The following is a 57,671-nucleotide window of genomic DNA, read 5'->3' on the forward strand; positions in this document are numbered from 1 at the left end:
TGCGATGACCCGCACGTACGGATCTGTGAGAGGCGCATGAGTAATTCATGCGCCTACTCTATTTATATTCATATTTCACTAATGCAACGCTTTTTAGCGCTAAAGAATTATATTAATAAAACAAAATCTCCTATTTTCTTGAAAGGTGTATTTTAGATATTACTTTTGAAAAACTAATAATATCAACAGTTTCACTAAAAAGTAATAAAAATAATAAAAATTATCTTGCAATTTCGACATAGTTTTAATAGAATTTTAAGTAGATTAAGAGAATAATCACTTTTCTGTTATAAATGCATATTAACTTAATTTTAAAAATTGACTTGTATTTGTAATCTTTCTGTAATAAAATTTAGTTGATTCTTTTGTCAGATAATTTCTATATATTTGACACTTCAAAGCTTTAGTGTGGTAAAATAAGAGATTGCTAGAATTTTTTTGGTTGATATTTCACTAAAGATATTATATTTTGAATAATGAGTGAACTTGTTTTTTAGTTCCGGTAAGGAAGGTGAACTGTTTTTATGGCTACATTACTAGAAGTGAAAAATCTAAAAACCTACTTCTACAAAAAGAAAACTGTAATACCTGCCGTAGATGGCGTTGATTTGAAAATAAATAAAGGTGAAACCCTAGCTATTGTAGGTGAATCTGGATCTGGTAAAAGTATTACATCACTTTCAATTATGAAGTTAGTTCCAAGCCCAGCTGGGAAAATTGTCGAAGGTGAAATCATTCTAGATGGTAGGAACCTGGTTGATTTATCTGAAGCTGAAATGTGTAAGGTTCGTGGGAATGATATATCAATGATATTCCAAGAACCAATGACATCTCTTAACCCAGTACTAACAGTTGGTGAACAAATTACAGAAGTACTAATGTATCACCAAAAAATGACGAAAGCTGAAAGTACAAAAAAGGCAATTGAAATGTTGGAATTAGTTGGTTTCTCAAGGGCAGCAGAATTAATAAATGATTACCCACATCGCCTATCAGGTGGTATGCGTCAAAGGGTCATGATAGCGATTGCAATGAGTTGTAATCCGAAGCTTCTAATAGCGGATGAGCCTACAACAGCACTTGACGTGACAATACAAGCCCAAATTCTTGACTTAATGAAGGACTTAAGTCACAAATTTGATACTTCAATTCTACTAATCACTCACGATTTAGGTGTTGTCTCAGAAGTAGCAGATAAGATCGTTGTTATGTATGGGGGCCAAGTTGTTGAACAATCACCAGTAGATGATCTGTTTGATGAACCGCTTCACCCTTATACTGTTGGACTTATGAACTCTATTCCTGCTATCGAAGGGGAGATAGAACGACTTCAATCGATTGAAGGGAACGTACCGTCACCGGAAAATATGCCAAAAGGATGCAGATTTGCTCCACGCTGTTCTAAAGCATTTGACCGCTGCTTTGCTGAAGCGCCTCAGCTTAAACAAATGGGTAAAGAACGAGCAGTTCGCTGTTTCTTATATGACGACGAGGGGGCCAAAGCATGATTTCAACAAACGTAGAAAATAAGGTTGATTCTTCACAAGAAAATAGTGAAATCATCCTTGAACTTCAAGATGTAAAAAAATACTTTCCGATCAAAGCTGGACTATTACAACGAAATGTTGGAAATGTCAAAGCGGTCGATGGAATAAGCTTGCAGATTAAAAAAGGTGAAACAATTGGACTAGTTGGAGAGTCAGGTTGCGGGAAATCGACAACTGGTAGAACAATTATCCGGTTGTATGAACCAACTGATGGGAAGATCATCTTTAAGGGGAAAGACATTACGCATATGTCTGAAAGTGAGTTAAGAAAGTCCGTACGAAGAGATATTCAAATGGTTTTCCAAGATCCGTTTGCTACTCTTAATCCAAGAAAGACTTTACGTTCGATTATCAAAGAACCATTAATCACTCATAATCTATATACCGCAAAAGAGCGGGAAGAAAAAGTAAAAGAATTAATGGAAACTGTTGGATTGAATTCTTCATTCATTAACAGGTATCCGCATGAGTTCTCAGGAGGACAACGCCAAAGAATTGGGATTGCAAGAGCACTCGCTTTGAACCCTGAATTGATAATCGCAGATGAACCTGTATCAGCACTAGACGTGTCAATTCAAGCACAGGTAATAAACTTAATGGAAGACCTTCAAGAAGAATTTGGTCTAACTTATATCTTTATCTCGCATGATTTAAGTGTCGTAAGACATATAAGTGATAGAGTGGGAGTTATGTATCTTGGTAAGATGATGGAATTAGCGAATAAAGAAGATTTATATGCTGAACCGCTTCATCCATATACTCAAGCATTATTATCTGCAGTTCCTGTTCCTAAAAAATCAGGAACAATTAAAAGGGAACGTATTGTGTTAAAAGGGGAACTTCCAAGCCCTTCAAATCCACCAAGTGGTTGTGTATTCCACACAAGGTGTCCAGCAGCAACAGATATTTGTCGCCAGTTGGTGCCAGAATTTAAAGAAGTTAAACAAGGGCATTTTGTTGCATGTCACCTTTACGAGTAAAAGTGACGGCACAGAATATATATAGATTCTTTGAAGGGAGGAGATGCCACCTAAAGGGATCAATTTAAGCAGTAAAAACTAAAAATTCTAACAAAATGATAGGGGGAAACAAACGTGAAGTTAAGAAAAAGCTTATGGCTATTTTTAGTCCTAACACTTGTAATGTCACTTTTCTTGGCAGCTTGTAGCGGTGGCGGCGAAGAAGCTGGCACAGACACGCCAAAAGAAGAAGAACCAGCTAAAGAAGAACCAGCAAAAGAAGAACCAAGCAATGAGCCAGTTGATGGTGGAGATTTAGTTGTTGGATCTGCTGGTAGCCCAACATTATTCAACCCATATTTCTCAACTGATACAGCTTCAAGTGATATTGAAGGATTCATTTACAATGGATTAGTAACAGTTAACTTAGATTTAGAAGTAACAAATGACCTAGCTGAAGAAATCACTCCTTCAGAAGATGGTTTAGAGTACACTGTAAAACTTAAACAAGGTGTTAAATTCCATGATGGAGAAGAAATGACAGCTGATGATGTTGTATTCTCTTACATGTTAATGAAAAACCCAGACGTAGTTTCTGAGCGTAAATCAAACTTTGAAAGCATGGAAAAAGTAGAAAAAATCGACGATTACACTGTTAAATTTACTTTAAACAAAGTAGACGTAACTTTCTACCCAACAACTTTGAGCTATTCTGTACTACCTGAACATATCTTAAAAGATATTCCAGCTGGTGAATTACACGAAGCTGAGTTCAACACTAAAAACCCAATCGGTACTGGTCCATTCAAATTTGTTGAGTGGAAAGATGGAGAGTATGTAAAAGTTGAAGCATTTGATGACTATTTCGATGGTCGTCCACACTTAGATTCAATCACTACACGTTATGTAGCTGATGCAAACGCACTAGTTGCTGCATTACAAGCTGGTGAAATCGACATGTACAACGCAGTTCCTGGAACTGAAGTTGACACAGTTAAAACGATCGAAGGTACTAAAGTTGAAAATGGTTTAGCATTATCTTATACATTCTTAGGTTTTAACCAAAAAGATGAAAGATTCCAAGATAAGAAAGTTCGTCAAGCATTTACACACGCTGTAAATAAAGAAGCAATCGTTGAAAGCATTATGAATGGTGCTGGTCAACCAGCTACTGCTCCTGACAGCCCATTAATGTGGACTTACAATGACGATGTACCACAATTTGAGTATGATTTAGAAAAAGCAAAAGCATTACTTAAAGAAGCTGGATGGGAAGATACGAACGGAAACGGTATCGTAGATAAAGATGGTAAAGAAATGTCATTCTCTATCAAAACGAACCAAGGTAACAAAATCCGTGAAGATATCGCTGTAGTATTACAACAGCAATTTAAAGAAATTGGTGTAGAAGCGAAACCTGAAATCGTTGAATGGTCTGCATTCATCGAGCAAATCTCTGCTCCAAACTGGGAGTACGAAGCTATGATTCTTGGTTGGGCATTATCAACATTCCCTGACCAATATGATATCTTCCACTCTTCACAAGCTGCAGAAGGCTTAAACATGACATGGTATAGTAATCCAGAAGCAGACAAGTTAATGGAAGAAGCAAGACAAACTACTGACATTGAGAAATACAAAGAGATTCACAAAGATCTATACAATATTCTTGTAGAAGATCAAGCTTACACATTCTTGTATTACCCTGAAGAATTCCGTGCTATGCCGGAAGAATTACAAGGTTATGAGTTCCATTCAAGAAACCCATTCTATAATGCTCATAAATGGTGGTTACAAGCTGCAAACTAATATGAGTTAATTAAATTGATAGTTGAAGAGGGAAGGGTAGTTTCCCTTCCTTCTTTCTTTTGAAACCGAAAACTCCTGGATATACGTATCTAGATAAAAACATAGACGAATTTATTAAATTATGAAGGAGAAATAGCTATGGTATCTTATATCATCCGACGAACATTAATGGCTATTCCCCTATTATTAGGAATTACCATCATTTCATTTGCAATTATGCATATGGCACCTGGTGACCCAACTGCACTATTGATGGATCCTAATATTAGTAAAGCAGATAGAGAAATAGTTATGCAGAAATATGGATTTGATCAACCGGTCCATGTACAGTATTTCAAGTGGTTAGGAAATATGCTTCAAGGCGACTTTGGAGATTCTGTTATTAATAAGGGAAGAGACGTTTCCGAATTGATTTGGAATCGATTGCCGAACACCCTGTTGTTGATGGGGGTATCTACGATTTTAGCAATTGTTATTGCAGTCCCATTTGGAGTAATTTCTGCAGTACGTCCATATTCTAAAATCGATTATACGGTTACTGTATCCTCATTTCTAGGACTTGCTGTACCAAATTTCTGGTTCGGATTAATTTTAATTATGATTTTCTCTGTTCATCTTGGCTGGTTCCCTGCTTCTGGTACTCAAACTCTAAATGCTCCGTTTAGCATTTGGGATCGTATTCACCATTTAATTTTACCAGCGTTTGTTTTAGCTACTGCAGATATGGCGAGTTTAACTCGATATACTCGTTCAAGTATGATTGAGGTTGTTAACCAAGACTATATGAGAACTGCAAGAGCAAAAGGCTTTAAAGAAAGAAAAGTTATTGCAAAACATGGATTACGAAATGGTCTAATTCCCGTAATAACGATTTTTGGAATTATGATACCAAGTTTCATCGGTGGTTCCGTTATTGTTGAATCCGTATTTGGTTGGCCAGGTCTTGGTAAATTATTTGTTGATTCAGCTTTCCAACGTGACTATCCAATTGTTATGGCAATAACTGTAATTTCCTCCGTATTAGTAGTAGTAGGAAATCTTATAGCCGATATCTTATACGCTATCTTTGATCCGAGAATTGAATACTAGAAGGGGGGAAGAAGGATGGCACAACCTAATTTAGCATCAGGAAACGAAATAGAACTCCAAGGTTTAAATTCAAAGGCTGACACTTTAACGAAAATAATGATTCGTAAGTTCTTTAAAAATAAACTTGCAGTTATAGGTGCAGTGCTTTTAATTCTTATTATCTTATCAGCAATATTTGCACCTTTATTAACGCCACATGATCCAGACAAACAGGATTTGTTAAAAAGACTAGTAAACCCTAGTAAGGAACATTTACTAGGTACAGATACATTTGGACGAGATCTCTTAACTCGATTATTGTATGGCGGAAGAATCTCATTACTAGTTGGCTTTGCTTCCGTTGCTGGGGCAATTACGATTGGAACAGCACTAGGTGCAATTGCAGGATATTTTGGTGGTATTGTGGATGCTATGATCATGAGATTTGTAGACATCATGCTCTCCATTCCACAAATCTTCTTGCTAATTACACTTGTAACAATTTTCAACCCAGGTGTGGATAAGTTAATACTTATTTTTGCACTTACAGGGTGGACGACCACAGCCAGATTGGTACGAGGTGAGTTTTTATCATTACGAGGTCGTGAATTTGTTTTAGCATCGAAAACAATTGGAACTAGAAGCTTTACGATCATCTTCAGGGAAATTCTACCTAACGCAATGGGTCCAATCATTGTTGCGGCAACATTAAATGTTGGTGGAGTTATTTTAGCTGAGTCTGCTCTTAGTTACCTTGGATTAGGGATTATGCCACCAACACCAAGTTGGGGGAATATGTTACAAGGTGCACAAAGTATTACAATCATGCTTAATCAGTGGTGGGTACCAACTGCTCCAGGCTTAATGATTTTAATTACAGTATTATGTTTTAACTTTGTGGGTGACGGCTTACGTGATGCCCTTGATCCAAAAATTAATGAGTAAAAAAGCCAAGATGCCATCTTGGCTTTTTCTTTTGGAAATAACACTATGTACTCGTGTTATTGTCATGTTTTGAGAGCTTGTACCATAGATTGTATTAAGGATCTCGGGACAAGCAGGTGATTGGTTTGAAAACCCAATATGACCCAATCGAAGTTGTAAGGTATACGGATGGGTAGAGCATTTTTATTTTTAGTTGGATTTGGACTGGCTGTTAGCGGTGGAATTACTACAATTGCATATTTAAATTTAACTACGACAGGATTCACCTTTATTGAATTTCTACTATTTATTAGTAAGAGAATCGAGTGTTATTTAATCGTAGTCGGTTTAGCCATGGTCTGGATAAGTATTTATTTTCCTTTTGTATCCTCAAAAAAGGATTAATTTTGCATGTATTTTCTAACAATACATGAATATTTTGGAATAAAACTTTCTCCTTCTGCCTATACTGTTGACAAACAGCTTTGAAGTGAGGGGTAAAAAATGTTGTTTCTTCATGATATTTGGGTAAATTGGTTTGAAGGTGAAGAAAATGGTTACAACGTTTGTCACTTCCATGAATGGCGCAAGGATGATAGTGTTGAACTGTTAGACCAGGTACCTTTGCTAAAAATTGAGTCTCCTTTGTTTAACTACATTGAGAATGATTTGATGGAACTACCACAACAACTACTTATGGATGTTTACCAAAAAGCGTATGTTCGTAAAAATCATGAACGAATTCAGCAAGATTATTGCTTCGTTGTGACAGATGGTCAAGGGATTATCGCAGTAGACACGATAGGTTATAATATCCCAATTCGAAAAAGTCGATTAATTCCTCGACAGGAACAACTCGTTTATGAGATGGTGAATGGCCATGAAGCAATTCCTTATACCTTTGATAGTAAGGATATCATAAAGGATAAGGAACACCACATTTTATCTCCATCGCCATTTGAAATGGCAGGTCTAACCCGAAAGGAAAGACAGTTAAAGCAGCTATTATTTATGGCGTTAGATCAGTTAGCATCAACGAAAAATGTGGCAGAGATAAGGTATTGGTATACGGAGTGGAATCCTTCGAAATACCACGAAATTCAAGAAATGCAATTTGAAGAAGTTTGGCAAAACCTCTATGAAGAAACGAGAAACGGTTGGACAAGCAAACATGTGCAACTATGTGAAAACTTGATTAAAGGTCAACCATTTTTTGAAAAACTTTGGGAAATTGAACATGAATCAAAAGTGTAAATGAAAAAGGATTTGTTCTTTAACAAATCCTTTTTTCTTTTGTTCAGATATTAAAAATCTGGAAGTTATAGTCGATAACTGTAATTATCGCCGATAAATCAATTTAATGGCCGATAGCTCAAACTTTAAAAATCTTTTTCATTATTTTCTCTTTCTTCCAAGTCCCATTGCATTTTCCATCTTTTTTACGGTTTTACTTGCAACTCTATTGGCTTTGTCAGCACCAGAATCAAGGATTTCGTCCAATTTTGGTGAATTGAAGATTTCATTGTATCGTTCTTGTATTGGGCGAATCTCGCTTAATACGACCTCTGCAAGGTCTGCTTTGAATTCTCCATAACCTTTTCCTTCATATAATGCTTCGATTTCCTCAATGGTTTTATTGCTGAAATTTGAATAAATAGTAAGCAAATTAGAAATACCAGGTTTATTTTCCTTATCAAATTTTACAATACCCTCTGAATCTGTTACAGCACTTTTTATTTTCTTTTCAATTTGTTTTGGGTCATCAAGTAGGGCAATATATGCTTTTGGATTTGGATCAGATTTACTCATTTTCTTAGTTGGATCTTGTAAGGACATAATTCTTGCGCCTTCTTTTGGAATTCTTGCTTCAGGTATTGTAAAGATTTCACGATATTTTTTGTTGAATCTTTCTGCCAGGTCTCGTGTGAGTTCAATATGTTGCTTTTGGTCTTCACCTACTGGAACAAGGTCAGCATTATAAAGAAGAATATCACCAGCCATTAACGGTGGATATGTTAATAAACCAGCCACAACAGCTTCTTTTCCTTGAGACTTATCTTTAAATTGAGTCATTCTTTCGAGTTCACCAATATAAGAAACACATTGTAACATCCAACCTGCTTGAGCATGTGCCGGAACCTCTGACTGAATAAATAATGTTGCTTTTTCCGGATCAAGTCCAATTGCAAGATAAAGTGCTGCTAAGCTCTTAATGTTCTTTCGTAATTCTTGAGCGTCCTGCGGAACAGTAATCGCATGTTGGTCAACAATACAATAGAAGCAATTATATTCATTTTGCAATTCAATAAATTGTTTCATTGCCCCAATGTAGTTACCTAATGTTACTGAACCACTTGGTTGAATACCTGAAAAAATAGTTTGCATGTTATTTCTCTCCTTTAAGTAACCGGTATAAAGTTTGAGTAGTATAAGGCAAAATAAAAAACCATCCATCCCTAACAAATTAATGTTAGGGACGAATGGTTTCCGCGTTGCCACCCTAGTTATTTTACCCATATAGGTAAAATCTCTCGTTTCCTTGTAACGTAAGGAATACGTCTTAGCCTACTTCATTTTTCAGCAAAGATGCTCAAAGTCCATTCCATATGCTCCATTATCTGTTCACACCAACCACAGACTCTCTGAAAGAGGTAATAACCTCTTAATTAATGTCCACATATGTACTACTCTTCTTCATAGCCCGTTATTAATATTATTTTTATTATAATCTTTTCCTCATGAAATGCAAGTATTCTCGCTAAAATCTTAAGGCTCTTATGCGCATAAGATAGTACGTTTTGAAACAACATAAGTAGCGTATATCTTTTGAAACAAAAAAAGGAAATTACATATTGGGAGGTCATCTATTTGAAAAAAATTTCGAGGTTATTAAGCATACTTTTTGCCAGTATTCTTGTTCTGTCAGCCTGTGGAACATTTGATAATGGAAATGAGGAAGGAGGAGGAGCAAAGGGGGAAGGTCCAAAGCAAGAACTAAGAATCAATATAAGTTCTGAACCACCAACTTTACACCCTGGGCTAGCAACTGACTCCACTTCGGGTGTAGTTCTCAACCATGCTTTTGAAGGTTTAACTCGCATTAATAAAAATGGAGATGCTGAAGAGGCTATGGCGGAAAAAATTGATGTTTCAGAGGATGGAAAAACCTATACTTTTACAATCCGTGATGCCAAATGGTCGAATGGTGATCCTGTTACCGCTCACGATTTTGAATATGCTTGGAAGTGGGTATTGGTCCCTGCAAATCAATCAGACTATGCGTCACAAATATACAATTATATTGAAGGCGCAAAGGACGCGTACGATACCCCAGATATCTCGATTGAGAAAATGGAGAATGTGGGCATAAAAGCGATTGATGATAAAACTCTTGAAGTAAAATTAACGAATCCAACAGCTTATTTCTTAGAATTAACAGCTTTTTATACGTATTACCCTATTAATAGTAAAATTGCGAAGGATAATCCCGACTGGGCAAATCGAGTAGATGAATCATATGTCTCAAATGGACCTTTTGTCATTGCGGATAAATCATCGACCATTACTCTTCAAAAAAACAAAGACTATTGGGATGCAGATTCAGTGAAACTCGAAAAAATTACAATGGACATGATTAACGATCCGAATACTGAATACCAAAGCTTCAAAAAGGGTGAACTTGATTGGGCTGGTGCCCCAACGTCATCATTGCCAACAGATGTTATTCCAACTTTAGATAAAGAAGGCACTTTACAAAAGAGCCCGATTGCGGGTACGTATTGGTTTAAATTTAATATTAATAAAGAGCCGTTTCAAAATGAAAATCTTCGAAAAGCTCTAAGTTATTCAATCAATCGTAAAGCGATTGTTGAAAATGTTACCCAGGGTGGACAAATTCCAGCGATGGCCCTCGTTCCGTCTGCAATAATAAAAGAAAATGAGAAAGGCTATTTCAAGGATAATGATGTGGATGCTGCAAAGGAACATTTACAAAAAGCTTTAGATGAACTTGGCTTATCAGACGTTTCTGAACTTCCAGAGATTGCTTTATCCTATAATACCTCAGAAGGCCATCAAAAGGTTGCCCAAGCCATTCAAGATATGTGGAGAAAGGCTTTAGGGATTGAAGTAACTCTTAATAATGCTGAGTGGAATGTGTATCTTGATAATATTGACCAAGGAAATTTCCAAATTGGTCGTGCTGGCTGGTTGGCTGATTTCAACGATCCTGTAAACTTCCTTGAAATCTTTACAGTACCACAAGGAAATAACGATACAGGCTGGACAAATGAAACATTTAATAATCTTTTAGCACAAGCCGCAAAAGAAACTGATAAAGAAAAGCGACTTGGTCTTTTAAAAGATGCCGAACAATTGGTACTCGATGAAATGCCAATTGCACCAATCTATTTTTATACAAACAACTGGGTTCAAAATGACAACCTAAAAGGAGTCGTTATTTCTCCATTAGGTGATGTTCAATACAAGTGGGCTTATTTTGAGTAATCGCAAACTAGGAAATCACCAATAAGAACAAAAAAGTAAGGTATATAGTTGGCCTATATACCTTGCTTTTTGAAAACCATGTGTGATTGCAATGGGAGGTGTACGAAGTGGCAAAATATATAATTAAGAGATTAATCTATATGATCGTTTCGCTTATCTTGATTGTTACCGCCACATTTTTCTTAATGCAAGCAGCTCCGGGAGGTCCCTTTACAAAAGAGAAGGATGTCCCTCCAGAGATTGAAGCAGCTCTAAATGCCCATTACGGCTTAGATCAGCCATTATATAAGCAGTATTTTGATTATTTATATGATGTGGCAAGATGGGATTTTGGCCCATCCTTTAAATATAAAGCAATGACCGTTAATGAAATCATCAATAATGGATTTCCGATTTCTCTCTTTTTAGGGATTGAGGCTATTCTAATTGCGATTGCTTTTGGTGTTGTTTTAGGTGTGATTGCTGCTCTTTATCATAACAAATGGCAAGACTATTCAGCGATGATTATTGCGGTTTTTGGCATATCTGTTCCAAGCTTTATTTTAGCTACGGTTTTACAATATATATTCGCCATTAAGCTTGACCTATTTCCAGTTGCGAGGTGGGAATCATTTATGCATACCATATTACCTGCAATTGCATTATCATCCTCACCAATGGCCTTTATAGCGCGATTAACACGTTCAAGTATGCTTGAGGTACTGAGTAACGATTACATAAAAACTGCTCGAGCAAAAGGATTAACGAAAGGTACAATCACCATGAAGCATACAATACGTAATGCAATGCTGCCTGTTGTATCTTATATGGGGCCATTAACGGCTGGTATCTTAACGGGTAGTTTTGTTATCGAAAAAATCTTTGGAATACCTGGATTAGGGGACGAATTTGTAACGAGTATTACCAATCGCGATTACACCGTGATTATGGGAGTTACTGTCTTTTATAGTATCTTACTCTTAATTTCTGTTCTCCTTGTTGATATTTTGTACGGATTTATTGATCCTCGCATTAAGCTAACTGGTGCGAAGAAAGGAGAGTAACTTATGCAGAATATTCCAAAGGAAATGTTTGCACCAGCAACAATTAACGAGAACGAAGCTGAAAAAATTTCCAAACCTAGTTTATCGTTTTGGAAGGATGTCACCTCTAGATTCAAAAAAAATAAACTGGCTATAGTAGGTATTGTTCTTTTAGTCCTCCTATTAATCATGGCGATTTTTGGGCCAATGATGACGGAATTTGATTATCGGACAACAGACCTTGCCCATGCGAATGAAGCACCATCTAGTGTGCATTGGTTTGGAACTGATGAATTGGGTAGAGATGTTTTCACAAGGACGTGGGAAGGTGCGAGAATCTCTTTATTTATAGGACTAGCAGCTGCAATTATTGACCTTGTGATTGGTGTATTATGGGGTGGCATATCAGGTTATATGGGCGGTAGAGTTGACGAATTCATGATGAGAGTCGCGGACATTTTATATGGCGTCCCATATTTGCTTTTGGTCATTTTACTTATGGTTATTCTGGAACAAGGGTTAGGGACAATGATTCTTGCAATGACGATTACTGGATGGATCAACATGGCAAGAATTGTAAGGGGACAAGTTCTTCAATTAAAATATCAGGAATATGTACTTGCCGCACAAACCCTTGGAGCTGATGTTAAAAGAATTATGTTTAAACATCTAATACCTAATTCAATGGGACCCATTTTGGTAACAATGACGTTAACAATCCCAAATGCAATCTTCACTGAATCTTTTCTAAGTTATCTTGGATTAGGTGTTCAAGTTCCACTTGCCAGCTGGGGAACCATGGCCTCTGAGGGACTACCTGCATTTGAATATTATCCATGGCGCTTGTTTTTCCCTGCTACCTTAATTTGTATCACAATTTTTGCTTTTAACGTAATTGGAGATGGAATGCGTGACGCATTAGACCCAAGGCTGCGCAAGTAAGGGAGTGAGTAAATGGAAAAGTTATTGGAAGTTAAAGACCTTGAAGTCTCTTTTCAAACCTATGCTGGTGAAGTCAAAGCAGTTCGCGGTGTGAATTTTGATTTGTATAAAGGTGAAACACTTGCGATTGTTGGCGAATCAGGGTCAGGGAAAAGTGTAACCTCACAAACAATCATGAAGCTTATTCCAATGCCACCTGGAAAAATTAGCAATGGTCAAATTCTTTTTGATGGTGAAGATCTTGTTCCAAAAACCAATAAGGAAATGGAAAAGATTCGTGGGAAGGATATCGGAATGATCTTTCAGGACCCAATGACCTCCCTTAACCCAACGATGAAGGTTGGTATGCAGATTATGGAGGTTTTAATTAAGCATCAAAATATGTCTAAGGGCAATGCAAAGGACCGTGCAATTGAGCTTCTTCGCCTTGTTGGAATCCCTAGCCCAGAGAAGAGAGTCAATCAATATCCACATGAATTTAGTGGGGGGATGAGACAACGTGCGATGATTGCCATTGCATTAGCCTCTAACCCGAAATTATTGATTGCAGACGAACCTACCACAGCATTGGATGTTACGATACAAGCGCAAATTTTAGAATTAATGAAGGACCTCCAAAAAAAAATGGAAACATCCATTATTTTTATCACTCATGATTTAGGTGTGGTTGCCAATGTGGCAGATCGAGTAGCGGTCATGTATGCTGGGAAAATCGTTGAGACTGGTACAGTCGATGAAATTTTCTATAATCCTAAGCATCCTTATACTTGGGGATTATTATCGTCAATGCCAAGTTTAGATAGTGATGAAAAAACAGAGCTTATGGCAATTCCCGGTTCACCACCCGATCTGACAAATCCTCCAAAAGGGGATGCTTTTGCGCCGAGAAACCGGTATGCAATGAAAATTGACTTTGAAAAAGAACCACCTATGTTTAAAGTTTCTGAGACACATTATGCAGCGACTTGGCTACTTCACCCTGATGCTCCTAAAGTGGAACCACCTGAAGCTGTAAAACGACGTATGAAAAATTTCTCATCCGATAATCTTAGGAAAGGATGATGAATGAAATGGCTGAAAAACAAAAATTAGTAGAAATTAAAAATTTAAAGCAATATTTTAATGTTGGAAAACCAAATATAGTCAAAGCTGTCGATGGAATTACCTTTGATATTTACAAAGGTGAGACACTTGGTCTGGTTGGAGAGTCTGGTTGTGGTAAATCAACCACTGGAAGGACCATTATACGATTATACAATGCCACGGGTGGAGAGGTTCTTTTCAATGGAGAGAATGTTCATGGAAGAAAATCGCGTAAGGAATTGAAAAAGTTTAACCGGAAAATGCAAATGATTTTTCAAGATCCATATGCTTCACTAAACCCAAGAATGACCGTAGCTGATATAATCGCAGAAGGAATCGACATTCATGGGCTCGCAAAAAATAATGCTGAACGTATGGAGCAGGTCTATTCATTACTTGAAACAGTAGGGCTAAACCGTGAGCATGCGAATCGGTATCCACATGAATTCTCTGGAGGACAACGTCAACGGATTGGTATTGCGCGTGCCCTTGCAGTAAAACCAGATTTTATTATTGCTGATGAACCTATTTCTGCATTAGATGTTTCCATTCAAGCTCAAGTTGTAAACTTAATGAAAAAGCTTCAAGAAGATAAAGGCTTGACTTACTTATTTATTGCTCATGATTTGTCGATGGTAAAATATATTAGTGACAGAATTGGTGTAATGTATTTCGGAAAAATTGTTGAACTTGCCGATGCCAGTGATCTATATGCAAACCCAATACATCCCTACACAAAATCTTTGTTATCTGCTATTCCATTGCCAGACCCAAACTATGAACGAAATCGAAAGAGAATCAAATATGACCCGAAAGAACATGGATATTCAGATAACGAAGAAGTCAAACTACGTGAGATTCGACCCGGACATCTCGTCGCTTGCTCGGAAAAAGAATTTCAAGAATATAAATCGCAATATAGTTAAATGGCCTTATTAAGGGCCATTTTTTTGGTGCGCCCGGCATGGGCTATAACTTGGTGGTGAAAGTCCACTACAGGCTTGGCAGTAGGAACTGTTAGCTAATGGCAAGGGTGTCCATCGTGAGGTGGAATCTGAAGGAAGCCGGAGGCAAAATCCCGAACTGACGAACAGAAACTGTATATAAGGCTGAATTGGAATGGATGAGTCTGCCAAACGTGACGAAATCCGATACTGCACGAGTTCCATACAGTAAATACAGCAGTTACATGGGAGGAAGGTTATAGCTCTTACCCGGGGAGGTCTTACAAGGGTTCCCGACAAGAGAGATGGAATATCTCACAGGAACAAGTTTGCCAGTGATGGTAGATTGAATTGTAAGAAGTCAGCAGAGGTCATAGTAGTTCTATAAGAATGAAGGACCGAACAATAATAATCTTGAAAGAATATGGAGGTAAGGACAGTGCATAGACCACAGAAAACATCGAAAGATGGCTCTTCGCAAACGAATAGGTTGGAAACTGAAAAATATGTGAAAGCGTGTAGTCCTGACCTTAACGAAATAGGACGGCAAGATGGTATCGAGTTAATTGACAAAGTGATTGATAGTAATAATCTTTTCAGAGCGTGTGAAAAAGTCAAAGCCAATAAAGGTGCACCGGGAATTGACGGAATGACTGTAGACGAGCTTCACAGTCATGTAAGTAAATTCCTTATCCCTCTTAAAAGGAAACTTAAGGATGGCACATATAAGCCACTCCCAGTTAAAAGGGTTGAAATTCCCAAAGAGGATGGCTCTAAGCGCAAGCTAGGTATTCCGTGTGTCAGGGACCGTATGGTCCAACAGGCTATTTACCAAGTTATTGGTGGAATAATAGACCCACATTTCTCTGAATTAAGTTTTGGTTTCCGTCCTAATAGAAATCAACACCAAGCTATAAGACAATCCATCAAATACTATGAACAGGGATATAGAGTTGTGGTTGACTGTGATTTAAAAAGTTACTTCGACACCATTAATCATCAAAAATTAATGGAATACCTCAAGGTATTCATCCAAGACAAAGTTATATTAAAATTAATTTGGAAATTTCTTAAGAGTGGAATACTTGAAGATGGATTAACTAAGCCAACAGAATTTGGCGCCCCTCAAGGTGGTGTACTCTCACCGATTCTTAGTAATGTTTACTTAAATCAATTAGATAAGGAACTGGGGAAACGGGGACACAAATTCGTTCGCTTTGCGGACGATTTTTGTGTTTACGTTAAAAGCGAACGGGCTGGTTTCAGAGTTCTAGAAAGCATTACAAAATTTCTTGAGAAAGAACTGAAATTGACAGTTAACCGTACCAAAAGTAAAGTAGGGTCTCCCACTAAACTGAAATTCCTGGGTTTCTGTATTCACAGTACATCCAAAGGAGTTGGGTGTAGACCGCACCAATCGGCAAAGAAAAGATTTAAATCCAAACTAAATAATTTAACTAAGCGAAATCGTCCTGGAAAATTCGAGGATATCGCCAAAGAAGTCAATCAGGTAACAGTTGGATGGATAAATTATTATGGAATTGGTTTTATGAAAAGGTTCATACAGGATACGGCAAAATGGTTAAACCATCGTTTGAGACAGGTTATTTGGAAAAGATGGAAGAAAATCAAAACAAAATACTGCCAACTTAGAAGATTAGGTATCAAACACGAGGAAGCCTGGAAAGTAGCAAATTCCCGGAAGGGATATTGGAGGGTTTCCAGAAGTGAAACACTACAAAAAGCAATTAAAATTAAAACGCTCACCAAATGGGGCCTTAAAGATCTCAACCAATTATATGAGCGTCGATACTTAAGTTATTGAACCGCCGTATACGGAACCGTACGTACGGTGGTGTGAGAGGTCGGCTAATCAATTAATGATTAGCCTCCTACTCGATTTTGAGTAGATTTACCACTAATATCGGTAAGGTTTATAAGAACACTAAAATATATAGACAAAACTGCTCATACAATTGAATAAATACCTTATTTATTAAGAATTTTGTCTAAATTTGTATTATTTTCTGGATAATTCATTTAAAATGACTATAGAGATGGAAAGGAAGGAGGACGCTATGAAAAAGCTTTTATCTTTACTTGGGGTAATGATTATAGTTGTATTCGGTACTTTCTTTGTTACTCAAACAAGCTCTGCAGAAAATAAAAATTTTGCTATGGATTCACATCCAACGAGTAAATTGGTTATGCCTAAAAAGGAATTACCTGAGATGGTTTCGCGTTTTGAATTTAATTCTGGCTTTCAATTTGAATATCCTGATGCCATAAGAGGGGTATACGTAACTGCCCATTCAGCAGGTGGTGACCGTTTTTCACAACTTGTCCAATTAATCGATAATACGGACCTTAATGCCATGGTTATTGATGTTAAGGACGACTTTGGATATCTAACCTACGTACCACCACAAGGATCAAACCATCAGAAAATTAGTAAGGATTATATCAAAGACCCAACAGCAATGCTTAAAAAACTTGAAGAAAAGCAGATTTATCCAATCGCCAGGGTTGTTGTATTTAAGGATTCTGTATTAGCGCAGCAACGCCCAGGATTATCGTTTAAAGATGGAGATAAAGTATGGAAGAATGGGCGTGGAGAAGCTTTTGTTAATCCATTTCTAAAAGAAGTTTGGGACCATAATGTAGGAATCGCAATTGAAGCTGCAAAACTTGGATTCCAAGAGATTCAATTTGATTATGTCCGCTTTCCAGAAGGGTTTGAAAGACGAGATAGTTCATTAACCTATAGTATGGGTGAGTATGAAAAAGTGGATCTTGACAACGTCCAAAAGAGGGTCTCAGCTGTGACAGATTTTGTGGCATATGCAAAAGAAAAATTAGAGCCTTATAACGTAAAGGTTTCTGTTGATATTTTCGGATATACTGCAACATTACCTGAAGCACCAGGTATTGGTCAAAATTTTTCGAAAATATCAGAGCATGTGGATGTCATTTCATCTATGATTTATCCGAGTCATTGGACGTCTTATTTTGGAATTCCTCGTCCAGACTTAGAGCCGTATCGATTGGTATCTGAATATGCAAAGGTTGAAAATCATAAGCTAAACCAAATTGAAAATAGACCTGTTTCAAGACCTTGGCTTCAAGACTTCACAGCAAGCTGGCTTGGAAAAGGCAATTATACGGTTTATGGAAAAGATGAAATTGAAGCCCAAATAAAAGGATTGCAAGACCAAGGTATTCATGAATTCCTACTATGGAACGCTGGGAATAGCTACACAAAAGGTGTAGATTATACACCATAAAAAAGCTGGCACAACTCACTGTGCCAGCTTATCGTATTTATTTTTTCCGTCCACCTACGTTTTTCCAACCAGCTTTTACATTTAAATCGCGGGTTACAATATCAGAACCGGATTTACCTCCAAAAACTTTTTCCCCAACGCCATTCGCGATAACACCCATCAAAGCAGTAATACCAATGACTAAAATAGCAATTAGACCTAAATCCATTATGTAACTTGCCATGAATATCCCCCTTAATGAAAACGCTTCTTTACTTCTATTCTATTCCAAGTTTAGTTTTAAAGAAAGAGGGAATATCTAAATTTAGAAACAAAACCAAAACATTGCATACACTAAGGATGTCCTATCAAAGTACAAGGAGCAGATGTATGAACTGGTATGAGAAACTAAATCAGTATTTTCCAATTGAAGAGATGAAATCAAAAGAGCATATGGAAACCCTCTTGAAAGAAAAAGGAGATATTTATTATAAAGACGAAGGACCCTATCATGTCCTTATGTATGTTGAACTTGACCATTTTATTTTTATCGACTATCTCTTCGTTTCAAAAGAATCCCGTGGACAAGGGCTTGGCCACAAACTTCTTGAAAAATTAAAGAAAAAAGGAAAACCGATTATTCTTGAAGTGGAACCCGTCAATTATGAAGATACGGATACCGAAAAAAGGTTAAAGTTCTATAAGAGAGAAGGTTTTGAACACGCAACTTCAATTGGCTATGAACGTAAATCGTTAGCAACAAATGAGCTTAATCAAATGGAAATTCTATATTGGTCTCCAACGAACGAGCCCGAAGAACTGATTTACAAAGCGATGAGAAAAACGTACGATGAGATTCACAAGTACAAAGATAAAGAATTTTATGGGGATTCCTACCAAGATGTTAATGAAGTATTATCATTTAACAGTAAGAATGATAATCGTGATATCCTAAGAGATGTGTAAATTTTAAAGCAATAGCAGCTGTATTTCCTATTGCTTTCTTTTAGAATCGCACGAGAATCAACATGTTAATCAATCTAAAGTTTTCTTTAAAATTGTCTATCTTTCTCAGAAAATTTAAGGTATAATAATTAAAGAAATTACTTAATTAAATTAATTTTAATTTAGCATAAACTTCCATGACCAATCATGCTGATTGTTAAGTAATAATCTACTTTCTAAGGGAGTGATAAGTTAATGGTTACTCTTTATACTTCTCCAAGCTGTACTTCATGCCGTAAAGCGAAGTCATGGTTAGAGGAAAATCAAATTCCATATCAAGAAAGAAACATTATTTCTGATTCTCTTTCAATCGAAGAGATTAAAGAAATTTTACGTATGACGGAAGATGGAACAGACGAGATCATCTCAACTCGTTCTAAAGTATTCCAAAAACTAAATGTGAATCTGGAGACAATGCCTCTTCAAGATTTATACAAATTAATTCAAGAAAACCCTGGTCTTCTTCGCCGACCAATTATCATCGATGAGAAGAGACTTCAGGTTGGATACAATGAGGACGAAATTCGTAGGTTTTTACCAAGAAAAGTTCGTACCTTCCAATTGAAAGAAGCACAACGCTTAGTAAACTAACAACAAGAAACTTCTACTGTTCATCTGTAGAAGTTTTTTTATTTATTAGGACATATTTCTCGTTTTCTTTTGTGTTTCGTATTATAATGGTACGTAAAACAGTAACTTCCCGAAAAAACTTAACCGCATTCATGATAAATTTGAATGAAAACCGGGCAATATCACTGTTTTTTACGAATTGCTCTTTTTTATTTCCATTCTCATATCTTTTAACATAAAATGAAGTACAAGATATAGACTTTTTTCTTTAAGGTAGGTTATTCTACAACCATTATGGGAAAAGTGAATAAAAGTGGTTGTTCAAAAAGTCCGGTGAAAATGACACATCGAATTTCTTCGTTGGCTTGCTTTTCCGTTCCTCACGTATTAGTTGCATACGTTCCGGTACTCAAAGCTGCGCCGCCTCGAACTTCTCGGTCCTTTTCATCCTCCTTTTGAACTCACATTTAAAGAGCATCTGGCTCGGGGGTATAACGTCCCTTCAAAATCTGAGCAAGAAGGGAGAGGTTCTGTAATGGAAATCGAAAGAATCAACGAACATACAGTCAAATTCTATATTTCATATAATGACATAGAGCAACGCGGATTTGAACGTGAAGAAATATGGTATAACCGGGAACGAAGCGAAGAGCTCTTCTGGGAAATGATGGATGAAATTCATCAAGAAGAAGAATTCACGATTGATGGTCCACTATGGATCCAAGTCCAGGCGTTAGAAAAAGGGTTAGAGGTACTTGTAACACGCGCACAGCTATCAAAAGATGGGAATAAATATGAACTTCCTGTTGGTGACGATAAGATTCCAGTAGATGAAAAGATTGAATCTTTACTGGATCAGCAATTTCATTCTAAGTATGAAGAAAATGATTTTGTTGAGGAATTTGAGGAAGAAAACTTCCAATTTCTAATTCGCTTTAATGATTTTGAAGATGTTATTTCTCTTGCACACCGGATTCAACTAGATGGATTGAACAATTCCTTGTACTCGTTTGAAAATAAGTACTACTTATTTATTGAATTTAACGAGGAGCTCTATACTGAGGATGAACTGGAGAATATGCTCAGCATAGTCTTAGAGTATGGGAATGAGTCAGCACTGTCTATTCATAGAATTGAAGAGTATGGTAAAAAGATAATCAATGAGAATGCATTAACTGAGATGGTCAAATACTTCTCACTATAAGAAAAAGTCGATTTCATTTTTTGGAATCGGCTTTTTTTATGTAAAAAAATTCGAAATTTTTTAATTGTACATGCACGGGGTTCTATGCTATTTTTAAGGAGCAGTAAATTAGAAGTAAGGAGATGACATGAGTGTTTGTTGCATTACGTGAAAATGGAGAATATATTTCATTAGTGGAAAATTGGAAGCGCTCTAATTTACTTGAACTTCGTAGCAATGAGAACTTTCTTTGTCCAGCATGTCATAGTAAGGTTCAGTTAAAAGCGGGGATGAAGAAAACACATCATTTCGCACATTTAAAAGGAGCAGAATGCAGTGTTAAAACGGAGCCAGAGTCTGAGTACCATCTAGAAGGCAAACGGCAGCTCTATCGCTGGTTTCAAGCACAAGGCTATAAAGTCCAGCTAGAACCATTTTTACCGGAAATCTCGCAACGCCCTGACCTATTAGTGATCACAGAAGACAAACGGTATGCAATCGAGTACCAATGCTCCCAAATTGATTACCCCTTGTTTAAGAAAAGATCAGACTCTTATAAGAACAAAGGTATCGTACCTATTTGGATTTTAGGTGCAAAATGGTTTAAACGACAGTCCACCTACTCAGTTCGACTTTCACCCTTTCAATGGCTTTTTGCAACCTCTTTTAATCAACCATTCCAGCCTAGCATTCTCTACTACTGCCCAGATACCTCTACATTTATAAAACTATCCAACCTTCAACCTTTTACAACGAGTGAAACCTTTTGTACCATTCAATTCCATAAAGAAAATGTGCATTCCTTTCCAAAGCTACTCGTACCTAACCACCCTACGTTTACCTTACAAAGTTTGTGGGTAAGAAAAAAACATAAATGGAGAGCAAGTTATTCCATATACTCATCCAATCTTATCGCATCGTTTTTATCTACCCTCTATCAAAACCGAATACCTCCAGCTCATTTGCCAGCTGAAGCTGGTTTGCCTGTCCGCTCAGCCTATTGGTTCCATACACCACCGATGATTTGGCAAATGTGGATGGTATTAGATTTATTGCTTCCACTACGAGTAGGGGATACTTTCTTTTTTTCTAAGGTCATGGAGGTGATATCTAAGCGAATTGCTTCAAAGGATATTACAATCAGACATCTGCCGTTGATTTTTCATACCCAATATTCGCTTGCGGTTGAGGAATACCTGCATTTGCTCGTGAAAGTTGGGAAACTAAAAAAACTTACACAGACAAAGTATCAAAAAACAAGGGAATTTCAAATACCGGTTAATTTGGAGGAAGCTCATACCATGGATGAAGCCCTTTCAAAAAGGTTGGAAAGTGTTGGAAAGAATGAAGAAGTTGGAATGGTAAAACCTAATATTGGTGGAGGACTGAATTCAAAAAACTTAAACTTTTTCTTATAAAAAAGGAGATAGTCAATAGGATATCGAATACTTTTTAAAGAATAGGATATAGGAGGTTTATAAAATGGCTGAACAATCAACTGTAAAGAAGCTCCAAAATCGTAATGAGATTGCTGAGCAGGATACTTGGAGACTAGAAGATATTTTTGCATCAGATGTAGAGTGGGAAAAAGAATTTCAAGAAATAAAAGAGATGATCCCTGGAATTGAAGCATTCCAAGGAAAACTCGGCGAATCTGCGGATCAGCTATATGAAGCGTTAACTTATCAAGATGCAATTTCCTTACGAATAGGAAAACTTTATACATATGCACATATGCGTAATGACCAAGATACATCTAATTCGTTTTATCAGGGTTTATATGATCGTGCAACTAATTTGTATACACAGGTTGGAAGTGCGCTCGCTTTTATCGTGCCGGAAATTCTATCAGTCGACGAAGATAAAATTAAATCCTTTTTAGCTGAAAAAGAAGAGTTGAAGGTATACGAGCATGCATTGAACGATATTAATCGTGAACGACCACATGTTTTATCCGCAAAAGAAGAAGCCTTGCTTGCACAAGCTTATGAAGTAATGGACTCTTCAAGCAACACATTTGGAATGCTAAATAATGCTGACCTAACGTTTCCGACTATTAAAGATGAGAACGGTGAAGAGGTAGAAATTACACATGGTCGTTATATCCGATTCCTTGAAAGCTCTGACCCACGTGTAAGAGAAGAAGCTTTTAAAGCGGTTTATGACACGTACGGAAAGTTCAAAAATACCTTTGGTAGCACATTAAGTGGTACTGTAAAGAAAGATAATTTTAATGCTCGTATTCGTAATTATAAATCAGCTCGCGAGGCAGCTCTAAGCAGCAATAATATTCCAGAAACGGTTTATGATAATCTAGTAAATACAATTAATGAAAATCTGCCTCTTTTACATCGTTACGTGGACTTACGTAAAAAAGCGTTAGGTGTAGATGAGTTGCATATGTATGACCTCTACACTCCATTAGTGAAAGACGTGAAAATGGAAGTTTCTTATGCGGAAGCAAAGGATTATATCCTTAAGGGGCTTGCTCCACTTGGTGAGGATTATATTAATGTTCTAAAAGAAGGCTTTGATAATCGATGGGTTGATGTTCAAGAAAACAAAGGAAAGCGAAGCGGAGCGTATTCATCTGGTGCATATGGTACAAATCCATATATCCTGATGAACTGGCAAGACAATGTGAATAATCTGTTTACGCTAGCTCATGAATTTGGTCACTCTGTACACAGTTACTACACAAGAAACAATCAACCATACACATATGGAAATTATTCAATCTTTGTAGCAGAGGTTGCGTCTACTTGTAATGAGGCACTGTTAGGAGATTACTTATTAAAAACGATTGATGATGACCAAAAGAGATTATATCTTTTAAATCATCAGCTTGAAGGCTTTAGAGGGACTGTATTCCGTCAGACGATGTTTGCAGAATTTGAACATATGATTCATATGAAAGCCCAAGAAGGAGTCGCATTAACACCAGATCTGTTCACTGAAATGTACTATGAGTTAAATAAGAAATACTTTGGTACAAATATTGTGGTAGATGAGGAAATCGGCTTAGAGTGGTCTCGAATTCCGCATTTCTACTATAATTATTACGTATACCAGTATGCAACAGGCTATAGTGCTGCAACTGCTTTAAGTAAGCAAATCTTAGAGGAGGGCAACCCTGCAGTTGAACGATATATTAATAATTTCCTTAAAGCGGGAAGCTCCAATTATCCAATTGAGGTACTTAAAAATGCGGGCGTGGACATGAATTCTGCAGAGCCGATTAAAGAAGCATGTAAAGTATTTGAAGCAACACTAACTGAAATGGAAAAATTATTAGAGAAGCAATAAAAGGAGGAGGTCATCCATTTGGATGCCCTCTTATTAGTGAAACCCCCTAAATCGATTTCGGTGATTATAAATAACAAGTGTCACGAGTAATGAAAGAAATAAAAGAGGGGTCGTAATGTAAAGTGGAATTAATTTCATCAATCCTAATATATTTAGTCCAAAGGTGATAATGATCATAACCACCCCGATTATCAGTCCAATTTTCCTCATAATTACGTCCTCCTTACAAGTGAATGTAAGTATCTATTTTAATATCTATGTCCAAGCATGCGTTTTAAGAATAGGAATTTGACAACTTTGTGAAAAAATGTACAAATAGTTGAAAATGGTTATCAATCTTGCTATTATGTATTCAAGAAGTAATCACACAAACAACACCCCTTTGTTTGAAGTGAGATTTCTCCCATCCCCTTTATTGAAATAGAAAAAAGACTTGGACAATTGATCCAAGTCTTTTTTGTTATTCTATATATCTCCAGAAGGTTCCGTATTTAACAGGAACTTGCTCTACTTTTTGCTTTAGTATAAGCTTTTTCATTTCACGTTCAACCTCTGGTATAGGCAAGTCATATAAAACTGAAATTTCTTTTGAAGCAACAAATTTAAAGTATTTTAAGAATTCTTCCAAGGGAGGTGCCGGTGTTGGTTCGATTTTTTCACCAAGCATATCGTAAATGATATGGACGTACATATCATATGGATAACAGCCAGTAATTTTCAAACCTTCTTCCTCAATGTTTTCATTAAAGAAAACGAGAGTAGGGATTTCGTCCACTTCCATTTCAGATGTGATCTTCAAGTCACATTGAAATGCTTTGGCTGCACTTGATGAATGAAGGTCATTCATAAATTCATTTACATCAAGTCCGACTTCAGCTGCACAAGACAGTAATACATCTATATCTGAAATATCACGTTTTTCAAGGAAGAGATTTTCCTGGAGTTTTCGTAAAAAACGGATTCCAGCTCGTTTACCTTGCAGCTCAGCCGCTTTAATCGCAATCGATACAGAATGTGGAGCTGAAATTGGATTTTCAAGCCATAAACTACCATCACAAGACATTCCTGACCTACTAGCAGTGCGCTCCCATACCTGAGCCAGGTCTGTAGGTTTATTTTTCTTTTGTATATTTAAGGAAGCAAGGCGGCCACTTAAAATATGGCGAATTGAAAAATACTTTCCATATTCAATTGTTAGCTTTTTTAAAATGGGCTCTAGTGCCCAACAATCAGGACACAATGGATCAATAAACATATAGATCTCTAATGGACGATTGCTAGATGTATTGAAGCCCATATTTTCAGAATGTTTCAAGACCTTACCCCTTTCTACTCGTAAGGAGTTTCTATCATATGTTGAGTGTACTAACATTTTATCAATGGATGAGATTTAACTCAAATAAAGCGCACTTTTGGTCGAATGAAATTTATGGAATTAGTGTTAAACTGCCTATAAAAGAAAAGTTCTCCTGTTTAGTCCAGGAGAACAATGTTTATCCGATATAGGTTTCTGTTACTTTTCTAACATAGTTTTGTGTTTCTTTAAAAGGTGGAATTCCACCATACTTATCGACGTTGCCTGGTCCTGCATTATAGGCAGCAAGGGCAAGTGAAACATCTCCATTGTAACGGTCTAGCATACTTCGGAGGTATTTTGTACCCCCATCAATATTTTGCGCAGGATCAGTTAGGTTGGTTACCCCTAAACCTCTCGCTGTTGCGGGCATTAATTGCATGAGACCAGTAGCTCCTGCATGGCTTTTCGCAATTGGATTAAAATTAGACTCATGCTTGATTACAGAACTGATTAACCGGGCATCCACATTGTATTTTTGTGCAGCATTCTGAATCATTTCATCAAAAGTGGTCGGAACTGACATAGGCTCAGCGCCCGAAATGGTAAGTGGCAGATAATGATTATTAATATTTAAAGATGAAGGATTAACCTTCGATCGTATAGTTTCAGTTGTTGAACTAGAAGCATTAGACATAAGCTGTAACAGCATGTCCTTAAATAAGGAACCATCATTACTGGTTGTCGATGTATCGGATGTCGAGACGTTACGCAAAGCCTGGAGCTCCATCAATACTTTAAAATCTATTTTCAAGTGAGTTCCTCTCCTAGTAGAATTTGTTTTTTTCGATTATAAAACCTAAGAATTTTATTGTCTGTTTTCCGAATAGGGATCTTGTATTGTTGTAGTAACTCTTTAAATACTTCTTTTCCGCTAACTTCATCCGTTACTTCATATTCTAACTCGAAATCAATTTGGTTTAAATAGTAACTCTTATCCAGCACAAGTAAACCATTTTTATATTCGACTTCTGCTCGTTTTGTTTTTAGAGAGCCAAAAAAACGAATATCCGAGGTTCCGATTGATAATCCTTTTAGAATTGATACAACTTCACCTTCAATGATGTTTCCACCGTTAAGCATTTGCTCGGCTTCTTCCTTACTTAGTACCTGATGCGTCTCAAGTAAACCGCGTTTAACGGGCTGTTTTAATGTAAGTGTATATATTCCATTCTTTTCACGAATACGGAGGGCAGCCCCCACATCCTTTAAAGAAAACTTAGGTGTGTCAAAATAAAAATTTTCTTGGATTACTTTTTTGTCCTCACTAATTGAGAACGCAGACAGCAATTGACGGTATTCATCTTCTTCTAGAATATTTTTAAACTCAATTTCAAGCTCTTGTGACATAATTTCAACCTGTCCTTTGTTTTCGTTTTTTTTATTATATCATTATGTTGTATCTTTTTTAGGATTTGGTTAGCAATTCTTTAAAGAATGGTTGTACATATGATAAAATAAGTGTGGATTTTGAAAAGAGAAAAAGGAGCTTACTGATGCAGAAACGTATTGAAATTAGTGAAATGAACACCTCTAACAACCAATTAGAGCTAATTGCAGAAAAACCAAACTTTGACACAGCCGGTTTGCAGGCTAGTGGACAAATGCTTGTGGATTCTGACTCATTAGCATTTATCTACAAACTGGAAAATGAAAAAGAATTTATATATGTGAGCTTGCCGTCCTCTATCTGGCCATCACTTAAAAATGTTATTTCTGAAAAACAAAAAGTTATTTTACACCTTGAAGAGAACGAATTCGAACTTATCGACATCATCCCTGAATTGGAATACCTGTTACAAAACATTGAAGGTAACACCAACTATGGAAATGAAATGGTCGAGCTTGTTGAAAAAACATTTTGATTGTTTTAGCTTAGAAAAACAGGGGGGGCTATTATGAGTAAAGACTGGGATCTTTTTTTGGCTCCATATAAGCAAGCTGTTGATGAGCTAAAGGTTAAGCTAAAAGGAATGAGAACTCAATTCGAAATGCAAGGTACCCATTCCCCAATAGAGTTTGTAACTGGAAGAGTAAAGCCAATCCCTAGTATTTTAGATAAAGCTGCTAAGAAAAATATATCACTTGATCATATCGAAGAAGAGATGCAAGACATTGCAGGCTTAAGAATGATGTGCCAATTTGTAGACGATATTAAAAGGGTCGTTGAAATATTAAAGATGCGGAATGATTTCGAAATCATTGAAGAGCGAGACTATATCTCTAAAAAGAAAGATAGTGGTTATCGATCCTATCATCTTGTGATTAAATATCCCGTACAAACGATTAATGGAGAAAAGAAGATCCTTGTAGAAATACAAGTACGCACACTTGCTATGAACTTTTGGGCAACTATCGAACACTCCTTAAATTACAAATATAAGGGCAGATTCCCGCAAGAAATTGAGAATCGTCTACAGCGTGCTGCCGAGGCTGCTTTTCAGCTTGATGAGGAAATGTCTAAGATTCGTGGCGAAATTCAAGAAGCTCAAGTTATTTTTTCAAGAAAAGCTGAAGGCAATGACTCTGATAAAGTGAAACTTCAATCAGAGGGGGATACTTCCACCCCCTCTGATTGTTAGTTGAGGCCCACATGATGTGGGTCACGAAGACGTTGCCACAGGACGTGGCGTTCTTAGTCTTCGTTCACTTTAATCGGGCATTTACGGGCAGTGATTACATGCCTACTAAAGTTGTTTTAAACAAAATTTTACTGCCCGTTAATGCGGGAAAAATCATAAGGATAGGGTGTAAAATATGAAATTTGCTGTAACTTCGAGAGGTGACTCGAACTCGAATACATTAATGCACAAAATTAAAACGTATTTAATGGACTTCGGGCTCACTTACGATGAGGACCAACCAGATATTGTTGTTACTGTCGGAGGAGATGGAACACTATTATATGCCTTTCACCGTTACCGTAGTCGTTTAGATAAAACAGCATTTGTAGGTATACACACTGGACATCTTGGATTCTATGCCGACTGGGTTCCGGAAGAGATTGAAAAACTCGTGATTGCTATTGCAAAAACCCCTTATCAAGTGGTTGAATATCCATTACTTGAAGTATATATCCGTTATATTAATGGGGGAAGAGAGTCAAGATATCTCGCATTGAATGAGTGTACGGTGAAAAGTGTGGAAGGCTCACTCGTAATGGACTTGGAAATCAAGGGTCAGCTTTTTGAAACATTCCGTGGGGATGGGTTGTGTATTTCCACACCTTCTGGAAGCACTGCGTATAATAAAGCGCTCGGTGGTGCTATATTACATCCAGCTATCGAGGCAATTCAGGTAGCAGAAATGGCTTCGATTAATAATCGAGTGTTCCGAACAGTGGGTTCGCCATTGATTTTACCAAATCACCATACGATTGTGATGAAACCTGTGAATGACGTGGATTTTCACATCACGATTGACCATTTAACCCTTTTACACAAGGATGTTAAATCCATTCAATGCCGTGTAGCTCCGGAAAAAGTACGTTTCGCACGCTTCCGACCTTTCCCATTCTGGAAAAGAGTACGTGATTCGTTTATTTCGGATTGACAGAAATGCTGAGGCGAGCGTATAGCGATGTACGGACTGAGGCCTACAGGAAGTAGGTCACACAGACGTTGCCATAGGATGTGGCGTAATTAGTCTGTGTTCCTTAAGGAGATAAAGGAAATACGGTGAGCGTAGTGAACCGATGTTGAGCTTATCGTACGAAGGGTGAGGGAAGTCGCGATAGTCGCTGCGAGTCGAGGCTGGACAAATTGGAAAGGAAAAAAAGGATTGTGGCGCAATTTACATTAGAATGGAAAATCTCATCAAGGGATACGGGAAAATTAATTAGAGAGTTTTTAAAAGAGCAGCAGATTTCAAAAACAGCACTTACAGATATTAAGTTTGCTGGCGGCGGTATCTTTATTAATGATGCTTCTGTTACAGTTCGCCATCTTTTAATGGAGGGTGAGGTCTTGAAGGTCGTATTCCCGCCTGAGGAGCCGAGCATGGAATTACTTCCTAAAAATCTACCATTACAGATTGTGTATGAGGACCCTTATGTAATGGTGGTGAACAAACCCCCCCATCAGCAATCAATCCCTTCACGGGAAAGCCGGGCAGACAGTTTAGCCAATGCATTATTGTTCTATTATCATTCTACAGGTCTTAATGCGACCGTTCATTTGGTTAATCGCCTTGATCGAGATACGTCAGGTTTATTATTAGTTGCTAAACACCGCCATATTCATCATCTATTATCTGAGCAACAGAAAGCTGGAAGATTGAAAAGGGCATATGAAGCGATTGTACATGGTAAATTCGACGTGGATTCTGGAACGATTGATGCCCCAATCGGCAGGAAGGACGATAGTATTATTGAGCGCCAAGTGCGGCAGGATGGACAAAGGGCGGTTACTCATTTTCGAGTTATTCAAGAGCTCGGTGAGTGGACGCATGTGAGGTTGCAGCTAGAGACGGGACGTACCCATCAGATCCGCGTCCATCTATCTCATATTGGTCAACCGATTGTAGGAGATGATCTGTATGGGGGGGAGAAAGTGGATATAAGCAGGCAAGCACTCCATTGCAGAGAACTTTCATTTTGGCATCCAATGGATAAAACAGAGTTAGTATTTCGAGCAGAACTACCCGAAGATATGAAAAAATTATTGGAAAAAGCGACCTTGTGAAAGGTCGCTTTTTATGTGGGGAGGATGCTATCTAATTTCCCGAAACTTCTCCTCAAAAAGAGGCATTGTAGAAGGCACAGATACAGTCTCCATTTCAGGATACCTTAATGCAGTTAAACTACCGCCAAACACACAACCGGTATCGATGTTTAATGTATGGTTTACCCTTCTCGGTTCTCTCACTGGTGTATGACCATAGACTATCCACGATGACCCATTATAATGCTTAGCCCAATCGCGTCTTTCTGGGGTTCCGTCAGGGTTGTTCTTTCCCGTAATATCGCCATATAACACAAAGGTTTTTACTTTCTTATCATTGCGTCCGATGTAATCCTCACGAATTCCAGCGTGAGCTATCACTAGTTTTCCTCCATCTAAATTTTCGTACAAGGGGGCGGCATCGTACAATTCAATAAACTGATTACGGATTGAATCTTGTTCCTTTTTGGACAATGCCTCGAATTCTGCAACCGTTGTTTCCAAGCCATGTGTGGTTTGAACTTTATTCCCAATAAAAAAGCGATACAGTTTATTGCAGTGGTTGCCTGGCACGTAGAATGCCTTCTTCGCTTGGACGACAAGCTGATACACTGTACTAATCACCTTTAATGACTTAGGTCCGCGATCTGTTAGGTCACCGACAAAAGCTAATTTACGGTCATTATGTAGTGGAATCCCGCTTTCCCACGAATAACCTAGCTTTGTTGTTAATTCTTCAAACTCCTGAAAGCATCCGTGTATGTCACCAATAACATCAATTTTCATTTTAAAGCACCTTCCTAAATGCGTCTCAGCACTTTTGTGCCGAAAAAATTAGATTCACAAGTTATGAAAATAAAAAAATCACGCCACTTTCACTATTATAAGAAAAATGGCGTGATTTTATTTCATTATGTTAAAGTTAATCAAACATGAATTTCTTTGTCCTAGAACGAACATTTAGTACGATCCCGATTGCAATCATATACGTTGCAAGGGAACTACCCCCGTAACTAATGAATGGCAATGGAAGTCCTGTGATTGGTAGAATACCAACTGTCATTCCAATGTTTTGGAATACTTGGAAGGTGATCATTCCGATTACACCTGCACATAGATAACTTCCGAATGGGTCGTGGCTTTCTAATGCTATATGAATCATTCGATAGACTAATAAGAAGAATAAAGAAATAATGATACTTGTTCCAACAAATCCGAATTGCTCTGCCACTACAGCGAAAATAAAATCGGTGTGACCTTCTGGAATCGTTACCTCAGATTCCTGGAATCCTTTGCCGTGCAATTGGCCAGAACCGATTGCAAGTAAGGAACGAACTAATTGGTGCCCCTCATTACCAGCAGTTTCAAAAGGAGCAAGCCAACCATAAAATCGATTCATCTGATAGTCTTGTATAATATATTTAAAGAAAAAGTCAGGAAAGTTGAAGTATAGAAAAACGCCTACAGAAACTGTAAAAACAGCTGTAAATACGGCAGCGAAAATAATTCTCCATTTAATACCGGCGACAAGGATCATCGTTGCAATGATTGACATAAAGACCATGGTCATTCCCATATCCGGCTGCTTGACTAAGAAAGCGATAGGTGGTGCAGCTGCTAAAAAAATCTTTCCGATAAGAAGTAAATCATCTCTAACTGTATTTATCGGGTAGTTTTCCCTGTGGTCAACAATGATTTTACTTAAGACTATAATTAAGATGATCTTCATTAATTCTGAAGGCTGGAAATTTCCTAATCCAGGAAAGGAATACCAACTTGTTGCCCCTTTGATTGTAGTAGCAAAAGGGACACTAATATATTTTTCTAAAAATAGACCTAATAATAAAAACATCCCGAATCCATATAAATACCAGGAAATCATTTTAAATCGATCAAAATCAATCACCATTGTTCCAATAATCGCGACAATTCCTATTACATACCATTGAAGTTGTTGTGCAGCGAAATTGATATTTTTAAGTTTTTCCGGTAAAAAGGGCTGTGCACTTTGGATTGCAATGGCACTAACGATAGCCATTAGAAATAAAATAAACAACAATGTATAATCAATTTTTTGTGGAGTATTTTCTTTATTCATGGATAAAAAAATCCTTTCTAATCTGGCGCGAGTTTTATATTATAGAAAACAGGGTATAATTCAATATCCACTTTATCATAAATAGCCAATTTTATCTTAGCTTATTTTTGATTGAATGCAAATCTTTACATAGCACATCACTAATTAAAAAATGATATACATATAGCCACAAAAAGTAAATGGTCGTATGTTACATTTCTGAAAATGTATGTAAATTTTTTGTTTTTCCAGTTGTAAGGGGGGAAGCTACATGTTACAACAAGAGGTAAATGAAAAGGAGCAGCAGCAACTAGAAAATGAACAATTGCTTACAGCTCTTGAAAATGAGAATATTGACCAGTTCCGGACCGTATTTTTAGATATACACCCATATGAAAGAGCAAAATTCTACGCGAAATTACCAAAAGATGCTAGAATGCACGTATATCTTTTTTTGTCTCCAACAGAAATGGCGGAGGTTTTTGAGAACCTTGAAATAGATGAGAATGAGTATGAAGAGCTTCTATCAGAGATGGATCCAACCTTTGTTGCAGATATGCTTTCTCAAATGTATGCGGACGATGCTGTTGATGTATTAAATGAACTAGATAAAGAGCAGGTCGCAAGCTACTTAACAATTATGGATGTTGAAGCTGCAGGGGAAATTAAACAACTCCTTCATTATGAGGAATACACTGCCGGTAGTATCATGACTACCGAATTTATCGCGATACATGCTAATCAAACCGTTAAATCAGCGATGTATATATTGAAAAAGGAAGCTCCTCGTGCTGAAACGATTTATTATATTTATGTGATAGATGAGGAAAAACACCTTGTAGGAGTTATTTCTATTCGGGATCTACTTGTAACTGATGATGACACAATGATTAGTGAAATTATGAATGACCGAGTTGTCTCCGTGTCTGTTAGTGAAGATCAGGAAGAAGTTGCACGGAGGATGAAAGACTATAATTTCTTAGCTGTTCCGGTAATTGACTTTCAAAACCATTTATTGGGGATAATTACAGTAGATGATATTATCGATGTTATGGATGAAGAAGCATCTGATGATTACTCAAAACTTGCGGGGATATCAGATGTTGATTCAGCAGATAAAAACATTTTCACATCAGCTAAAAAGAGATTGCCATGGCTGATTATCTTATCTTTTCTTGGAATGCTAACAGCAAGCCTAATTGGGCGATTTGAAGCAACACTTGATCAGGTTGCTATATTAGCTGTCTTCATTCCGTTAATTGCCGGAATGGCGGGTAATACCGGAACACAAGCCTTGGCTGTTGCTGTCCGGAGAATCGCGATTGGTGAAGATGAGGAAGAAAATAAATGGCTATTGATCATGAGAGAAGCCGGTACAGGAGTAATAACGGGTGCTGTTTGTGGAACGGTAATAATGTTTGTTGTTTATTTTTGGAAAGGTGATTTCTTTCTTGGACTATTAGTTGGATTTTCGATTTTAATTACATTGATAGTCGCGACTCTTGCAGGTGCACTTGTACCATTACTTATGCATCGGTTGAAGGTTGACCCGGCGGTTGCGTCAGGGCCTTTTATCACCACAATCAATGATATTATAAGTATTTTAATTTATTTTGGGTTAGCAACATTCTTTATGGGTTATTTAGTTTAATAATAAAATCAACTTATTTATAAGGGGGTAAAATATGGAACATGGTGCTTCATTAACATCGTTAGTTATCGTGATGGTGGTGGCCTTTTTGACACCACTGTTATTACATAGGTTTAAGCTGCGGGCAATTCCTGTCGTTGTAGCTGAAATTATCATGGGGATTATCATTGGTAAAAGTGGTTTCGATGTGGTCGAACCTGATATGTGGCTTGAAACATTATCTACACTAGGATTTATCTTTTTAATGTTTTTAAGTGGAGTTGAAATAGACTTTACTGCTTTTGCAGGAGGGAAGAAGCGACAAAAGCTTCCTAATGGCAAAAAGGCTCCACATACTTTCTTTGTTTCCGTAATTGTTTTTGTTGGAATTTTTATTCTATCACTACTATTATCATATATATTTGTGTGGACTGGGTTTACGGATAATGCATTTTTAATGACATTAATCATTTCCACTATCTCTTTAGGTGTTGTTGTACCAACTCTGAAGGATGCCCAAATCATGAAAACGAATATCGGTCAGATTATTTTATTAGTCGCAGTTGTGGCTGACCTCGTGACAATGATATTACTTGCAGTTTTTGCTTCGATTTATGGTGGCGGAGAAAGCAATATGTGGCTACTGTTAATCTTGTTCGGGGCAGGTGTACTTCTCTACTTTGTTGGGAAAAGATTCCAAAATCGTTCCTTCCTAGAAACGATGTCAAAGGGAACAATCCAAATTGGAACAAGGGCCATTTTTGCATTAATTATGATTTTAGTTGCCCTATCTGAGACAATTGGTGCAGAAAATATTTTGGGAGCATTTTTAGCGGGTGTATTAGTATCATTGTTATCTCCTAACCATGAAATGGTCCAAAAGCTTGATTCATTTGGTTATGGATTTTTAATTCCAATCTTTTTCGTAATGATTGGGGTAGAGCTTGATTTATGGGCACTCTTCCAAGATCCAAAGATTCTATTGCTCATTCCCTTGTTATTCATAGCATTAGTCATTTCAAAAATGCTTCCGATTCTTTATATTAAGCGATGGTATGATTGGAGAACGACGATAGGAGCAGGTGCGTTATTAACATCAACTTTATCCTTGGTTATTGCTGCTGCAACTGTTGGGGAGAAGATGGGAATCATTGATGACAGAATGTCAGGTGCTTTAATTTTGGTTGCGGTAATTGCAAGTATTGTTTCACCTATTGGGTTTAAAAAGCTTTTTCCAAAGCAAGTGGTCGAAGAACCAGTTATCCGTGTTGCATTTATTGGTGCAAACCAAATGACTCTACCAGTAACGCGGGAATTGAATTCGAAACTATATGATACGACTCTTTATCATACTGTGCAGGATAAAATAGATAAAAGACATTCTGATTCAGTGTTTGATATCGTTGAACTCTCAGATTATTCGATAGATACACTCAAAGATTCCGATGTATTTGATGTGGATATTTTAGTGATAACGTCGGGATCTGATGCAATGAATGCCGAAATTGCAAAATTCGCGAAGGAAAATGGTGTAGACCGTGTAATTGCAAGAATTGAATCAGGCGAGCTTGGTGATGAGCTAAAAGACCTTAATATCGATGTCTTCTCATTACTAATGTCTACCAATACATTACTTCGTGCGTTAATTGAGGCGCCTAGTATCATGACAATCTTGACTAATCAAGAGCAGTCCTTGTATCAGATTGAGATGAACAACAGTCTTTATGATGGCACAATGCTAAGGAATTTCCCGTTTACTGGGGATGTAATCTTTGTTCGAATTTTTAGAGGCAAAGACTCAATCGTTCCACATGGTGACACTGAACTTCAGCTTGGGGATCGTTTAATTGTAACAGGCTCGAGGGAGTATGTTGATGAGTTAAGAGTGGATTTAGAATTCTAAAGGAACGAGGGCGAACCAAAATTTTGGTTCGCCCTCGTTTTAATTAACCTACAATATTATATCCTGAATCTACATAAATGACTTCGCCAGTTACTCCACGTGAAAGGTTACTTAGCATAGCGATGGACATGTTTCCAACATCCTCTTTTGTAACGTTTCTCTTTAGTGGAGCTTTTTCTTCAATCATTTTCATAATATCATTGAAGCCCGGTACTCCTTTGGCAGCTAATGTTCTAATTGGACCAGCTGAAATTGCGTTGACTCTGATCCCATCTTTTCCAAGGTCAAATGTAAGGTATCTTACACACGCTTCAAGTGCAGCTTTTGCAACACCCATTACATTATATCCTGGCAAAGCACGTACAGCACCTAAGTAGGACATCGTTATGATTGAAGCATCCTCTGCTAAATATGGTCGTGCTGCTTTTGCTGCCGCTACTAAGGAATATGCACTTGTATCTTGTGCAAATGCATATCCATCACGGGATGTCTCGATAAAATCACCTTTTAAGTCATCTGCGTTTGCAAACGCAACAGAGTGAACTAATCCGTGAATGGTTCCTACTTTTTCACCAATTTCATTAAACGCTTGCGTGATGCTTTCGTCACTGTTCACATCGCATCTAACAATCATTTCTGCGGGATAATTGTATTTCTCTAATAATTTTTCAAGTTTTTCACGAGACCGATCTAGACGGTATGTATAAATGACTTTTGCTCCAGCTTTATATAGGGATTCTGCAACGCCCCAAGCAATGCTTCTTTCATTGGCTACACCCATAACAACAATATTTTTACCTTCTAATTGAATTAAATCTTCCATAGTTACCTCCATAACAGCATCAAGAATGTGATTTCTTTATTTATTATACCTAGTTTTAGTATCTGATACTAATCATATCATTTTTTAGTAATTAACCCAAGAGTAGTGTTAATGTAAATTTTAAAATTGGTCATAAATAAATTATAGGGTGATGGATAAGCTAACTATGTGCTTAACAAAGGAGTGCACATTACATGGATAAAATCTCAACTATTTTAAGGAGGGCAACAATGGGAATCTTAAGTGGAAATCCAAAAGAAGAGCCTTTACATTACGGCGAGGTTTTTGATCTTTGGTCTTCAGTACTAGCTGGGAATGCGATGATTGCAGGTTATCAAACCTTGATTAACCATGCTGGGGATGATGATCTGAAAAAATTATTAGCTGAAGCCATCAATCTTGGCAAGCAGGAAACGAAACAGGTGGAGGAATTATTGAAAGAAAATGGGATTGGATTACCACCAGCCTCACCAGAACCACCTGAAGCTTGTTTAGAAGACATTCCAGTAGGTGCAAGAGTGCCGGATCCAGCAATTGCTGCTACACTTTCAGCGGATATTGCAGCAAGTTTAGTACTATGTAGTCAGGTAATTGGTAAATCAATCAGAGAAGATGTTGCGATGATGTTTGGCCAATTCCATAATCAGAAAGCTGTACTAGGTGCGAAAGTACTTCGCTTAAATAAAGAAAAAGGCTGGCTAATTCCGCCACCGTTACATCTCCATAAACAAGGGGATTGTTAATTTTTCTTATGTTAAAGAATAAAAATGACGAGCAGAGTGATTCTTATGAATAGCTCTGCTTATTTATATTCAACATGGATACCTCTTTGTTATAGGTCTATTTATATAAATTTTTGGACATGTATTCCTACTGCTTGTCATAAAATTTACAAGTTGACCTAAAGCGTATAGAGGTGATGTATTTGAGTTTTGGTATTTTAGTAAGTTACATAATTTTAGGTTTTACATTGGCAGCTCCAATTGGGCCTGTAAATTCTGCACGTTTAGATAAAGGAATCAAAAATGGGTTCTGGCATGCATGGATTGTGGGTGTAGGTTCGATGATGGCAGATGGAGTTTTTATGTTAATGGTTTATTTGGGAATGGTTCAATTTTTAGATATTCCGATTGTACAAATTTTCCTTTGGTTATTTGGAGGATTTATTCTTATTTATTCAGGATTTGAGAGCATTAAAAATGCAAATACGATTTCCTTAACATACCAACGAACAAAGGATTCATTATTTAAATGTTTTCTGACCGGTTTTATCTTATCGATTTCGAGCCCGCTCTCCATTCTGTTTTGGTTGGGGATTTATGGGTCTGTGTTGGCGAAAACGGCTCAAACAAACGGAACTGAGTTACTGTTGATATATAGCAGTATGATCTTCCTTGGGCTTACTTTTTGGGACATCCTTGTTGCGGCCCTTACGACTGGTTTTAGAAAGTTGTTAAATGTAAAAACCCTAATTGCAATCTCCGTTATTTCAGGAGCATCCTTGATTCTATTTGGCGTTTATTTTAGTTATCAAGGAATTAAAGCACTAATTTAATGGAAATTTATATTTGGTAACCAACTGCGATAGGACAAGACCTAATATGAAATCTATTATAAACCCACTTGTTAGTGGGTTTTTTTAACCTAGCGTTCAATTAGCCACTATGCATAGTAAGAGGTGTTTAAGGATAGGTTAATCTTAATATAAATATTAGAATTCCGAAGGAGATAGGAGAATGCAAAAAACGGAGAAATGGGGAGTGCTCTCACTAGCATCCATCCCATTAGTCATGACCTTAGGTAATTCTATGCTTATTCCCATTTTACCGATTATGGAAAAAGAAATTGGTATTACATCCTTTCAATCCAGTTTAATTATAACGATTTATTCAATAGTAGCCATCATCTTAATCCCAATCGCTGGTTTTCTCTCTGATCGAATCGGAAGGAAAAAGGTCATTATCCCAAGTTTGATAATTGCAGGGATAGGGGGATTAATTTCTGGACTAGCTTCGTGGTTATTTGAAAGTCCATATTTGATCATTTTAATCGGAAGGTTTTTACAAGGAGTTGGAGCTGCTGGTGCTTCCCCCATAGTTTTACCACTAGTAGGTGATATGTGCAAAAGTGAGAAAGATGTAAATACAGGACTAGGATTGATTGAAACATCAAACACGTTTGGAAAGGTACTAAGTCCAATTTTAGGTGCAATACTTGCAGCTTTTATTTGGTATATGCCTTTTTTTGCTTTTCCCATTTTTTGCTTAATTTCCATTCTTTTGATTCAATTTCTTGTACAAACTCCAAAGAATAATGAAGTGGATACCTCAAGCTTCTCTTTTTTTCTGAAGAAAATTAAACGTACTCTTAAGGAAGAAGGACGATGGCTGATTTCCATTTTTATCGTGGGCGCCATATGTTTTTATATTCTTTTTGGGATGCTCTTCTTCTTGTCGTCGATTTTGGAGGACAAGTACGGAATTGATGGAATTATAAAAGGTCTCATCCTTGCAATACCACTCGGTGCACTATGCCTATCTTCATTTATCACTGGAAAGAAGCTTGGTGATGATAAAAATGCAATCAAATGGATTATTTTTTCGGGAATTTTTGCAGCTACTGTAGCTGTTTTTGGAATATGTTACACGGAAAATCTGTACATTTTTATAGCTGCCCTTGTCATTTGCGGGATAGGTATCGGAGTCGCTCTTCCAAGCTTGGATGCACTCATTACGAATGGTACTGAGAAAGATGAAAGAGGTACCATTACCTCTATTTACAGTAGTGCTCGATTTATTGGGGTAGCGATTGGTCCACCTGTTTTTGCCATTCTAATGAACCTTTCACATGATATCTTGTTTTTCTCGGTAGCTGGTATTTCGGCTGTGGCAACCGTTCTTGTTTTATTTTTTATAAAACCGCCCAAGCGGGTTCGAACAGATTCTTTATTCCAAAAGGTAAAGAGGTAGAGGGGATATGGCCCAAGGAAAAAGTGAGAAAAAAATAAAATGGTGGCAGCTTTCCCTTTTTGGAGTTGGCTGTACAATAGGCACAGGTTTTTTTCTAGGGTCCAGCATTGCGATTCGAACAGCTGGCCCCTCTGTGTTGATCCTATTTATTATTGCTGCAATTGGAACTTATTTTGTCTATGATGGATTAGCTAAACTTACTGCAAAAAAGGCTGAAAAAGGGGCGTTTCGTACTTACGCAAAACAAGCATTCGGAAGATGGGCTGGCTTTAGTATAGGTTGGATTTACTGGAGTGCCGAAATGCTTATCATGGGAAGTCAGCTTACTGCATTGTCTATTTTTACTAAGTTTTGGTTCCCTGGTACCCCTTTATGGGTCTTTGCTGCAATTTATGGTGTATTAGGTTTAGCTGTATTGTTGATTGGTACAAGTGGAATTAACAAATTAGAGAATGTCTTTGCTCTCATCAAAATCTCGGCAATCCTTATGTTCATCGTAATTGCGGTATTAGCAGTAACAGGTGCTATCGATGGAACAAGGGATCCTCAACTGCCTCCTGAATATTTCCCGAAAGGAATAATGGGGCTCTGGTCCGCCTTGATTTTTGCGTTCTATGCCTTCGGTGGGATTGAAGTAATGGGATTAATGGCAACCCAGCTAAAGGACAAGAGTGAAGCACCAAAGGCTGGAAAGATGATGCTTCTTCTTCTAACCATCATTTATTTGGCTTCCGTTGGACTTGCTGTGATGCTCGTGTCGTGGAAAGTCTTCACAGGTGAAGAAAGTACATTTGTAGTTGCATTAGATAATTACAATATCCCATTAATTGCTGATATTTTTAATGGGGCCTTGATTATTGGAGGATTCTCCACAATGGTTGCTGCTCTATATGGGGTAACAAGTATTTTAGTGAACTTGTCAGAAGACGGAGATGCCCCAAAGATCTTTTCAAAAAAAGGGAAATTAAAGGTGCCATTACCAGCCTTTATTTTAACAGCATCCGGCCTACTTACTTCAATTATCTTTTCGCTTTTAATGCCAGATAGTATTTACGAATATGTAACGACTGGAGCAGGGCTCATGCTCTTATACAATTGGTTATTTATCCTCTTGTCTGCAAATCGACTCTTAAAGCCTGGATTTGTTGGGAAAATGAAATATTATCTTGGCGTGCTATTTATTTTACTTGCGGTTAGTGGAACATTGTTTAGTAAAGAAATTCGTCCAGGCTTTTTTATTAGTCTCGGGTTTATCGTGATTATCTTTATAGTTGCTTTTATTAAAAACAAAGGTAGTAAAAAGAAAGAGTCCAAGGGCATGGACACTTTATTTGAAAAACTTCAAAAAACTTAGTGACTTAGTAAAAGTTTTATACCTTGAAAACCAAAATAGATCCCAAAGCCCACGAGAGATAGCCCGGATACAATGGAAATCAGTGCTAATAGACGTGAGGTTAAGATCCTTCGAAAACTACTCGATACTGTTGCCATTGTTATATCCCATAGCAGTAGTCCACAAAAAATGGCTGCACTATAGAGGATTAGTTCGCTACTGGTTGAAGTTGAAGCTGTTTTGGCCAATACAGAGCCATAAATCCCTAACCAGAATAAAATAGTGAGCGGGTTTGTAATCGACATGATAAACCCAGAGAAAAAGGCTTTAAAAGCAGGTTCCTGGTTTCTGGAATTCTCCATCTTTATTTGTCCGGCACTTATCATGCTTTCAATACCTGTATAAAGCAATACAAAACAACCAAAAAGCCATAGAAACGTTTGGATAAATGGGGTATTGATGAAGGATACAAGACCTAAGTAAACAATTAGCATATATACTCCATCAGCGAGTACTGCACCAACACCAACGAGCCAGGCATGGAGGAAGCCGTATTTTATACCTCTATCTAATTGTGCAGCATTAACGGGACCAATGGGTGCTGCAAGGCTGAGACCTAATAGAACATAACTGAAAAGAACGCCCATTTTATTTACACCTCTTAAAAGACTTGTCTTAGGAATTGTATTCAAGAGGGAGAGCTTGTATCACTTTTTTTAAAGGAGATGACGAAATTGGATAATCTATTGAATCAACTTGTACAGTCCGTTGATGAAGCCGAGCATGCCGTAATTGAGTCACAAGGAAATGGTGACAGGGAGCGATTCCAGCATGCTCAAAACTTGGTAATGCAAGCGAAGGAACAATTGCGAGAAGTAGAAAATTCAGGCGTAACGGATGACCTGGCATATATACGCGCAAAAGCGCTGCTTCGTAGGTTAGAAGAAACACAGCGTGCAATCGAAGCAACGACAAAGTAGGTTGAGGCATAAAATCCTCTTCATAAAAAGACCGTCTCCCAAAGGAGGCGGTCCGCATACTATATCTAACTATTTCCACCTATAATACTCCTTAAACCATTTTACAAACTCTGTGAGTCCCTCATCGATTGAGGTTTTTGGCTGAAACCCGATGGCTTCATATAGATCAGTGATGTCGGCGTAGGTTTCTTTTACATCACCAAGTTGCATGGGATAGAGCTGAAGAATGGCTTGTTTTCCAATTGTTTCTTCTAATGTTCGGATGAAGTTAATTAAGGTGACAGGGCTGTTGTTGCCGATATTGTAGATTTTGTATGGAGCATTGCTCGAACTTGGATCAGGGCTCAAGGGATCCCATTTTGTATTATTAACGGGTGGATGATCAAGCAAACCAATAATCCCTTCCACGATATCATCAATATACGTAAAATCTCTACGCATATCCCCATTATTAAATACCTTAATCGGTTTGCCTTCCAAAATACTTCTTGTAAATGAATAGTAAGCCATATCAGGTCGGCCCCATGGACCATACACGGTAAAGAAACGAAGTCCAGTGGTTGGAATTTGAAACAAGTGACTGTACGTATGGGCCATTAGTTCATTGGATTTTTTCGTTGCGGCATATAAGCTTACAGGATGGTCGACATTATCCTTTGTTGAAAAGGGAATGTTCGAATTTGCACCATATACAGAGCTTGATGAGGCAAATAACAAATGATCCACCGGATAATGGCGACAAGCCTCTAAGATATTTAAGAAACCGACCAGGTTTGAATGGATATAGGAATAGGGATTGTATAAGCTATAGCGAACTCCTGCTTGAGCAGCAAGATTAATGACGATATTGATTTTTTCTTTATTAAATACATCATGCAACTTTTCTGAGTCAGCTAAATCGATTTGATAAAATGTGAAATTATTATTTTCTTTCAATAAAGATAATCTGTCTCTTTTTAGACGGACATCATAATACTTATTGAGATTATCTATCCCTATTACATGATAACCTTTAGATAGTAGGCGTTTTGAAACATGGAAACCAATGAAGCCTGCTGCACCAGTTACTAGAATACTCATGCTATGTTCAACCTTCCTCGGTTAACGGAATAGGTGTTTTGGTCCATTCATCATACGTTTTGGGATCAAAACTTTTTACCTGATTTAAAAATGATTCAAAAAATCCTCTTTCACGTAAGTCTTTAAATAATTCGAGTGGTCTACTTTGTTCACGAGTGAACGAATACACATGGTCCACCATTTTGAATCCATCTTTCGTGATAATGACATGGCGCAATGGAGTATCGATTTGTTTAAATCCTTCTTTCTTCATCGTTTTTAGGATATCAAGAAGTTGCCTTGTGACCTCTTCTGGAAGTTTAGATTGTTTCTTCAGATAGGTGTTTAAATCAGGGCCAGATAAATATTCCATCACGACGTAATTTTTCTTTGCCTCATGTACTTTTGGGATAAAGGATAGATGCTGACAGGATAATAAAACCTCTTGTTCTTGTTTAGCATGTGGAAGTTTCCCATATACCTTGACACAACTGTCCTCCGATAACCGATACACTGCACCTTGGTGTCCTTTCCCAATGAGTAATTGCGAGAGGGAGCTGTCGACCTTTACACTGCTACCTTTGTCTGGCATAACGAGCATTTTCTTAATGCTTATTTTTTTATTGAAAAATCGGTCCCATTCCTCGTAGGTATCTGGTTCCAGCTTTTGGACCTGCATGAGAAAGGAATCTTTTAAGAGTAGAAGTTTTAAATCGCGTATTAGTTTGATGGGAACGGGGTGGATTCGTTTAAAAGCATTAACATGGTCTACTACCTTCAATTCATTGTTTACAATGAAAATATGTCGAAGTGGTGCATCTACCATCGTAAACTTTGCCTTTTTAAATTCTTTCAACAAGTGTAGTAGTTTTCGAGTGATGTCTTCTGGCATGTACATACTTCCAAGTAGGTACTCTTTTAAAGTTGGGCCATTTAAATATTCCATGACAATATAATTTTTTCCAGTATCATATACATTTGGCATGAAGGGATTTTTTTTTGAAGCCTTGAGAGCTTCTTGCTCCATTTTCGCCTGAAGTGGATCCGCATAAATTTTCACACATTTGTCATCGGAAAGTTTAAATACGGCACCTTGTGATCCTTTTCCAATAAGGGGATAGGCAGTCGGATTATTAATTTCTAGTAATTTTTCACCCTTCGTTACGGTAATTGAAGTGAAGTCTTTCATTTCTTCCCTCCTAACAGTTCATCATAAAATTGAGCCTGCTGCTTTAATTGAGCAGATAACTCGAAGTTTTGTTCTACCTTTTGTCTTGCTGCGGTAGCGAATGGAAGCCATAATGACTGGTTCATTAGCATGTGTTCAAGTGCAAGAGCAAGTTCATCAATATTGTTCTCAGCCACTAAAAAGCCTTCTTCATTATGAGTAACTAGTTCTGGGATCCCTGCATGAGTTGTTGAGATGACAGGTAAACCAGTTGCCATTGCTTCTTTTACGGTATTTGGAATTCCTTCAACATCTCCATTGGATGCTGTGAGACTTGCTGCACAGAAGAGGTCAGCCTGTTTCATATGTTCAAATACTTGAGATTTAGGTAAATGTTGAAGCAATCGAAATGAATCTCCCAGATTCAGTTGGGTTGCTAAATTTTTGAGAGAATCCTCCATCGGGCCTCGACCGATAAGTGTCAATGTTGCATGCGGAAATTTTTCACGGATTCTTGCAAAAGCTTGAATTAAAACGTGATGCCCCTTTTTTTCTACTAATCTTCCGATGGAAAGTATATTTTGAGTTTCTCTAATCTCAGGTGGCCTATATTGAAATTGATTTAGGTCTACGCCTCCATACAATACTCGGACTTTTTCCGGAGGGCATCCCCAATCTTTAATTTGTTGAGCTAGATAGTTGCATACAGGGAAAAAAAGCTCCGTTTGTTCAAACAACATTTTCATATGATCTAAATAGGTGAAATGTTGATCTGCTAAGGTACCATCTCGCCCTCTTATACTCGTGACCATAGGGAGGCCGGTTTGTTCTTTAAAGGGAAGTAATAAAATTCCCAATTGTCCATGATGGGCATGAATTAGCGATGCTTTTTGTTTCTTTACAAATTTATTAGGTGAGTTTATTTCATTTAAATAGTGGACCTTATCATTTAGTAGGGACATATCTACCATATACTTAGGTTGACGTACTAGATGAATATAATCATATCCAGGAATATTTCGTATTTGTGGAATGTATTGGGTAGGGTCTACACGTAAGTTTAAATGGATTGCAGTAGGCAAATCTATCGACTCCTTCCTTTGTAGTAGTCTTTTCAATTACTCTATGCATGAAATTCAATAGTAGATTGGACAAAACTCCTATAAATAGATTTTTTTATATAGATATAGTTAGCCAGTGAAAGAAGAATTTAAAGAACAAATTAGATTTTTGAATGAAGAAACGAAAAAAGACGACCAAGTTCGGACTATATGCTTTTTTCTCATTTACTCGCCCTTTCTAATGTGGACAACTTCCTCTAAGACAGCGCGTGAATAAATTGAATAATAAGAGAAGGGGGGAGGCAACTAAATGATTAAAAAGGCTATTATTCCTGCAGCAGGGTTTGGTACACGAGGATTACCAATGACGAAGGTACTACCTAAAGAAATGCTCCCTATCGGAGGGCGCCCGGCAATTGATTACATTGTCGAGGAAGCTGTAAAAGCAGGTATTGAGCAAATCCTCATGATTGTCTCACGTACAAAAAATTTAATTGTGGATTATTATGATCGATCCCTAGAACTTGAAGCATTTTTAGAACAACAAAATAAAAAACATCTCCTCAATACTTTGCAACTCCCGAAAGTGAAAATTTATTATACGAGACAGTTCTACCCAAAAGGGTTAGGTCATGCCGTTTCATTAGCAAAGGATTTTATTGGTAATGAGCCATTTGCCATTTTGCTCCCTGATGAAATCTACCTTTCTAATAATCAAAACCCATTAGAGGAGTTAATAGACTCCTATAATGAATACGGGAAAAATGTGATCGCCTTACAACAGGTTGATGAAGCGCATTTGAAAAGCTATGGAGTTATTCAGGTGGAGAAAAAGGAAAAAGACCGACTCTATAAAATTTCTGATATTGTTGAAAAACCGAAAAGCAATCCACCCTCGAACCTTGCTGTTACAGGAAGATATATTTTGAAGCCAGACATCTTTTCTTGTTTAGAACAAACACAGCCTGGTGTCGGCTCAGAAGTTCAGTTAACAGATGCAATTAAGCTCATGCTTCAATCAGAACCAGCCTATGGAATTGAGGTTGCCAGTGAGCGATTTGATATTGCAAAGGAAGCTGAATATATAAGGCTTGTTCAAAAAATATTTACATTACAACAAGGAATAGAGGAGGAGTAAAGTGAATGTTTTAGTCATTGGAACAGGATATGTAGGAACTACCACAGGCCTTGTATTATGTGAAAAAGGACACAAGGTAATCGGCCTAGATATTGATGAAAAAAAGGTAAAGGCATTATCTAATGGTAGGCTTCATTTTTATGAGCAAGGCTTACCGGAATTATTAACGAAACATCTTACACAAAAGAATCTTTCATTTACAACGGACGCAAAAACAGCAATCCAAGAAAATGATTTTATTTTTATTTGTGTTGGTACACCAAAAAACGAAGATGGTAGTGCAAATCTTAGTGCAGTCTATTCTGTAGCTAAGATGATTGGAACCCATATGAACAAGTACAAAGTAGTGATTAATAAAAGTACAGTTCCAGTAGGAACAAATAGGAAGGTTGCAGCTGTGATTGAAGCAGAAAACAGGGAAATTCCTTTTGATGTAGTATCGAATCCAGAATTTTTAAGAGAAGGTTCTGCACTTTATGATGCCCTTCATCCCGATCGAGTGGTAATTGGCAGTTCTAGTCAAAAGGCGTTTGAGATGATGAACAAATTGTATGCAGGTGAAAAAGCCCCCATTATCGAAACAACTCCAAATGCTGCAGAACTTATTAAATATGCTTCGAATTCCTTTCTGGCTTTAAAAATTTCCTTTATTAATCAGCTTGCAAGACTATGTGACATCATAGGAGTGGATATTGATGAAATATCAAAAGGAATAGGTCTCGACCATAGGATAGGATCCCATTTCCTGAAAGCTGGAATTGGATATGGGGGTTCATGCTTTCCTAAAGATGTAAGCGCATTGATCACCATTGCTAAAGAACAAGGAATGAATTTATCGATCTTGGAAGAGGTAGAGTCTATAAACAAAACACAGCCATTTTATTTTTTGAAGAAAGTTGATGAGAAAATAGGTGGATTGAAGAATAAAAGCATTGCTGTACTAGGCATAGCCTTTAAGCCAGGAACAGATGATACAAGGGAATCACCTAGTTTAGTCTTACTTGATGAGCTTGTAAGTAAAGGCTGTGTTGTAAAAGTACATGATCCAATTGTGACACTCCGAAACCCTGGTGTGGAGCAATGTAAGGATGTATTTGAGACAGTAGACGGAGTGGATGCCGTATTATTGATTACAGATTGGGAGGAGTATACGCAGTTAGATTGGGGGAAGGTGAAAAAAGCTGTAAAGCAGCCATTCGTCTTCGATGGAAGAAATGTTCTAAATAAACAAGAACTTGAAAACCTTGGATTCCATTATGAAGGAATCGGAAAATCATAGTCCTTCATACAAAATTGGTCATCATGTAAAACCCGTGATGACCATATTTTATTTATAGGGGTCCGACGAGTGCTAATTACCTTTTAACCCCCTAGGAAATTAACGGTTTTACCAAAGGTGTTTTTGTAAAAAGGAGGAGTTAGTTTGTCTGTTTTTGAATTCATTTTACTAGGCTTAGCCAGTTTTCGCCTTACAAGGTTATTGGTGTTTGATAAAATTACAGAATTTATTCGTAGTCCTTTTCATGAGGTAATTGAAGAGGAACTACCTGACGGGACAATAGAAGAATATATAAAGCTTAAAGGGACTGGAGTAAGAAGATGGATTGGTGAACTATTAAGCTGCTATTGGTGTACAGGAATTTGGTCAACAGCATTCCTCTATCTTCTATATGAATTTTATTTACCCCTTTCTGAACCGCTTATTTTTATTTTCGCAATCGCAGGCCTTGCATCCATCATTGAAACCTGTGTTACGAGACTATTAAATTAGGGTTTTCGTTTACTAGGTAAAATACACAATTTCCCATAAATAAACTCATGTCCATACAATTTATAGACTTATTCCATATAGTAGGAATTAGGAACAGTAAAGAGGTGAGAATATGGGGAAAAATGGTTCATTTAAAAACAATGACAATCAGAGCCAGGTGGAACGCTCAAACCAAGACGGTTTAAACCAAGAACCGTCAAACAGAGAAAATATATTTAGCGTGAATGCACCAGGTGGTGTATCCATTCAAGTTTTGGGTATGGATATAAAGATGAGTGATTTGGACATTACAATTGGACCTGATGCAAACATTAGCGATATTCAAAGTATCTTCGATCAACTTAGTAGAAGAGGATAATTCGAACGAATGTCCTCAGCTTTATTAACGAATGTATCAAAAATGATACATTCGTTTTTTTTGACTAGGAACGTAAAGGCACAATTTCATTTGCCCTTTTTCAACAATGAATGGACAAACACACTGCCAACTTTATTAAAAATGTATAACTTAAAGTATTGAGTTGGGAGGTGAAATATATGGGGAAGAAGGAAAAAGATAAGTCAAAAAAATACGATGAAATCCGGGCAATTGTAAGAGAAGAATTGGAAACTGTACTACAAAATCTCTCTGGCAATATTCAATTTAGTTTTAATCCACCAGTAGAAGAAGAACAAACTGAAACAGCAGACACAACAGAAGGGACCGAAGACCAAAATCCCACAGAAGAACAAGTTGATGCAAAATCTGACTCCACTAACCTGGAAAAGTCATAAGTTAGGAATGAAAGGGCTGCTTGCGAATTAAAGCAAGACAGTCTTTTCATAAATAAGTTAAACAAAAATTGGTATTTCTAATTAATCTGTCCTACACAAGTAGAAATCCCAAGAATACTATACATTGATAGACTTTTACAAACAAAAATTTGTAAGGCTTTTTATAAAAAATGGAACGAAATAAGTTGTGAGGTGAAATTGAATTGAATAAACAAGTGAATGTAGACTGTAAGGAAATAGAGACCTATGTAAAAAACATTACTGTTCAAGCACACGAGGACGCTGAAGTGACAGTCCTAAATAATAATACATCACTTAAAATGATTGGAAAAGGCGTACATGGGGCCGTATTCCAAGCAAATGAAGATGTCTGTATTAAAGTATATGGGGAAGAAGATGTTTGTGCCAGAGAGCTTTATGCGTTAAGTCTTGGTCAACATACCACTCTTTTTCCAAAAGTATTCTGTAGTGGTCCTAAATATATTGCCATGGAAATGGTATATGGAATCGACTTGCGTGAATATTTACAATCCCAACCATTAACCAAAAACCTATCTGTTAAACTAATAGATCTTTTAACCACATATAAACAAATTGGTCTTGAAAGAATTGACCATCATAAGCGCCATATTTTTGTGCAGGAAGATGGAAATTTAAAGGTTCTTGACGTAGGTACAACAGTATGGAGAAATCGCGTCTATCCATACCCTCGAAAACTCTTAAATAGCCTAGGAGATCAATATCGAGAGATGTTTTTAGAACATGTAAAAGAAATGGCTCCCGCACTCCATGAAGAATGGCAGAAGTATATCGAAATGGAAAAATATGCAACAGCATTACATGAAAAATTCTTTGCTCAAGAGGATGTATCGCTTAAGAAGCTTAAAAAAGAAGAAAAGATTCTACGAACAGGCGACAATGAATGGGATTCAAAAATCGAAGATCTCGTGAGAAAAGTTCATAAAGAACAATGGATTAAAGCCCTTACTGCACAAGGAGTAGACATCGAATATGTAAAGGCAAATGCGAAAGAGCTTGAACGAGAATATATTTATGGCGATAAAAAGAAAAAGAAGGACAAAAAAGGAAGTTCTTTGTCAGATATGGGTGGTAAGAAGAAAGCAAGAGTTTTCACTTCTTCTAAAAAGAAACGCAAAAAGAAATAGTATATGAATTGTAAGAATCTAAAGAAAGGAGGCTAATTTTGAAAGTACTAGTGATTTGGCGCTTATTGACCGTTGGTGGAGTGAATGCAGGCTGGCGCAATCGCGCCGTTTATTTTAAAAAATATGGCATTGAAACTGATTTTATGTATGTAAAAGACCTTGGTGGCATGCATATCATGGAGGATGTAGCAACTGTTTATTTAACCGATGATAAAGAGGAAATTGTAAATATTATTGAAAAGAACAAGTATGATGTAATCATTATTTGTGATACAAAAAAGGGCTTTAAATGGATTCGTAAGGCGAATTACAAAGGGCCGTTATTACTTGAGGCGCGTACTCCAGAAATAATCAAACTAGATCGCCATCTTCCAGATTTTGATTCCGTTCAACCGGACCGTATTATTGTCCCCTCCCATCACCAAAAGCGCCTCGCATCGATATTAATCGATTCAAATGCACCCTATGAGGTAATCTACAACGGGATTAATACCGAATTCTTTAAACCACTAAATCCAGAGGATATCCACTTAAATAAGGAACCTATCATTCCAAAGGGAAGAAAGGTAGTTGCCTATATCGGGAGACTCGATGGCCGAAAAAACTGGAAACTATTAATGGAAATAGCTCATCTTATTAATAGTGAGCGGGAAGACATTGAAATTTGGATCATCGGTGGGGACAAAAGTGTTCAAAAGGATGAATTTGTGGCCTATTGGAAGAATCATGGATTAACAGATATCGTTAAATGGTATCCGGTTGTCCCATATCAGGAAATGCCACATATGTACTCTAAAGTTAGACAATCCGGTGGGTGTACGATTGCAACGACTAAGGGAGAGTCGTTTGGGAATACGTTTATCGAATCCATGGCTTGTGGGGTACCGGTCGTTGCGCCAGGGATCTCATCCATTCCTGAAATAGTTGAGGACGGTAAGACTGGCTTATTATATATCGAGGAAAATGCGCGTGATGCTGCAAAAAAAATCTATCAAATTGTGGATGCACCTGAATATTATCAAACATTATCTGCTAATGCTCGGAAACGGGTTGAGGATAATTTTTCAATCGAAACATGCGCTGAAAGCTATATTAAATTACTTCGAGAATTGACTGGAGGTGACGGACATCCAACCAACTAAATACCATCAATTATATGAAGGGAAATCCAATAACGCACATCTTATTTCTTTTGATAATGGAAAACAGTATATAGTGAAATTTTTTAAGGAAGGCCAAGATAAGGTATTGTTTAACGAATGGGTTGGGTATTCAATTGCACGCTATTTACAGCTTCCAGTCCCTCCAAGCCGCTTTGTACAAATTCCTGAATCATTCTATAGTGAATTAACCGGTGGCGAGCTTGTAAAGGTTACGAATACACAGTTTGCCATTGAATATATTCCAAACTGTCAAAACGCGCATGAATTGACATCCCCAAATGTCATTAATCGCAGCCAGCTTGCCGGAATTATCATTATGGATTACTGGCTCTATAATCTGGATCGGACTAGGAAAAATGTGCTTTTTAAAGAAACACCTGAAGGAAATCACATGCTGTATATTATTGATCATGCAGACCTTTTTGGTTCATATGCTTGGGATAGTTCAAATCTCTCCACATACTGTAGGAAGCTAATGAAAAGTGCGACACATGAATTAATCGCTAGTTTCATTCCAGATGAGAAAGATTTTTATGACCAATTGTCCATCATACAATCAATCCCAATCCATTTATTAAATGAAATTGTCGCTTTCACACCAGAAGACTGGGGCGTTACCGAGGATGATAAAAAACGAGTTGTCGATTATTTAGTGTGCCGTCGAGATATGGTTTTATCTAAATTGATAAGGGACTTTATCAAATCACGATATCGACCGCTTCATTCTAAATCTTAAAAGGACAGCTTGCGATGCTGTCCTTTTTTAATACCAATTTTTAGGGGGAATTGTAATTGCTCTCGTATACAAAGGTGAAAATTGGTGATTCGAATCATTGTATATACGTCAATGAACAAACAAATAAGGGGAGGCAGTTGGTAGCTAGTAATGGGATGTTACATCCAAAGGTTACAGAAATATGGAGAACAACGGCAACCAAATTCTTTCCTGATCTGGTTCTTGATATAGGGGCCGGATATGGTGATGTTTTGTTTTCAACAGAGTACAATAAGGATGCCAAAATTGTAGGAATTGAAGCAAATAAAGATTACGAACCTGGGTTTATACAGTCTCAAAATGAACACCTTAACAGAAAGCAAATCGAGCTTAAATACTCCTTAGGCCAACTTGAATCAAATGAGATTAAGTGCAGGAAGTTGCTTTTTATAATGAATCTGCATGGAAATGAGAGAGAAGGTCTTAAAACACTTGAAAAGCTTACAAAAGGCTGTGAATCTGTTGTAGGAATACTCGATTTCAACAGTATCTATCTAGAAGAAAATGGTACAAGAATCGATGAACTTCTTTCGTATGTAAAAACTCATTATGAGGTATTTGTACTAAAATCCACTAACAAATTAATCAAATTGCAGCCTCTAACATATCCCATTCTAAAAAGAACCCTCAAAAAACCATATATTATTACCGATTTATTGCTAGTTTCAGATGCAAATCTAGTAAGTCTATTAGGCTATAAAAGATCAATCAATTATTTAGATAGAGGACAATACTACCTAAAGGAATGAAATGTCCTTCATAACCGTGATGAAGGACATGAACATTTTAGTAGTTTACAATAATCTTATTAAGCGAAAAGGACCCCTTTGGCAGTTCCTTGCTATAGACAAATCCGTCTACAACAACAGATTGGCTTTCCTCATTTTTCATTAGGGTAATATCAAATTGGGGGAAAATAATGGTTTCGTTAGGTTCTAGGGGGTCTAAATCTGCATATTTTATCCAATATTCTCCGTTCTCCTTGATTTTTTCTTTCCAGTTTTCATGCAAAAAGACCCAGTCAATTTCGGTATAAACAAAGTTATGAGATTTCTTTGTGCCAATTTTTCCGCTAAGGGTACCGGCATCGATAGGTGTCAGTTTGACGCAAACAATTATGTCATGTAAGGGAGCGGTGCCTGTGTTTTTAATAATAAAATCACCGATAATGGTAATATCATCTTCCTCCGTATTTGGTAAGAGAGTCGAATAGGCAAAATGAGCCTGAATACGGGGAAAGGTTTCAAGCGTATTTTGTCTTGGCTCCTCAACCAGAGGTTTAGAAGATACAACTTTTTGTTGGAGCTGGGAAGAACGTTGTTTTTCCTCCTCAAGTTCTACTTCAAGCTGCATGATTTTTTCCTTTAACTTATAAATTTCCTTTTGGTACGTCTCTATTTGTTGATCCTCAATTGTATATAATTTTTCTTGTAAATACTGATTTCGGACCTTTTCTTTTTCTATACTAGCCTGTAGGGATTTCAGTTTGTGCTCGTAGGATACAATTTCGGACTGGTAATGAATAATACGTTGTTTTAGTTGGATACTGTCTTCTGGCCGTCCCTGGTGCTGTCTGTGTTTCACATGTATCCCTCCTCTCCCTTACAAGTTATGTAAGAATCGCAGAATTTGTGTTTTTGGATCATAAAAATATCGTACAAATAATAAAACAGAAAAAATAAACTAGACTGTTGAAATTTCAACAGTCTAGTTTAACCAGGTTCACTTAGTGTGCAGGAAAAACTTCTGGACATTGTGGAGGGAATTTTTCTGTCGGACATAATACAATTTCTTCTAGAATTTCTTCACGTGGTTGGCAGTGTCTAGCTTCGATTTCTAGCTTTACATCAGCCTCAGTTTGAACTTCTAGGCAAAGTGTTAGATTGATGTCAAGTTGTTGGATGTCTTCTTCACAAATTAACGTTGCATCACATTCAGCCAATGATACATGTACATTTAGGTCTGTACCTTCAGGAGCACATAATAAGAATGTTTGCGTTGTTACGAATGGAATTGGAGTTTTTGTCATACATACAACATTATCCATATCATCTAGAATTTCGACTCCGATAAAGCCTCTGATTAGAGTTTTCACTCTTTGTAGTGTCACTTGATCACCATTCGGTAATGTTACAGTAACAGGTTGGCGTTGACCAATTTCTTGAACCATAACTTGATTATCCTCTTGGAAACCAGTGTCAATCGGATTCCCCATTGAATCACTTAAGAAGCAATTTACTGATACTGTGTCAAATTGCTCTAGAAAAGTACAAAGTTCTTCTAGTGTGCGTTCTGATTGACCATTGCATTTGAATTTTACAGGAAGGTTGTTAGTGAATGAAAGATTTACGTCAATCTGGCGAGTAATCCAGTCATATATTTTTCTTGTCAGTATACAAACTCGTTCTGTGTCTCTGTCTCTATCTTTATGCTTATAACCCACTTGTGTGTTCCTCCTTTTTGTTGTAATAACCCTTTGGGTATTGGGGCTACTGTATAGTATGTAAAAGCTAGTCATGTGTGCTGTGACATTAGCGGAATTTTGCTCATATGATATGAAGAAACAATCACAAGAGGAGGGGCAAAAAATGAACCGAATTTCTAGTAATCCTGTGATCCTACAGCAAAAAATTATTCATTTACAGGCGGAGCTATCCAAATATAAATCCACCCAAAAGGACAAATTACTTTTCGAAAATCAAAAATTGAGGGAACAAATTAATCAATTACGATCTGAAAATGAGCTACTTAAAAAACAGTTTGTATCATCTAATATCCGCGAATCAACACAAAAGCGACCAGCTGAACCGAACAATAAAATCCAGAAACGTCCGGTGAATCCAGAAACAGAGAGTGTTGAAAATGGGTGGTTTTTTAGTAATCTCATCCATGAAAGCAATAAAAAATAAGCAGAACGTGGAAAACATTATGGTCTGACGGGACATATACTAACACTATACCAATCTATGGAGGAATTAACATGGACAATTATAAAAAGAACCAACCTTCAGACACTGTAAAAGTATTTTCTTCCTCTAATAAAAGTAAACCTGCTAAGAAGAAGTCTGGTGGCTGTGGGTGTAAGAAAGTACGTAAATAAAATGGGAAACCTCTCATCAGAATTATAATATGATGAGAGGTTTATCTTGTTATAAGGTGAGCTGAAACAATGTATTCATAACAAAAAAAGGAGTTTCGAAACTCCTTTTTTAAGTAGGAACTAATGGACAATCTCCTGGTATCTCAGGAGGTGGACAAATAGTTGTATCCTTTATTTCTTCTCTAGGATTACATAAAGCTGCAAATACTTCCACCTTTACTTCTCCAATTACTTGAATACTTTGGCAAATTTGGATAAAGATTTGGATTTTGACACAATTAGAATGCTTGTTGAATTGTGGAAGTATCTTTACCTTACATTCAAAGTCAGTTATTTTACATTTAAGAGTTGTTCCTTCTGGTGCACAGAGATGAAATGTTTCATATTCTAGAAAAGGAAAGGTACATACCATGCAAACTTTATTTTTCGAATTTAAGAATTTTACTGTTATAAAACCTGATTTCAAAACGGTGACTTTTTGCAAGGTAACCTTTTTACCGTTTTGAAGTGTCACTTTGACGTTTTCCCTAGGGTATTCCTCGGTTTGTTCTTCACAATTAATGGAATTGGGATCATACGGGTCCAGTGGATTTCCATTTTTATCAGATAGGAAGCATATTGCATCTTTTATTTCCACGTTACATGGTTCTTCTTCAAAAGAGTAGTGGATATTCAATTCAAATTCTCCACAGCAACAACTTCCGGAGTGCTTTCCATTACATTGAATCTCGATGTGCTTAACCTGCCCAATTGTTCCACAAAAGGATTGGCCTTCACAAATGGAATTAATTTTTTCTCCGTTAACAAAAATGTCTAATTTACACCCACAAGAGGAGGTCAACTTTATCTTAACTGTTGCTGTAACATGATCAATCCCGTACCCTTTCCAAAGAAGTGTTCTGGAGTTTGAATTACATTTAATTTTAAAATCACAGCAGATACAATCTTTGAATTTATCCTTTTTTGAAGGGAATGAGATAACCTCTTTTTCCTTTATATGAACAATTCGATTCACCCAGTCAAATATTTTTTTTGTTCGGATACAGTGCTTATGTTCACTTGTTAGTTCTGTGAGCTGCAAGTATTGCTACCTCCTTTCGTACAGAATGGTCTTTTTAGTATATGGTCAATGATTATTATTTGTACTAGGCAAAAGATTCAACTGTATTTATATTAACAAGTATTTTAATATATCAGTCATTTGATAAAATTAATCTTTTATTAGCAAATATAGTAAATAAGCCGTTTCAAAACATGCAAAGTAGAAATACAAATATATGGATTAAATTATGCAGGAGGTGCAAACAGTGAAAAGATGTCATGATTTTTGTGATTGCAATGATTGCTGTGGAAAACATAAGGATTTCAAAAAGGAATCCTGCGATTTTGTCAAAGACAAAATTTGCTGTGAATGGTGTGTTCCACCAGGTCAAACGCGAGATGTCTATGTTGCAGCAGGTGTGCATGTATTTGCTTCAGGATTTATTTCAGTAAATTGTGATGGGGAGAGCAGTGTACAAGTAAGGTTTCTCAAAGACAGTGCTCCAGTTGCAGGGCCATTTACGGTTTCTGGAGGAGGCTGTATGACGTTCACAGCAGCAAACTTTAATAGAATCCAAGTTACTTGTCCAAGTGTAGCAGGCTCTGTTCCTAATGGTGATGACGATTTCTGCTCAGGAAAGATCTGTATTACTCCACGCTATCAGGTAAAATGTGATTCTCATGAACACGAGGATTGCGGCTGTCACTAATTTTAATTATACGGGTATTGGTTTGTATAAATCATACCCGTCTATTTTTTATGATAACAGATTAAAAGACTATTTATGTTAGGAGGTATAATTTTTGATCACGATTAGTTTATGTATGATTGTGAAAAATGAAGAGGCAACCTTATGGAATTGTCTTAATTCTGTTAAAGATATTGCCGATGAAATCATAATTGTGGATACTGGTTCAACAGATCGTTCGAAGGAGATCGCTCAGGAATTTACGGATAAAATTTATGACTTTGAATGGATAGGCGATTTTGCTCCAGCACGTAACTATTCTTTTAGCCACGCGAAAAAGGACTATATATTATGGTTAGATGCTGATGATGTTTTATTTGAGGAAGATCAGAAAAAATTATTAGAACTAAAGAAAAATTTAGATCCATCTGTTGATTCTGTTTCAATGATTTATAATTATGGGTTCGATAAGTACGGAAACGTAACTTTGAGTTTTCGAAGAAACCGGCTGGTAAAAAGAAGTAGAAACTTTCAATGGTATGGGGATTGTCACGTGTATTTACAAGTAGATGGGAAAATTCTTGATACTGATATTTGTGTTTCCCACAAAAGAGTTCATCATTCTACAGGAAGAAATTTAGCGATATATGAAAATAGAATTAACCGTGGGGATACATTTAGTCCACGCGATTATTATTACTATGCAAATGAGCTTGATGAAAATGGACTTACAGAAAAAGCGATTGAAAACTATTTAATCTTTCTAAATATGAATGCAGGTTGGGTAGAGGATAAAATCGCGGCATGTGGAAGATTAGCGGATTGTTATGGGAAATTAGGTAATACGGTAAAACAAAAAGAAGCTCTTTATAAATCATTTGAATATGATGTGCCACGTCCGGAGA

The 57,671-nt window shown here is 37.1% G+C and carries 58 protein-coding genes and 1 other annotated feature (1 of these 59 running past the window's edge); of the genes, 42 read left to right on the plus strand and 16 right to left on the minus strand.

The window, feature by feature from the left end:
* Positions 1 to 524: 524 nt before the first annotated feature.
* The 7 genes from ACFSFW_RS05900 to ACFSFW_RS05930 all read left to right on the plus strand — a co-directional run bounded on the left by ACFSFW_RS05900 (position 525) and on the right by ACFSFW_RS05930 (position 7,561).
* Positions 525 to 1,508, plus strand: a complete 984-nt coding sequence (locus tag ACFSFW_RS05900) for an ABC transporter ATP-binding protein (protein ID WP_099362307.1) — start codon at positions 525 to 527, stop codon at positions 1,506 to 1,508.
* A complete protein-coding gene (locus ACFSFW_RS05905; RefSeq protein ID WP_099362306.1) occupies positions 1,505 to 2,527 on the plus strand; it encodes an ABC transporter ATP-binding protein in 1,023 nt (340 codons plus the stop codon). The genes ACFSFW_RS05900 and ACFSFW_RS05905 overlap by 4 nt, the downstream gene beginning before the upstream one ends.
* Positions 2,528 to 2,641: 114 nt before the next feature.
* Entirely contained in the window at positions 2,642 to 4,315 is a 1,674-nt protein-coding gene (locus ACFSFW_RS05910) for a peptide-binding protein (protein WP_388036054.1), read from the plus strand.
* A 138-nt stretch (positions 4,316 to 4,453) separates the two neighbouring features.
* Positions 4,454 to 5,404: an ABC transporter permease gene (locus ACFSFW_RS05915; RefSeq protein WP_304213097.1), complete on the plus strand. Its 951-nt coding sequence runs from the start codon at positions 4,454 to 4,456 to the stop codon at positions 5,402 to 5,404.
* A gap of 15 nt (positions 5,405 to 5,419) precedes the next feature.
* Positions 5,420 to 6,328, plus strand: a complete 909-nt coding sequence (gene opp4C / locus ACFSFW_RS05920) for an oligopeptide ABC transporter permease (protein WP_099362303.1) — start codon at positions 5,420 to 5,422, stop codon at positions 6,326 to 6,328.
* Positions 6,329 to 6,496: 168 nt separating this feature from the next.
* The gene (locus ACFSFW_RS05925; RefSeq protein ID WP_099362302.1) at positions 6,497 to 6,712 is read left to right on the plus strand and encodes a YuzI family membrane protein; all 216 of its coding nucleotides are present in this window, start codon (positions 6,497 to 6,499) and stop codon (positions 6,710 to 6,712) included.
* 99 nt (positions 6,713 to 6,811) lie between these two features.
* Complete coding sequence (locus tag ACFSFW_RS05930) at positions 6,812 to 7,561, plus strand: YjbA family protein (protein ID WP_388036059.1); 750 nt, start codon at positions 6,812 to 6,814, stop codon at positions 7,559 to 7,561.
* Between the two features lie 141 nt (positions 7,562 to 7,702).
* Here ACFSFW_RS05930 and trpS read toward each other — a convergent pair whose 3' ends face one another.
* Entirely contained in the window at positions 7,703 to 8,692 is a 990-nt protein-coding gene (trpS, locus tag ACFSFW_RS05935) for a tryptophan--tRNA ligase (RefSeq protein ID WP_388036062.1), read from the minus strand.
* A gap of 84 nt (positions 8,693 to 8,776) precedes the next feature.
* Positions 8,777 to 9,014, minus strand: a binding site (T-box leader).
* Between the two features lie 161 nt (positions 9,015 to 9,175).
* Here trpS and ACFSFW_RS05940 point away from each other — a divergent pair.
* The 7 genes from ACFSFW_RS05940 (at position 9,176) to ACFSFW_RS05970 (ending at position 18,088) form a co-directional block, all read left to right on the plus strand.
* Positions 9,176 to 10,813: a peptide ABC transporter substrate-binding protein gene (locus ACFSFW_RS05940; RefSeq protein ID WP_388036065.1), complete on the plus strand. Its 1,638-nt coding sequence runs from the start codon at positions 9,176 to 9,178 to the stop codon at positions 10,811 to 10,813.
* 107 nt (positions 10,814 to 10,920) lie between these two features.
* Complete coding sequence (locus ACFSFW_RS05945) at positions 10,921 to 11,856, plus strand: ABC transporter permease (RefSeq protein WP_099362299.1); 936 nt, start codon at positions 10,921 to 10,923, stop codon at positions 11,854 to 11,856.
* Between the two features lie 3 nt (positions 11,857 to 11,859).
* Positions 11,860 to 12,777, plus strand: a complete 918-nt coding sequence (locus ACFSFW_RS05950; RefSeq protein ID WP_388036069.1) for an ABC transporter permease — start codon at positions 11,860 to 11,862, stop codon at positions 12,775 to 12,777.
* A gap of 12 nt (positions 12,778 to 12,789) precedes the next feature.
* Positions 12,790 to 13,839, plus strand: a complete 1,050-nt coding sequence (locus tag ACFSFW_RS05955; protein ID WP_304213076.1) for an ABC transporter ATP-binding protein — start codon at positions 12,790 to 12,792, stop codon at positions 13,837 to 13,839.
* An 8-nt stretch (positions 13,840 to 13,847) separates the two neighbouring features.
* A complete protein-coding gene (locus ACFSFW_RS05960) occupies positions 13,848 to 14,786 on the plus strand; it encodes an ABC transporter ATP-binding protein (protein WP_388036072.1) in 939 nt (312 codons plus the stop codon).
* 457 nt (positions 14,787 to 15,243) lie between these two features.
* Positions 15,244 to 16,629 (plus strand): group II intron reverse transcriptase/maturase, encoded by a 1,386-nt coding sequence (gene ltrA / locus ACFSFW_RS05965; RefSeq protein WP_388036075.1) that lies wholly within the window; start codon positions 15,244 to 15,246, stop codon positions 16,627 to 16,629.
* A 253-nt stretch (positions 16,630 to 16,882) separates the two neighbouring features.
* Positions 16,883 to 18,088, plus strand: coding sequence for a putative glycoside hydrolase (locus tag ACFSFW_RS05970; RefSeq protein ID WP_388036078.1), 1,206 nt, complete (start codon positions 16,883 to 16,885; stop codon positions 18,086 to 18,088).
* Between the two features lie 37 nt (positions 18,089 to 18,125).
* Here the strand turns inward: ACFSFW_RS05970 and ACFSFW_RS05975 are convergent, their stop codons facing one another.
* Positions 18,126 to 18,311, minus strand: coding sequence for a hypothetical protein (locus tag ACFSFW_RS05975; RefSeq protein ID WP_099362296.1), 186 nt, complete (start codon positions 18,309 to 18,311; stop codon positions 18,126 to 18,128).
* 146 nt (positions 18,312 to 18,457) lie between these two features.
* On the opposite strand from ACFSFW_RS05975, the gene ACFSFW_RS05980 reads away from it, so the two are divergent.
* The 5 genes from ACFSFW_RS05980 (at position 18,458) to pepF (ending at position 24,131) form a co-directional block, all read left to right on the plus strand.
* Entirely contained in the window at positions 18,458 to 19,033 is a 576-nt protein-coding gene (locus ACFSFW_RS05980) for a GNAT family N-acetyltransferase (RefSeq protein ID WP_388036081.1), read from the plus strand.
* Between the two features lie 234 nt (positions 19,034 to 19,267).
* Positions 19,268 to 19,663 (plus strand): transcriptional regulator SpxA, encoded by a 396-nt coding sequence (gene spxA, locus ACFSFW_RS05985; protein ID WP_099354197.1) that lies wholly within the window; start codon positions 19,268 to 19,270, stop codon positions 19,661 to 19,663.
* Positions 19,664 to 20,177: 514 nt separating this feature from the next.
* On the plus strand, positions 20,178 to 20,846 hold the full coding sequence (gene mecA, locus ACFSFW_RS05990; RefSeq protein ID WP_099362293.1) for an adaptor protein MecA: 669 nt from the start codon (positions 20,178 to 20,180) through the stop codon (positions 20,844 to 20,846).
* 131 nt (positions 20,847 to 20,977) lie between these two features.
* Complete coding sequence (locus tag ACFSFW_RS05995) at positions 20,978 to 22,243, plus strand: competence protein CoiA (RefSeq protein WP_388036085.1); 1,266 nt, start codon at positions 20,978 to 20,980, stop codon at positions 22,241 to 22,243.
* 64 nt (positions 22,244 to 22,307) lie between these two features.
* Positions 22,308 to 24,131: an oligoendopeptidase F gene (pepF, locus tag ACFSFW_RS06000; protein WP_388036088.1), complete on the plus strand. Its 1,824-nt coding sequence runs from the start codon at positions 22,308 to 22,310 to the stop codon at positions 24,129 to 24,131.
* A gap of 33 nt (positions 24,132 to 24,164) precedes the next feature.
* Here pepF and ACFSFW_RS06005 read toward each other — a convergent pair whose 3' ends face one another.
* From ACFSFW_RS06005 to ACFSFW_RS06020, 4 genes are all read right to left on the minus strand, one after another.
* Complete coding sequence (locus ACFSFW_RS06005; RefSeq protein ID WP_304213051.1) at positions 24,165 to 24,341, minus strand: hypothetical protein; 177 nt, start codon at positions 24,339 to 24,341, stop codon at positions 24,165 to 24,167.
* 250 nt (positions 24,342 to 24,591) lie between these two features.
* Positions 24,592 to 25,428 (minus strand): ClpXP adapter SpxH family protein, encoded by an 837-nt coding sequence (locus ACFSFW_RS06010; RefSeq protein WP_304213321.1) that lies wholly within the window; start codon positions 25,426 to 25,428, stop codon positions 24,592 to 24,594.
* Between the two features lie 196 nt (positions 25,429 to 25,624).
* On the minus strand, positions 25,625 to 26,239 hold the full coding sequence (locus ACFSFW_RS06015; protein ID WP_388036091.1) for a lytic transglycosylase domain-containing protein: 615 nt from the start codon (positions 26,237 to 26,239) through the stop codon (positions 25,625 to 25,627).
* Positions 26,236 to 26,835: a CYTH domain-containing protein gene (locus tag ACFSFW_RS06020; RefSeq protein ID WP_388036094.1), complete on the minus strand. Its 600-nt coding sequence runs from the start codon at positions 26,833 to 26,835 to the stop codon at positions 26,236 to 26,238. Before ACFSFW_RS06020 ends, ACFSFW_RS06015 begins: the two co-directional genes overlap by 4 nt.
* Positions 26,836 to 26,981: 146 nt before the next feature.
* Here ACFSFW_RS06020 and ACFSFW_RS06025 point away from each other — a divergent pair, with 146 nt between their 5' ends.
* From ACFSFW_RS06025 to ACFSFW_RS06040, 4 genes are all read left to right on the plus strand, one after another.
* Positions 26,982 to 27,350: a UPF0738 family protein gene (locus ACFSFW_RS06025; protein ID WP_304213043.1), complete on the plus strand. Its 369-nt coding sequence runs from the start codon at positions 26,982 to 26,984 to the stop codon at positions 27,348 to 27,350.
* Positions 27,351 to 27,383: 33 nt separating this feature from the next.
* Entirely contained in the window at positions 27,384 to 28,067 is a 684-nt protein-coding gene (gene yjbM, locus ACFSFW_RS06030) for a GTP diphosphokinase (protein ID WP_388036097.1), read from the plus strand.
* A 175-nt stretch (positions 28,068 to 28,242) separates the two neighbouring features.
* A complete protein-coding gene (locus ACFSFW_RS06035; RefSeq protein WP_099354188.1) occupies positions 28,243 to 29,037 on the plus strand; it encodes an NAD kinase in 795 nt (264 codons plus the stop codon).
* Positions 29,038 to 29,267: 230 nt separating this feature from the next.
* Positions 29,268 to 30,167, plus strand: coding sequence for an RluA family pseudouridine synthase (locus ACFSFW_RS06040; RefSeq protein ID WP_388036100.1), 900 nt, complete (start codon positions 29,268 to 29,270; stop codon positions 30,165 to 30,167).
* Between the two features lie 27 nt (positions 30,168 to 30,194).
* Here ACFSFW_RS06040 and prpE read toward each other — a convergent pair whose 3' ends face one another.
* On the minus strand, positions 30,195 to 30,932 hold the full coding sequence (gene prpE, locus ACFSFW_RS06045; RefSeq protein WP_388036103.1) for a bis(5'-nucleosyl)-tetraphosphatase PrpE: 738 nt from the start codon (positions 30,930 to 30,932) through the stop codon (positions 30,195 to 30,197).
* Between the two features lie 136 nt (positions 30,933 to 31,068).
* Entirely contained in the window at positions 31,069 to 32,244 is a 1,176-nt protein-coding gene (locus ACFSFW_RS06050) for an FtsW/RodA/SpoVE family cell cycle protein (RefSeq protein ID WP_388036105.1), read from the minus strand.
* A gap of 250 nt (positions 32,245 to 32,494) precedes the next feature.
* Here ACFSFW_RS06050 and mgtE point away from each other — a divergent pair, with 250 nt between their 5' ends.
* On the plus strand, positions 32,495 to 33,874 hold the full coding sequence (gene mgtE, locus ACFSFW_RS06055; RefSeq protein WP_388036108.1) for a magnesium transporter: 1,380 nt from the start codon (positions 32,495 to 32,497) through the stop codon (positions 33,872 to 33,874).
* Between the two features lie 34 nt (positions 33,875 to 33,908).
* Positions 33,909 to 35,756, plus strand: coding sequence for a monovalent cation:proton antiporter family protein (locus ACFSFW_RS06060; RefSeq protein ID WP_388036111.1), 1,848 nt, complete (start codon positions 33,909 to 33,911; stop codon positions 35,754 to 35,756).
* Positions 35,757 to 35,799: 43 nt separating this feature from the next.
* On the opposite strand, the gene fabI is transcribed toward ACFSFW_RS06060, so the two are convergent.
* A complete protein-coding gene (gene fabI / locus ACFSFW_RS06065) occupies positions 35,800 to 36,579 on the minus strand; it encodes an enoyl-ACP reductase FabI (protein WP_099364320.1) in 780 nt (259 codons plus the stop codon).
* A 230-nt stretch (positions 36,580 to 36,809) separates the two neighbouring features.
* On the opposite strand from fabI, the gene ACFSFW_RS06070 reads away from it, so the two are divergent.
* The 4 genes from ACFSFW_RS06070 to ACFSFW_RS06085 all read left to right on the plus strand — a co-directional run bounded on the left by ACFSFW_RS06070 (position 36,810) and on the right by ACFSFW_RS06085 (position 40,902).
* Positions 36,810 to 37,322, plus strand: coding sequence for a DUF3231 family protein (locus tag ACFSFW_RS06070; protein WP_388036113.1), 513 nt, complete (start codon positions 36,810 to 36,812; stop codon positions 37,320 to 37,322).
* A 182-nt stretch (positions 37,323 to 37,504) separates the two neighbouring features.
* Positions 37,505 to 38,134, plus strand: coding sequence for a LysE family transporter (locus ACFSFW_RS06075; protein WP_388036115.1), 630 nt, complete (start codon positions 37,505 to 37,507; stop codon positions 38,132 to 38,134).
* A gap of 181 nt (positions 38,135 to 38,315) precedes the next feature.
* Complete coding sequence (gene bcbE / locus ACFSFW_RS06080) at positions 38,316 to 39,548, plus strand: bacillibactin exporter BcbE (RefSeq protein ID WP_388036118.1); 1,233 nt, start codon at positions 38,316 to 38,318, stop codon at positions 39,546 to 39,548.
* Positions 39,549 to 39,555: 7 nt separating this feature from the next.
* A complete protein-coding gene (locus tag ACFSFW_RS06085) occupies positions 39,556 to 40,902 on the plus strand; it encodes an amino acid permease (protein WP_388036121.1) in 1,347 nt (448 codons plus the stop codon).
* On the opposite strand, the gene ACFSFW_RS06090 is transcribed toward ACFSFW_RS06085, so the two are convergent.
* Entirely contained in the window at positions 40,899 to 41,528 is a 630-nt protein-coding gene (locus ACFSFW_RS06090; protein ID WP_388036124.1) for a LysE family translocator, read from the minus strand. The two genes, ACFSFW_RS06085 and ACFSFW_RS06090, sit on opposite strands and share 4 nt — an antisense overlap.
* Before the next feature lie 87 nt (positions 41,529 to 41,615).
* Between ACFSFW_RS06090 and ACFSFW_RS06095 the strand changes: the two genes are divergently transcribed.
* Positions 41,616 to 41,861: a hypothetical protein gene (locus ACFSFW_RS06095; protein WP_388036127.1), complete on the plus strand. Its 246-nt coding sequence runs from the start codon at positions 41,616 to 41,618 to the stop codon at positions 41,859 to 41,861.
* A 69-nt stretch (positions 41,862 to 41,930) separates the two neighbouring features.
* Here ACFSFW_RS06095 and ACFSFW_RS06100 read toward each other — a convergent pair whose 3' ends face one another.
* Genes ACFSFW_RS06100 through ACFSFW_RS06110 form a run of 3 tightly spaced genes read right to left on the minus strand, consistent with a single transcriptional unit; the run spans position 41,931 to position 45,170 of the window.
* On the minus strand, positions 41,931 to 42,941 hold the full coding sequence (locus ACFSFW_RS06100) for an NAD-dependent epimerase (protein WP_388036130.1): 1,011 nt from the start codon (positions 42,939 to 42,941) through the stop codon (positions 41,931 to 41,933).
* A 7-nt stretch (positions 42,942 to 42,948) separates the two neighbouring features.
* Complete coding sequence (locus ACFSFW_RS06105; RefSeq protein ID WP_388036133.1) at positions 42,949 to 44,109, minus strand: hypothetical protein; 1,161 nt, start codon at positions 44,107 to 44,109, stop codon at positions 42,949 to 42,951.
* Entirely contained in the window at positions 44,106 to 45,170 is a 1,065-nt protein-coding gene (locus ACFSFW_RS06110; RefSeq protein ID WP_388036136.1) for a glycosyltransferase, read from the minus strand. The genes ACFSFW_RS06105 and ACFSFW_RS06110 overlap by 4 nt, the downstream gene beginning before the upstream one ends.
* A 289-nt stretch (positions 45,171 to 45,459) precedes the next feature.
* Here ACFSFW_RS06110 and ACFSFW_RS06115 point away from each other — a divergent pair, with 289 nt between their 5' ends.
* The 9 genes from ACFSFW_RS06115 to ACFSFW_RS06155 all read left to right on the plus strand — a co-directional run bounded on the left by ACFSFW_RS06115 (position 45,460) and on the right by ACFSFW_RS06155 (position 52,685).
* Entirely contained in the window at positions 45,460 to 46,287 is an 828-nt protein-coding gene (locus ACFSFW_RS06115) for a UTP--glucose-1-phosphate uridylyltransferase (RefSeq protein ID WP_388036139.1), read from the plus strand.
* A 1-nt stretch (position 46,288) separates the two neighbouring features.
* Positions 46,289 to 47,566: a UDP-glucose dehydrogenase family protein gene (locus ACFSFW_RS06120; protein WP_388036142.1), complete on the plus strand. Its 1,278-nt coding sequence runs from the start codon at positions 46,289 to 46,291 to the stop codon at positions 47,564 to 47,566.
* Positions 47,567 to 47,710: 144 nt separating this feature from the next.
* A complete protein-coding gene (locus ACFSFW_RS06125) occupies positions 47,711 to 48,058 on the plus strand; it encodes a DUF1360 domain-containing protein (RefSeq protein ID WP_388036145.1) in 348 nt (115 codons plus the stop codon).
* A gap of 112 nt (positions 48,059 to 48,170) precedes the next feature.
* Complete coding sequence (locus ACFSFW_RS06130) at positions 48,171 to 48,416, plus strand: hypothetical protein (protein ID WP_099364307.1); 246 nt, start codon at positions 48,171 to 48,173, stop codon at positions 48,414 to 48,416.
* Positions 48,417 to 48,595: 179 nt separating this feature from the next.
* Positions 48,596 to 48,832, plus strand: a complete 237-nt coding sequence (locus tag ACFSFW_RS06135) for a hypothetical protein (RefSeq protein WP_388036148.1) — start codon at positions 48,596 to 48,598, stop codon at positions 48,830 to 48,832.
* Between the two features lie 203 nt (positions 48,833 to 49,035).
* Complete coding sequence (locus ACFSFW_RS06140; protein WP_388036151.1) at positions 49,036 to 49,998, plus strand: protein kinase family protein; 963 nt, start codon at positions 49,036 to 49,038, stop codon at positions 49,996 to 49,998.
* 38 nt (positions 49,999 to 50,036) lie between these two features.
* Positions 50,037 to 51,140 carry a glycosyltransferase family 4 protein gene (locus tag ACFSFW_RS06145; RefSeq protein ID WP_304212980.1) on the plus strand — a complete coding sequence of 368 codons (1,104 nt, stop codon included), beginning with the start codon at positions 50,037 to 50,039 and terminating at the stop codon, positions 51,138 to 51,140.
* Complete coding sequence (locus tag ACFSFW_RS06150; protein WP_369695621.1) at positions 51,118 to 51,897, plus strand: HipA family kinase; 780 nt, start codon at positions 51,118 to 51,120, stop codon at positions 51,895 to 51,897. Before ACFSFW_RS06145 ends, ACFSFW_RS06150 begins: the two co-directional genes overlap by 23 nt.
* Before the next feature lie 56 nt (positions 51,898 to 51,953).
* Positions 51,954 to 52,685, plus strand: a complete 732-nt coding sequence (locus ACFSFW_RS06155) for a hypothetical protein (protein WP_388036155.1) — start codon at positions 51,954 to 51,956, stop codon at positions 52,683 to 52,685.
* Positions 52,686 to 52,722: 37 nt separating this feature from the next.
* On the opposite strand, the gene ACFSFW_RS06160 is transcribed toward ACFSFW_RS06155, so the two are convergent.
* Both ACFSFW_RS06160 and ACFSFW_RS06165 read right to left on the minus strand, forming a co-directional pair.
* Positions 52,723 to 53,520, minus strand: a complete 798-nt coding sequence (locus tag ACFSFW_RS06160) for a hypothetical protein (protein ID WP_388036158.1) — start codon at positions 53,518 to 53,520, stop codon at positions 52,723 to 52,725.
* Between the two features lie 142 nt (positions 53,521 to 53,662).
* A complete protein-coding gene (locus ACFSFW_RS06165; RefSeq protein ID WP_388036161.1) occupies positions 53,663 to 54,379 on the minus strand; it encodes a BMQ_0737 family morphogenetic spore coat protein in 717 nt (238 codons plus the stop codon).
* 145 nt (positions 54,380 to 54,524) lie between these two features.
* Between ACFSFW_RS06165 and ACFSFW_RS06170 the strand changes: the two genes are divergently transcribed.
* A complete protein-coding gene (locus ACFSFW_RS06170) occupies positions 54,525 to 54,845 on the plus strand; it encodes a hypothetical protein (RefSeq protein ID WP_388036164.1) in 321 nt (106 codons plus the stop codon).
* A gap of 300 nt (positions 54,846 to 55,145) precedes the next feature.
* On the opposite strand, the gene ACFSFW_RS06175 is transcribed toward ACFSFW_RS06170, so the two are convergent.
* A complete protein-coding gene (locus ACFSFW_RS06175; RefSeq protein ID WP_388036167.1) occupies positions 55,146 to 56,117 on the minus strand; it encodes a BMQ_0737 family morphogenetic spore coat protein in 972 nt (323 codons plus the stop codon).
* Positions 56,118 to 56,343: 226 nt separating this feature from the next.
* Between ACFSFW_RS06175 and ACFSFW_RS06180 the strand changes: the two genes are divergently transcribed.
* Positions 56,344 to 56,787 carry an S-Ena type endospore appendage gene (locus ACFSFW_RS06180; protein WP_304212954.1) on the plus strand — a complete coding sequence of 148 codons (444 nt, stop codon included), beginning with the start codon at positions 56,344 to 56,346 and terminating at the stop codon, positions 56,785 to 56,787.
* Between the two features lie 94 nt (positions 56,788 to 56,881).
* Positions 56,882 to 57,671, plus strand: partial view of a glycosyltransferase gene (locus ACFSFW_RS06185; RefSeq protein ID WP_304212951.1) — the 5' portion only. The gene runs 311 nt beyond the window's last position; the window shows 790 of its 1,101 coding nt (coding positions 1–790); it begins with the start codon at positions 56,882 to 56,884; its stop codon lies beyond the right edge, outside the window.

Origin of the sequence: Ferdinandcohnia salidurans (genome assembly GCF_042680725.1) — a bacterium.
Taxonomy (GTDB): Bacteria; Bacillota; Bacilli; order Bacillales; family Bacillaceae_L; genus Ferdinandcohnia; species Ferdinandcohnia salidurans.

Excerpts from the sequence above, each read along its gene's own strand:
- ACFSFW_RS05900 (WP_099362307.1), top strand. The coding sequence starts at position 525 with ATGGCTACATTACTAGAAGTGAAAAATCTAAAAACCTACTTCTACAAA.
- ACFSFW_RS05905 (WP_099362306.1), top strand. The coding sequence starts at position 1,505 with ATGATTTCAACAAACGTAGAAAATAAGGTTGATTCTTCACAAGAAAAT.
- ACFSFW_RS05915 (WP_304213097.1), top strand. The coding sequence starts at position 4,454 with ATGGTATCTTATATCATCCGACGAACATTAATGGCTATTCCCCTATTA.
- opp4C (WP_099362303.1), top strand. The coding sequence starts at position 5,420 with ATGGCACAACCTAATTTAGCATCAGGAAACGAAATAGAACTCCAAGGT.
- ACFSFW_RS05925 (WP_099362302.1), top strand. The coding sequence starts at position 6,497 with ATGGGTAGAGCATTTTTATTTTTAGTTGGATTTGGACTGGCTGTTAGC.
- ACFSFW_RS05930 (WP_388036059.1), top strand. The coding sequence starts at position 6,812 with ATGTTGTTTCTTCATGATATTTGGGTAAATTGGTTTGAAGGTGAAGAA.
- trpS (WP_388036062.1), bottom strand. The coding sequence starts at position 8,692 with ATGCAAACTATTTTTTCAGGTATTCAACCAAGTGGTTCAGTAACATTA.
- ACFSFW_RS05950 (WP_388036069.1), top strand. The coding sequence starts at position 11,860 with ATGCAGAATATTCCAAAGGAAATGTTTGCACCAGCAACAATTAACGAG.
- ACFSFW_RS05955 (WP_304213076.1), top strand. The coding sequence starts at position 12,790 with ATGGAAAAGTTATTGGAAGTTAAAGACCTTGAAGTCTCTTTTCAAACC.
- ACFSFW_RS05960 (WP_388036072.1), top strand. The coding sequence starts at position 13,848 with ATGGCTGAAAAACAAAAATTAGTAGAAATTAAAAATTTAAAGCAATAT.
- ACFSFW_RS05970 (WP_388036078.1), top strand. The coding sequence starts at position 16,883 with ATGAAAAAGCTTTTATCTTTACTTGGGGTAATGATTATAGTTGTATTC.
- ACFSFW_RS05975 (WP_099362296.1), bottom strand. The coding sequence starts at position 18,311 with ATGGCAAGTTACATAATGGATTTAGGTCTAATTGCTATTTTAGTCATT.
- ACFSFW_RS05980 (WP_388036081.1), top strand. The coding sequence starts at position 18,458 with ATGAACTGGTATGAGAAACTAAATCAGTATTTTCCAATTGAAGAGATG.
- spxA (WP_099354197.1), top strand. The coding sequence starts at position 19,268 with ATGGTTACTCTTTATACTTCTCCAAGCTGTACTTCATGCCGTAAAGCG.
- mecA (WP_099362293.1), top strand. The coding sequence starts at position 20,178 with ATGGAAATCGAAAGAATCAACGAACATACAGTCAAATTCTATATTTCA.
- pepF (WP_388036088.1), top strand. The coding sequence starts at position 22,308 with ATGGCTGAACAATCAACTGTAAAGAAGCTCCAAAATCGTAATGAGATT.
- ACFSFW_RS06005 (WP_304213051.1), bottom strand. The coding sequence starts at position 24,341 with ATGAGGAAAATTGGACTGATAATCGGGGTGGTTATGATCATTATCACC.
- ACFSFW_RS06010 (WP_304213321.1), bottom strand. The coding sequence starts at position 25,428 with ATGGGCTTCAATACATCTAGCAATCGTCCATTAGAGATCTATATGTTT.
- ACFSFW_RS06020 (WP_388036094.1), bottom strand. The coding sequence starts at position 26,835 with ATGTCACAAGAGCTTGAAATTGAGTTTAAAAATATTCTAGAAGAAGAT.
- ACFSFW_RS06025 (WP_304213043.1), top strand. The coding sequence starts at position 26,982 with ATGCAGAAACGTATTGAAATTAGTGAAATGAACACCTCTAACAACCAA.
- yjbM (WP_388036097.1), top strand. The coding sequence starts at position 27,384 with ATGAGTAAAGACTGGGATCTTTTTTTGGCTCCATATAAGCAAGCTGTT.
- ACFSFW_RS06035 (WP_099354188.1), top strand. The coding sequence starts at position 28,243 with ATGAAATTTGCTGTAACTTCGAGAGGTGACTCGAACTCGAATACATTA.
- prpE (WP_388036103.1), bottom strand. The coding sequence starts at position 30,932 with ATGAAAATTGATGTTATTGGTGACATACACGGATGCTTTCAGGAGTTT.
- ACFSFW_RS06050 (WP_388036105.1), bottom strand. The coding sequence starts at position 32,244 with ATGAATAAAGAAAATACTCCACAAAAAATTGATTATACATTGTTGTTT.
- mgtE (WP_388036108.1), top strand. The coding sequence starts at position 32,495 with ATGTTACAACAAGAGGTAAATGAAAAGGAGCAGCAGCAACTAGAAAAT.
- ACFSFW_RS06060 (WP_388036111.1), top strand. The coding sequence starts at position 33,909 with ATGGAACATGGTGCTTCATTAACATCGTTAGTTATCGTGATGGTGGTG.
- fabI (WP_099364320.1), bottom strand. The coding sequence starts at position 36,579 with ATGGAAGATTTAATTCAATTAGAAGGTAAAAATATTGTTGTTATGGGT.
- ACFSFW_RS06070 (WP_388036113.1), top strand. The coding sequence starts at position 36,810 with ATGGGAATCTTAAGTGGAAATCCAAAAGAAGAGCCTTTACATTACGGC.
- bcbE (WP_388036118.1), top strand. The coding sequence starts at position 38,316 with ATGCAAAAAACGGAGAAATGGGGAGTGCTCTCACTAGCATCCATCCCA.
- ACFSFW_RS06085 (WP_388036121.1), top strand. The coding sequence starts at position 39,556 with ATGGCCCAAGGAAAAAGTGAGAAAAAAATAAAATGGTGGCAGCTTTCC.
- ACFSFW_RS06090 (WP_388036124.1), bottom strand. The coding sequence starts at position 41,528 with ATGGGCGTTCTTTTCAGTTATGTTCTATTAGGTCTCAGCCTTGCAGCA.
- ACFSFW_RS06100 (WP_388036130.1), bottom strand. The coding sequence starts at position 42,941 with ATGAGTATTCTAGTAACTGGTGCAGCAGGCTTCATTGGTTTCCATGTT.
- ACFSFW_RS06105 (WP_388036133.1), bottom strand. The coding sequence starts at position 44,109 with ATGAAAGACTTCACTTCAATTACCGTAACGAAGGGTGAAAAATTACTA.
- ACFSFW_RS06115 (WP_388036139.1), top strand. The coding sequence starts at position 45,460 with ATGATTAAAAAGGCTATTATTCCTGCAGCAGGGTTTGGTACACGAGGA.
- ACFSFW_RS06130 (WP_099364307.1), top strand. The coding sequence starts at position 48,171 with ATGGGGAAAAATGGTTCATTTAAAAACAATGACAATCAGAGCCAGGTG.
- ACFSFW_RS06135 (WP_388036148.1), top strand. The coding sequence starts at position 48,596 with ATGGGGAAGAAGGAAAAAGATAAGTCAAAAAAATACGATGAAATCCGG.
- ACFSFW_RS06170 (WP_388036164.1), top strand. The coding sequence starts at position 54,525 with ATGAACCGAATTTCTAGTAATCCTGTGATCCTACAGCAAAAAATTATT.